We start from the raw sequence: 47737 nt of genomic DNA, 5'->3' as shown, positions 1-47737 counted from the left end.
CAACATTAAGTTTTTCGTTTACAACGATTCCGGTTACTTTTTGCTGCATTCCTTTTCGCATCACATGAATTTTTTCAGGATGAACGATAAAACCTTCTGCTTCGATTATTTTTTTTACGAAATGTAATAAACGCGAAATATTTTGGCTGTTTTCCTGAGTGGTAGAAAAACTCATGTCGTCTGCATAACGCGAATAGCTGAAGTTCAATTTTTTAGCTAATCCGTTTATTTTTTTGTCCAGCTTATATACAATTAAATTGCTAATTGCCGGACTTGCAGGCGAACCTTGCGGTAATTTGCGCTCGCCAGCCTGAACGTAATAGGTAACGCCGTCTAAGGTTGTTTCGTTAATTTCAGAATACGTGCAAACTAAACCTAAAATCGTAGCAACTTCCTCAGAATAACCTATTTTACAGAATAATCCTTTTACTCTTTTATAAGTTATAGTTGGAAAAAAATCTTTTAAATCGATATTAACAACAATGTCTTTGTTAATGTGCGGTTGTGCATTGGTTACAATAGAACGTTCTTTTATAAAACCATTTGCTTCTGCAGTATAAGGTATTTTATGAAGTATATTTTCTAAAACCCAAGTTTGAATTTCTTTTAGTTTTGGTTTTGGAGCCGAAATTTTACGTTTGCCACCTGATTTTTTTTCAAGTTCAAAAGTATGGTAATGATTAATTTTAGAAACCTTTCTGTTGTAAGCAAGATACTGTAAAGCTTTTAAATCGATATTCATGCTTTTAGCCAAAGCCAATGCATCTTCAAAAACGGGCAGATTGTATTTTTCTAAAATTGCAGTATTTGCTTCTTTAAAATTTAGCCCTTTTGATACCGTTTCGCCTAAATAAAGAATCTGTTTTTCTTGTAATAATTTCCAGTTTTCAGCTTTATCAAGACGTTTTTGTTCTTGTTTTAATTTGGTTTCGACTCTTTTTTCTTTAGCAGCTTTCATTCTTGCTTTACGCATTTCAAGAATCATCGCTTCTCTATCGTTAAATTTTCTGTCTTGCGCCAAAAGCTCATTCAATTCCTTTTCTATCGTAGCTTCTTGCTTGATAAGGATTTCAGATAGAGTAGGCTGGTCACTAGACTCCCAAAAACCTAAACGCTGCATCTCTTCTAATACGTAGCTATCTTTTGAGGTAGCCCTTATTCTATCATAAATTTGTTGTTTGCTAAGCTGTTCAGACATAATTATAATCGATTTTTTTATTAAAAAAAAAGCCCTATTGCAGCAATAGGGCTTAAAGTTTAAAACCTTCGTATTCTCTAAGGACTATGTCTATCAACTCCCGAGAAAGGGTACTATACGTACAGTTAATCTCGAGGAGGTGGAACCGAAACTGTACGTATAGTACCTTTTCTCATCCATAAGATAGAAGTAGTGCTGAATGTCAAATAATTTTACACCGATGACGAAACATCATCATTTTCTTTTACAAGAAAAAGCAAGGTATTTCTTAAACTCAAAACAAACATAGAAAAAAAGTTTTAATTGAATACCTTAAGAATTAAAAATATAGCGTCTTTTTTAAACTTTTCTTTTGATGTATTTGTAAGTTTTTCATTATGAGGATTTAGCAGATTTAGAAATTATATTATTAAATTGTAAAAATATATTTTCACTAAATTTTTGTTTTTATAAAAGAACTTAGGGTTGTTGTAAATTAAACATTTTTATAATTATTTGTTAAATTAAGAAATAAAAGACTACATTTGTCCTTGTAATTAAAAAACAGAAAAATACATATGACACTTTCAATCGCAAAATATTTTGACCACTTAGCCGGATCACTTCCAGCTAAAGTATCAGGATGCAATATGTATTTTTATGAAAATGAAATTTAAAAATTAGAGTCAAACTCATCATAAAATAGAAAAGCGTCCTCAAAGTAGGGCGCTTTTTTTGTTTTAAATTCGATAGAATGACAAGAAAATAATAGAAAATCAAACCATAACTAAAAAAAACAAAAAAATAAATTGACAAAATGTTTAATGATTAATCAAAATAGCGAAATATAGTCTTGGAGAGTAACCCGATGAGCGACAGCCATTTGATACAAAACAGAAATCTGCACGAGTATGCGGACAGGAATTTCTTTGCTTTTGTTTTGTGTTTAACTAATTGACTATCAATAAAATAATGTTAAAAATAATTTGGAAATATGAATTTTTCCATCATATCTTTGCCAAACAAAATCGAAACAAAGAGTTTCAAATAACAGTGATTTTAAATAATAATAAAATATATAAAATGAAATTTAAAACTAACATACCTAACGCAAAAGGGCTATTAGCGAGTTCGGATCGTGAAGGGACAAACATGTCGGTGCATCATTATAGGCAATAAGATAATTATATCGTATTTGTTATGAAGCACCTTTAATCGGGTGCTTTTTTTATGCTTAGGCTGAAAGGAACAAAGGGGCAGAGGGACAAAGTTTTTAAAAACTTAGCTGCACAGAAAACTGGGAAGATAACGGTGGTTGTTTACCCGCTTTGGATGCGGGAGGTCGCAGGTTCGAATCCTGCTTCCCAGACAAAACAGGAATGGTGAAATGGTAAACACGGCTGATTTAGGATCAGTTTCCTGAGAGTTCGAGTCTCTCTTCCTGTACAAAATGAAAATTTTGCTTTCTACGCAGAATAATTGCGCAGTATTATTTGAATATTTGATTAAGAATCAATGTACGTTCTTTTACAAAATGAAATGACATCAAAGGAAACTTTGATTTAACAATATCAAACAAGCCTTGTTGGGTGTTTCAGTATAGCACCAATGTAGCGGACTTTTCGCGAAAGCGTATTATGTTTTTCTATGCAGCTTGGTTTGGAGGTTTCGATAGTTTTCCAAAAAATTATCTCACAAGGGATCTAAGGGTTGTGGGTTCGAATCCCATTCACAGTAATGTGGTAGCTCAATTTGGATAGAGCATTGGATGTGTTATGCAGGTTCGAATCCTGCACCGAATGTGCTTCGGTTGGACGAATCCGGTAAGTCGACGGGTCTCAAAAACCTGTAACAGTAGAGACCATCACTCTTAAAAAGATGACCATTGAAAAAAACCGATTTGTCTTTGTCAGTGAAATCAAGATTTTCGAATCTGAAATTTCACACTCTGATAAAGCCAGAGCGAATAGCAATGTGTTTTGAAAAGTTTGTATTCTTTTTGATTTGATTGTTAAGAGAATTTGGGGATTCTCTCAACAAAATAGAATCAGAAACAATTCAGACAGACAAAGAACAAACTATCCGTCCGTTTTTCTTAGAGGAGAAAGACAAAGAGGTTTTTTATTAAAAAAAGAAAAAATAGAAGGGAATTAAAGATAATAGAAGAAACATGGTTCAACATGAAACTTGAAACATGAAACAAACAAAACAAAAAAAAATATAACCATGATAAAGAGAATAAAAATAGAAGCGTACCAAGTAGGATTGCTTTTCGAAAATAGAAAATTATTAAAAGTATTAGAAGAAGGAATGCACTGGGTTTTTGGAAACAAAACCGTAATGATTTATGATATGAATGCATCATTTAAGGCTCCATTTGAGTTGAACATTTTATTGCAAAATGAAGTGTTGGCTTCAATGTTAGAAGTTGTTGAGGTTGCAGATAATGAAATTGTTCTGCAATATGTCAACGGAAACTTTAAAGGAGTTCTGCCAGCAGGAAGATATGCATTCTGGAAAGGAATTGTGAAAAATGAATTTACTAGAGCAGACCTTTCTAAGATTGAAATTACGGAAGATATTCCAGTAAATCTTTTAGATCTGCAATTGAAGATTTTTAGCAGAAAATTCATTGTAGCAAGCAACGATAAAGCATTGTTGTTTGTGAATGGAACTTTTGTGAAAGAGTTGAAATCAGGATCATATTATTTCTGGAATAATGGCATTACAATAGAAGTGAAAACTGTCGATACAAGACAGCAGCAATTGGAGATTTCCGGCCAAGAGTTGCTAACTAAAGATAAAGCAGGATTGAGAATCAACTTTTTTGTGAGATACCAAGTTGTTGATATTATGAAAGCTTTGGTCGAAAATAAAGATTTTGAAAAACAATTGTATGTAGCAATGCAATTGGCTTTAAGAGCTTTTGTTGGAGGCTTGACTTTAGATGAATTGTTAACTAAGAAAGATGCAATTGCCGATGCAATTTTAGAAGAAGCAAAAACTAAAATCGAAGATTTAGGTTTGAAAATTTCTGATGCTGGAATAAGAGATGTAATTCTTCCAGGAGATATGAAAGAAATCATGAATCAGGTTTTGGTTGCGGAGAAAAAAGCGCAAGCAAACAGCATTATGAGAAGAGAAGAAACTGCAGCAACAAGAAGTTTACTTAACACAGCAAAGCTGATGGAAGAAAACGAAATGTTGTGGAAGTTGAAAGAGATGGAATACGTAGAAAAAATTGCTGAAAAAATTGGTGAAATCACCATTTCAGGCAGTGGAAACGTAATTGGTCAATTAAAAGAAATCTTCGTAAAGTAAAAATAGAACGATTAGTGTTAAACGCTGAGAGTTTAGTTTAATAATAAAAATTTAAGGATGAATCAAGAAATAGGATTTTCGTCTGGTCTTAATACCGGTCAAACAGATACAGTGGAGTTAAGTGAATCTTCGTTTGCCTCGAATAGAGAAGCAAATTTAGAACGCGCTAACCTATGGAATGGAAAGGCAAATTTTTGGGAAATGAAATATATCATTTAGAGATTTTTCTCTGGTAGAGCAAGGGTGCTTTTGAACTTTTGTGATATTGGATTTCCCAGAAAAGCCTTCGATTTCCTGAGATTCCAAGAATTGCAAAAAAAAAAATACCATGCAAAACAATACACTAGAAATATACAAAAAAGCAATTAGAAATAAATACGAGACAGAAAAAGGCGGTAAATACTTTGATTATTTGTACAAGCCTTCTCGTGGTAAACTTCGTGATTTGTGCTGGCTTATTTTCGAAAATAACCCAACTCAAGATGACTTGAATGTTTTCAAGAATCTATTGGGTTTAGATTTCGATCATACCAAAAAAAATAAGTTCAAGGAAAAGAAAGATAAATTCCGACCTATTGAAACGTTCTTCAAAGGAGAAACAGATCCATCAAACATCGATGCTATAAACATGGCAGCTATTTTGGTTGATTTTGAGCCACGTCCTTTCAAAAAGTTTTACGAAATGTCTAAAACTGAAGAGATAAAATCAGTTAAAAAGCTTGAAAAAGCTAAAGCTGTTTTTGAAAAGAAGAAGAGCGCTGCAAAAAAAGAAAAGCCTGAAAAAAAGTCTAAGAAAAGAAGTTTCTTTCTAGATTTCAAAAGCATGTTTTTCTAATAAAAACAGAATACTCAACAGAAGCCATCAGCATTAAACTGATGGTTTCAATTTAAAAAAATTAAAAATGAAAACTACAGATAAAGTTATTATCATCGATTTAGAAGCCACATGTTGGCAAGGCGCTGTCCCGAGCGGGCAGCAAAATGAAATTATAGAAATCGGTTTGGCTGTATTGGATACAGAAACTGGTGAAATTTCGAAGAATAAAGGAATATTGGTAAAACCACAGCGCTCGAGCGTTAGTTTGTTTTGTACCGAATTAACGACTATTACTGAAGATTTGTTAGACAAAAACGGTGTTAACTTTGAAGATGCCGTCCATCAGTTAGTCGATGAATATAATCCAGATTTGTACACTTGGGCAAGTTACGGTCAATACGATTTGAACATGCTGAAAAAACAATGTAAATCGTTTGGGGTTTCCTATCCAATGGGAGAGGAGCATATTAATGTAAAAGAGCATTTTGCCGAAAAGTTCGGTTTGGTTAAACCAACGGGAATGAATGGAGCGCTTCATTTGCTAAATATTCCATTAGAAGGAACACATCACCGCGGAATTGACGATGCCAAAAACATCGCTAAGATTTTGAATTGGTGTCTTAAAAATTAGAATTTAATTTGTTAATCGCAGTTATCAAAGGATAGCTGATAACTGTAGAAAACTGTAAATCGTTGCATTTACAGTTTTTCGCGTTTTACAATTACTCAAAAACTTAAATCCATTCTCCTGCAGCATTGTAATCATCTGGGAGATAGGTAAGATATTGAACCATTCTTGGATTTTCTCCTTTGTTTGGTGTTGCGCAATGCGGAAGCGCATTATGCCAAATGATAAAATCTCCAGCATCGCCAATAATTGGTTTTGACTGCAATGTTTGTAATGCTTTCTCTCTCGGATTTTCATGAGTTTCAACCTTGTCCAACCATTCATCAATTTGGTTATGAAACCCTGGTACACAATGAAAAGCTCCATCATTTTCTCCGCATTCAGTTAAATAAAGCAATCCTTGAAGGCCGTAAGTAAGAGGCTTTTTTAAACTCATATCCCAATGAAGTGAGTTTCCTAAAAAAGAAAAATTACTTGTTTCTGGAGGGTTAAAACTAACTTTATCAATCGTTTTGTAGATTTTGGTAGTTTTATAAAGCTGTTCATAAGCTTTTTTTATTTTTGGCGAAAAACGGTTGCGGTTTAAGGTTTCATGATCTGAAAAATTAAGCATTAGTCCTTTTTGTTCTTCATGTGGTTTGTACCAGCTTTCTTTTTTATTCGGATCCATTTTTAGATAGTCCCAAATGGCTTTTTGTGTGGCTTCGCAATCTTCTTTAGAAATGACATTTTTAACCACTACATAACCGTTTTGATTCCAAAAATCAAGATCTTCTTGAGATAAAACGTTTTCAGATAAATCCTCTATTTCTGGTGCTGTATTTTGTTTTCTGTTAGTAATCCATGTTTTGAAAGTTTCAAAATTAGGTTTTTCAGAATATAAAAAGCGCAAAGTATCCTCCATTCCAATGCCCAATTGATAGAGTGTTTTAATTTCGTTGTCCCAGTTGGTAAGGTCTGGATTTGCGTTTTCAGTATTTAGAGTACGTTTCCATAGCGGTTCGAGAACGGTCCAAGGCATATTTTTCAGTTTTTAGTTAAAAGAAAACCTAAAAATACACCATTTAGAGTTGGATGTTTAAAGTAAAAATACCCGTTTTTTGATAGAAAAAAGGCTTTCTCATTGAGAAAGCCTTTCTGTTAAATATTAGAAGCATCTGTATTTTGAGCTGTTGCTGGCGTTTTTACAAATTTGATATAAATGAGGAGTTCAACAAACGGAATCAAAAGAAAAAACAAGAAAAAAAGCAATTCATGTTTCAGAATTCCATAAAAAATAAAATTCTGAAACGACTGTACTTTTCTCCCCATTTCTGATTGTAAAGAGAGTTCAATTTTATGAGGTTCAATCTGATCTAGTTTTGCCAATGTAGATTTAAATTCGGCATAATCAATATCTTTTACATTTCTCATATCGGCTTTTTTGTCAACAGCTTTCATCAAACCGTATAAACAAGCGCTATAAACATCCGATTCGTATTTTTGAAGCAAGTAGGAAGTCGAAGAATTTTTGAAGTTATCTAAAGTGCTTAAACCGCTATTGTTTTGTTGTATATAAGCACCGAATGCTTTGGTAAGCGATTTACTGGCATCTTCTGAAGAATTTGAGAATATTTGCAAAGCATGCAAAAATTCTTTTTTCTCTTTTTCAGATGAAAATGTGGTTCCAAAGGTGTTAGAATAAATCTTGGCAGCGATGTTCTTATTTTCACTTCGTAAAATAGAATGTGTTCCGTAGAAAAAGCCAATCATGGTCATAAAATATAAAATGACAACTAGGAAATACGGAATCCAGAGTTTGGCAATCCAGTTATAATATTTTTTATCGCGGTAAAAGAATTTTCTTCGATATAAAAAAACATTGAAAATAATGCCTAAAATAATTCCCAGAACAATAAATAAAATAATCCAAAATATAAACCAACCTAAGTTTGGCAAAATAAATTGTTTTGAAAAATCCCAAACTTCTAACCAATTTATGCTGTCGATAAATTCTTTCATTATTTTATTTTTAGTAGATTAAAAGTAATTAAAAAATATTCAGAGGAGAAAAAATATTTATTGAAAACTAAAAAAGGCTATCTCAATGAGACAGCCTTTTTATTTTGGTTATATTATCTTGATTTATTAATTGTTTCCGTAGATTTTAGCATAAAGATCTTTGTAGATCTCTTTAATAATCTTACGTTTTAACTTTAAAGTCGGAGTAAGCTGTCCGCCATCAATTGACCAAACATCAGGAGTCAGTTCAAAACGTTTAATTTGTTCCCAGTGACCAAACTTTTTGTTGATTTCCTCTACTTCATTATCAATACGTTTTATTACTTCTGGATTTGCAGCGATCTCAGCTGTAGAATTTCCTAAAGTAATTTTATGAATTTTTGCCCATTCTTTTACAAATTCAAAATTTGGTTGAATAAACGCAGCTGGCATTTTTTCGCCTTCGCCAATAACCATAATTTGCTCAATAAAACGAGATTGTTTCATCGCATTTTCAATCATTTGCGGAGCGATATATTTACCTCCAGAAGTTTTGAACATTTCTTTTTTACGATCTGTAATTTTCAAGAAACCTTCGCTGTCAATTTCTCCGATATCTCCTGTGTGGAAATAACCGTCTATAATTGCTTCAGCCGTTTTTTCTGGATCTTTGTAGTAACCTAACATTACGTTTGGTCCTTTTAGTAAAATTTCGCCATCTTCAGCAATTTTAACTTCTAGATTTTGAATTGGTTTTCCAACGGTTCCAATTTTGAAACCTCTGTTTCTTTGATCATTAACAGCAATTACAGGAGAAGTTTCAGATAAACCGTAACCTTCCATAACCGGAATTTCTGCAGCAGCAAAAACTCTTGTTAAACGTGGCTGTAAAGCGGCACTTCCAGAAACCATTAAATCTAAATTTCCTCCCAAACCTTCTTTCCATTTGCTGAAAATCAGTTTGCGGGCAATTTTTAATTGGAATTCATACCAAGCACCATTTGCTCCGTATGGTTCGTATCTTAAACCTAAATCAATAGCCCAGAAAAACAGTTTTTTCTTAATTCCTGTTAGTTCTGCACCTTTAGCATAAATTTTATCGTAAACTTTTTCTAAAAGTCTTGGTACAGCTGTAATTACAGTTGGACGGACTTCTTTTAAGTTATCACTGATTTTTTCAATTGATTCTCCAAAATAAACCGAAACACCATAATATTGATAGATGTACAAAATCATTCTTTCAAAAATATGGCAAATAGGCAAGAAGCTCAATGCAGTGCTTTTTCCTGGATCAAAAGGAATTCTTGGCGCGCTGTCCAAAACATTAGAAACAATGTTTTTGTGCGAAAGCATAACCCCTTTCGGCCTTCCTGTTGTTCCAGATGTATAAATGATTGTTGCTAAGTCATCGGTTTTGATACTGTCCTTTCTAGCTTCAACTTCGCTTTGATTGCTTTCGTCTTCGCCAAGAGCAAGAAGGTCTGTCCAGTGTTTGCATCCTGGAATTTCATTAAAAGAAAAAACTTCTTTTAAAGTAGGTACATTCGCTTTAATAGCATTTACTTTCTGTAGTACTTCTTCGTCAGAAACAAAACAGTAAATACTACCGCTATGGTTTAAAATATATTCGTAATCTTCTTCTGCAATGGTTGGATAAATAGGGACATTTTGAGCACCAGTCTGCAAAATTCCAATATCCATAATATTCCATTCCGTACGGTTATTTGAAGTAATTAATGCGATTTTATCATCTTTCTGAACGCCCATACGCAATAATGCTCTCGAAACAGCATTTGCTTTTGCAATATATTCTTGGCTAGATGTTTTTTCCCAGGCTCCATTTTTTTTGGTTGCCAGAGCAACTGGAAGGTTGTAAGTTTCTTGTTGATAATAGGGAAAATCAAAAAGGCGTGTGATTGAAACCATGTTTAATATATTGAATTTTATTGCAAATTAAATAAAATTTGGGTATGATTTTCAGTTTTATAAAATTTAATGGGAAAATTTGTAGAGACTATTAAAAATCAACGAAAACGTTTTCTTTTTCGCTGTGAAATTTCTAAAAAATCAAGAAAAATTTAATTTGAAGGCTCGTTTTGAAATCTATTGAACGTTATAATCCTCGTATACTTTTACTCTTTCGCCCATTAAAAACATTTTTTTCTTGACAAAATGAATAGAGAATTGAGAATAATACCATTCGTTGCTGTCATTTGGTCTGTACCAAAATGTGTAAGAAGCACTATTGAATCCTTCTTTAAAAATAGGAACACCTTCGTCTGTGCATTCAATTCCCCAATTGATTTTTTGTTTGCTTAAATCTTCAGCCTGAATAAAACCTGTTCCGTCTGGATTTAAAACCGTAATAGGTTCTTTCTGGTTTATTGGAGCGTAGGTTCCTTGAACTGGATAACCAATTGTTGTAGTAATATAACGCTCTTTAGAATTATGAGTAATTTGATCAACGTGAACCTGCGAATGTGATTGAAGGGCAGTAAAAAATAGTGTTACCACTAATAAATGTAAAAATTTCATTCTATGTAGGATTAAGTGTTTTTGGGCTTTAAAAATCTGTCGGGCAGATTTCTTTCGGCTAATATAATCCAAATTTTCAATAGAATTATAGCTTAAAAATACAAGAATGAAATTTTTCTTTTTTTATGATTTCAAGTGAGTTTTTACTCTGTTGAAAACTGGTTTTCTAATAATTTTTCTTTAAAATCAGATCTAAATGTATAAGCAAATGTAACCATCAATGCTCTTGTGTCAGATTTTGAGGTTCTGTTGTTTTTAAATAATAAAGTATTGTTTTTATAACCGCTTTCCAAAGTGTTAAACATATCGGTTACAACCAATCCTAATCGGGCATTTCCTTTTCCTAATTTTTGCTGAAATCCCATGTCTACATTGTAAATCGGAATTCTTTTCCCTTGCGGAGTTGCAACTGCAGAATTATAATTTCCAATAAGTTGCAGTTTTCCGCCTTTCCAAGGAATAAAATTATTGATGACTTTTCCGTACCAGCTGAAGGCACTGTTGACAACATTGTCTTCGGTTCCAGGTAAATTGCTTCCGCTAATATTTTGCTGAAACGCCGTCAAGCTGATATTGGCATCATAAAATGAAAATGGTTTAAGACTGAAAACACCTTCAATTCCGTAAGTAACCATATTTCCAATGTTTTGAGGTTGCAATAAAACCGAGCCATCGTCTTGAAGGATAGAATATTGTCTAATGGTATTGTTGGCATTTCTATAAAAAGCATTTCCTGAAAGTGAATATTTATCCCAATCTTTATTATAGTTTAATTCTACGATATGAATGATTTCAGGTTTCAAATACGGATTTCCTCCATGCGGATTTAACGCATCGGTAATATCAACAAACGGATTTAAATCATCTAAATCTGGGCGATTAATACGTTTGCTGTAGACTAATTTTAAAAACTCATCAGATTGCAAATTCAATTGAATAGAAGCAGAAGGGAAAAACTTCAAATAATTATTAGAAAAATTATCGCTTCCATTTTCTGTTTTTCCGTTGTTTGAAACTTGTTCTGCACGAAGTCCCAAATAATATTTCCATTTTTCATTTTCTTTCATTCCAGAATAAGAATTCAGAACTCCATAGAAAGCATTTATTTGTTCGTTAAAATCAAAAATATTGCTCGTAAGCGGATTTATTACATAATCTCCATTAACTAAATCAGCACTTTGAAAATCAGAATTAAAGAATCTAAACGTTCCTTTGTAACCCGTTTCAAATGTTGATTTTTGTGAAATAGGAAAAGTGTAATTCAGAATAGCATTTGAGATATTTTCTTTTGAATAATTATGCGTTCTCTGCCAGAAAGTATCACCAATTGGCGCTCCGTTTTCATTATAATTATTAGTATCGATATCTGTATTTTCTCTGCCAAAATTGAATGAAGTGGTAATATTAGCGTTCAAACTTTTTCGATCATCAGAAAATTTACGGTCATAATTGAAAGCCATTTCAGCAGCTTTTGCTTTTTGTATTTCTAAGGAATGACGCTGATTAGCAGAGAAAAATTGATTTGAACTGTTGAAAATAGTACTGTTTAAAGTTTCGTCATTGTCTTTATTTTCGAGATTTCCCAAAGCTTCAAATGAAAATAAGTTTCTTTCGTTTGGTGAAAAATCAAGATTGAATTTCAAATTCTGCAAACCTTCTGTTCGTTCGTCATGTCTCGTTTGAAGAATAAAATGTTCATCATCAATAAAATAATTGGTTCTTTCGCCTTTTATACTTTTTGTTCTTCCTGCAAAACGATTGTCGTAGGCAAGACCAACATTCCATTTGTCATTTTTATAATTTAAAAGCGCAGAACTGCTTAATCTTCCTTTTGCTCCAAAACCAGCGCCAAGAACCGCGGCTCCATTTATTCCGTTTAGATTATTCTTTTTAAGTTTAATATTGATAATTCCGCTTTCAGCATTAGCATCGTATTTCGCGGTCGGACTTGTAATGATTTCGATACTTTCAATACTGCTTGCCGGAATCTGATTCATATCAGTAATGGCAGAATTTTTTCCATTAATTAAAATTAAAGGTGTTTTTCCTCTTAACGAAATGGCATCATCGGCATCTACTGAAACCGTTGGGATATTCTTTAGCATATCAATTGCAGTTCCTCCAGATTGCGAAATGTTTGAAACCGCATTAAAAACAAAACCTTCAGCCGTTTTCTGAATTTGCTTTTTCTCAGATTTTACGACCACTGTATTTAAAAGATTCGCATCTTCTTGCAACACAATATTATTAAGTGAAATAGGAGAGCCTGTATATTTTACTTTCTGATTGTAAGTTTTAAAACCAATTAGATGAAATTTTAAAATGTATTCTGCCGGATTTATATTCTCAAGAATGAATTTTCCAGTAGAATCAGTTGTAGCATAAGCTACTGTTTTTGTTGTGTCAGTAACAGGTTTTAAAATCACATCGACAAACTCGATTGGATTTTTTCCATCTGATACAGTTCCGTTAATTGAATTTGTTTTTTGGCTAAAAGAATATTGGCTTATAACGAATAAGATAATTGCAGCGAGTAAATTTTGTTTCCATTTTTCCATGAGGCAAAGTTATTTATCCAATCAAAGAATGAATAATAAAGCGCCTTAAGATAGTATTAAATTAAACTTAGGGTAAATTAATTAGTTTAAGAAAGGGAATTAGAACGAAGAAAAAAAGGTGTTTTTCCCCTTTAAAAAACGGGTAAAAGCAGAATAGAATTGATTGAGAAGACCGATAATTTTACCTCTGTAATGCGAAAGCCGAAAAGCAGAAGAGTAGGCACAAATTAAATCTTTAAAATTATGGAAACTGCTTTATTTTTAGCGATGGGATGGTGCGGAACCAAATATCCAGGTTGGTGGAAACGTTTTTGGAAAAACCCGCCGCCACCGCCAGATCCAGAACCATGGTGGACAATTGCATTAATCGGAATTGGTCTTGTAGCAGGAGCTGCAGGCGGATTATTCTTTAGTAATGCTATTTTGGAAAATCAATTTTTTGCAGGTCAAAATGCAGTTGCTTCTGGGCTGTTTGCTTTTGGTGCTTCAAATGTTGTAACTGGAATTGTTTCAACCTTTAGAAATTAAAAAAAATGCCCCGACAAGGATAGCGTCGGGGCATTTTTTTATATAATGGAAACTAAAAAATTAGTTTTTCTCAATCCATTTTCTTGCATTAACAAAAGCTTCATGCCAAGGCGAAACCTCGTCATTTCTGTCTTTTGGATAATGCGCCCAGTTCCATTGGAAAGTCGAACGCTCAATGTGAGGCATCATAACCAAGTGTCTTCCAGTTTTGTCACACATCATAGCTGTGTTGTAATCAGAACCGTTCGGGTTTGCAGGATATCCTTCGTAAGCATATTTAGAAACAATGTTGTATTGATCTTCAGCGTAAGGCAATTTGAATTTTCCTTCTCCGTGAGAAACCCAAACTCCTAAAGTGCTTCCTGCCAAAGTAGATAACATAACCGAATTGTTTTCCTGAACTTTTACAGAAGTAAAGATACTTTCGTGTTTGTTACTTTCGTTATGGTGCATTTTTCCGTGAACTTCGTGCTCTGGATTAATAACTTCCAATTCCATAAACAATTGGCAACCGTTGCAGATTCCAACAGATAAAGTGTCTTCTCTTTTAAAGAAGTTTTTCAATGCTGTATTTGCTTTTTCGTTGTATTTGAAAGCTCCAGCCCAACCTTTAGCAGAACCTAAAACGTCAGAGTTAGAGAATCCACCAACTGCTCCAATGAACTGAATATCTTCAAGCGTTTCACGTCCAGAAATTAAATCGGTCATGTGAACATCTTTTACGTCAAATCCAGCCAAGTACATTGCATTTGCCATTTCGCGTTCAGAATTACTTCCTTTTTCACGGATAATCGCTGCTTTTGGTCTTGGTTTTGAGTTGTCGATTTCTGGTTTCTTTCCTGTAAAATGAGTTGGGAAAGTATAATTTAAAACTTGATTTTTATAATTTTCGAAACGTGCTTTTGCAGTTCCATTTTTAGATTGTTTTTGATCTAATAAATAAGAAGTTTCGAACCAAACATCTCTGTAAGTTGGAATATCTAAATTCCAATTTCCTACTTCTAAAGTTGCAGTTTCTTGAACAGAACCTAATTTAAAGAATTCGATGTTATTAGAGTTTAATTTAGCTTCAACAGCTGAATCCGATTTTGCTTGGAATACGATTCCGATGTTTTCTGCAAAAAGGATTTTCAATAAGTCTTTTTCCGCGAAAGCGCTGAAATCAATTTTAGCTCCAAGATTTACATCAGCAAAACACATTTCTAATAAAGTAGTGATTAAACCACCGCTTCCGATATCGTGACCCGCTAAAATTTGGCTTTCGCCGATTAATTCCTGAACCGTATTAAATGCATTTTTGAAGAAAGCCGAATCTTTAATTGTAGAAGTTTCGTTTCCGATTGTATTTCTGATTTGTGCGAAAGACGAACCTCCTAATTTGAAATCATCTTGAGACAAATTGATATAATAAATTGATTCTCCGTTTTTCTGTAAAACAGGCTCAACTACTTTTTTAATATCTGTACAGTTTCCAGCAGTAGAAATAATAACCGTTCCCGGAGCAATTACTTCATCGTTTGGATATTTTTGTTTCATTGAAAGTGAATCTTTTCCTGTCGGAATATTGATTCCTAATTCAATTGCAAATTCTGAACATCCTGCAACAGCAGCGTATAAACGAGCGTCTTCACCTTCGTTTTTACAAGCCCACATCCAGTTTGCAGATAATGAAACTCCTTTTAAACCATTAATAATTGGAGCCCAAACTAAGTTTGATAATGATTCTGCAATTGCATTTCTAGATCCCGCAACAGGATCGATCAAAGCAGCAATAGGAGCGTGCCCGATAGAAGTTGCGATTCCTTCTTTTCCTAAATAATCCAATGCCATTACACCAACATTATTCAATGGCAATTGTAATGGACCTGCATTTTGCTGTTTAGCCACTTTTCCTCCAACGCAACGGTCAACTTTGTTTGTCAACCAGTCTTTTGAAGCAACAGCTTCTAAACGTAAAACGTCTTTTAAGTAGCTTTCAAAATCTGCTGCATTGTAAGCAACGTCAGCATATTTTCTGTCTACTTTTTTATCGGTCATGATTGTTTTTGGAGAACTTCCAAAGAAATCTTCCAAAGCATAATCCATTGGTTTAGAACCGTTAGTTTTTGATTCGAAAGTAAAACGGTGATCTCCTGTTACATCTCCAACTTCATACATTGGAGAACGCTCTCTGTCAGCGATTCTTTGTAATGTATCGATATCTTTTTGACCAATAACCAATCCCATTCTTTCTTGAGATTCGTTACCAATAATTTCTTTTGCAGAAAGAGTAGGATCTCCAACAGGCAATTTGTCTAAATCGATCAAACCTCCAGTTTCTTCCACTAATTCAGAAAGACAGTTTAAGTGCCCGCCCGCACCGTGGTCGTGAATAGAAACAATTGGGTTATTGTCGCTTTCTACTAATCCACGGATGGCATTTGCAGCACGCTTTTGCATTTCTGGATTTGAACGCTGAATCGCATTCAACTCAATTCCTGAACCGAAAGCTCCTGTATCTGCAGAAGAAACTGCAGCACCACCCATTCCAATTCTATAATTTTCTCCACCAAGAATAACGATTTTATCGCCTTCTTGTGGTTTCTTTTTAATTGATTGATCTAATTTTCCGTAACCAATTCCACCCGCTTGCATGATCACTTTATCGTAACCAATTTTTCTGTTTTCTTCTTCATGTTCGAAAGTTAAAACAGAACCTGTAATAAGCGGCTGACCGAATTTATTTCCGAAATCAGAAGCTCCGTTTGAAGCTTTAATCAAAATATCCATTGGAGTTTGGTACAACCATTTTCTTTCTTCCACTGCATTTTCCCATTTTCTGTCGTTATTTAAACGAGAATATGAAGTCATGTAAACAGCAGTTCCAGCCAATGGCAATGAACCTTGTCCCCCTGCTAAACGGTCACGGATTTCTCCTCCAGATCCAGTTGCAGCACCGTTGAAAGGCTCAACGGTTGTTGGGAAATTGTGTGTTTCGGCTTTTAAAGAGATAACCGAATCGAATTCTTTTATTTCGTAAAAATCAGGTTTATCAGCCGATTTTGGTGCAAATTGCTGCACTTTTGGTCCTTTTACAAAAGCAACGTTGTCTTTGTAAGCAGAAACAATATCGTTAGGATTTTCCTGAGATGTTTTTTTGATTAATTTGAAAAGAGAAGTTTCTTTTTCTTCACCATCGATAACAAAAGTTCCGTTGAAAATTTTGTGACGGCAGTGCTCTGAATTCGCTTGTGAGAAAGCAAAAATCTCAGAGTCAGTTAACTTTCTTCCAAGTTTAGTCGAAAGATTGTTTAAGTATTCAACTTCTTCTTCGCTTAAAGCTAAACCTTCAACTTTGTTGTAAGTTGCAATATCATCAATTTCCAAAATTGGTTCTGGCTGAATGTTGATAGTGAAGATTTCTTGATCTAATTCGTTGAATTTTTGGAAAAGCATCGGATCAAAATCATTGAAATCTTCCGTTGCAGGATGAAATTCTTCGATTCTGATAATACCTGAAACACCCATATTTTGAGTAATTTCTACAGCATTTGTACTCCAAGGTGTAATCATTGTAGCGCGCGGACCAACGAAGTAACCAGGCAATGCTGATTTTTCGATTTTACTCGCGTCGGCAAAAAGCCAATTTAATTTTGAAATGTCTTGAGCTGAAATTTCGTTTTGCGTTTGTACGGCAAAAACAGTTTTGCTTTGGTTTTCAAAGAAATGGATCATTTGTGTAGTTTGTTGTATTGAGCTGCAAATTTAATGTAAATAAATAGTAAGCGCAAATTTGAAAACGATCTCTTTTCAAAAAAAATGAAATTGCTTTTTTCTTGCATTTTTTCTACCAAAAAGACGCAATATCAAGAGGTTTCGATGTTTTGTAAAAATTAAAGATTTATTAAAATCCCTTCTTTGATATGTTCTGTAATATTAAAGTTTTAGAAAGAAAATAATCCAAAAGAAAACGGCACAATTTTGATGTTTTTTAAGGAATAAATCTGCAAAATTTATGAAGCTTTAGAATAAGAGAAAAATAAGTTTTAAAGAAAATTCTTTCTAAGGTTATAAAAAAAGCGGCAAATTGCCGCTTTTTCGATTGATGAAAACCTAATTTTTAATTAATAATGACCTTTTTGAATGCTGTTTTTTCTCCTTTTATAATTTTAATAATGTAGATTCCTGTTGAAAGATTGTGCACAGAAACTTCTGCTGAAGTTGTGTTTTGTTTTTCGAAAACTTTTTGTCCAGAAAACGAGAAAATTTCAATTGAATAAGGACCATCTACAATTCCTGGTTGAATATCGAAATTTCCTTTAGAAGGATTTGGGTAAATTGAAATTTGATCTGTAATAATTTCTTCTTCAATTTCGGCAGTTTGAACCATTTTACTGGCTAAGTTGTTGCAGGTATCTTGAGAATACGAATCCCATTGCGCGCTCAAATTGAAAGTTGTGCTTGGAGAAGTTACAGTCGATTTTCTTCTTAAAGTAACATCGATAGCAAAATTGGCTGTTCCGCCGTTGAAAGTTCCGATGATGTCGATTAATACTCCATTTTTGAATAAACCTACAGCATCATTTCCGTTAAAAGTCAGTTCGGTTGCTGTTGTCGAAATGTTGGCTGCACTTGTAGAAAAACAGCTTGACGACATTGAACTATTCACAATTACAAATTTGCTTCCTGTCGTTAATGTGCCGCTCAAAGCCAATCCTGTGCTCCAAGAACCTGCGCCGTTTGTTTGTTTTTTAATGGTGTAAGCGGATAGATTTATAGAACTTCCAGTATTGTTGGCAATTTCTAAAGCTTTGTTATTTCCTGAACCTTCAATGTATTCAGAGAAAAGAAGGTCGGTTGCAGTTCCAGTTCCGTTACTGTCTGTGGTAACGCTTATTGTGTTGCTTGACGCAGAAGGGTTTCCAGCAGCATCTTTTGCTTTTACATAAATGGAATAAACGGTAGAGGCTGTTAAACCTGTAATTGTTGCTGTAGTTCCCGAAACAGTTGTTTTTAAAGCGCTATTTGCATAAATCTCATATCCTGTTACAGCAACATTATCGGTAGAAGCTGTCCAGCTAAGCGAAATTGAAGTAGCGGTTTTTGCTGTCGAAGCTAAACTTGTTGGTGCTGTCGGCGCTTGTGTATCTCCAGAAGATGTTCCTCCCCAAATTTGGTTAACATATTCAGGATGATCGATAAAAGGATTTCTATTATTTTGGCGTGCATAAATAGCATTATTTCGAGCAATTTCTCTCGCGCTCACAGGATCTTGCGCATGCCAAGCCAAAAGCATATTTAAGAAAGCTGTTGTGAAAACTTGATTGCTTGAACCATTAAACATTGGAAAAGAATATCCTGCAACTGTGTTTTCGTATCGTGTTGCAAAATAGAAATACATTCTGGCAATATCTCCTTTGAAAGCATTTATAGGCTCGAAAACCGTCCCCGAATATCCCGAAACTGCACTTGATCCTAATTTGCTTCCGTTTTGTGAAGTATAGGTCGCCGAACTAACATTTCCGTGCGGATAGTTGGAACGCATTCCGTTTACTTTTCCATCCGTTGGTGTAATAAAGTGGGCATCTGCAACCATTGGCGATTGTTCATTAAAAACCGATTGTGGAATAATATGTTCTCTATTGTAGCAATCGCCTTCAACAGAATAATTTCCACATCTCTGAGTAGTTCCCGTTGTATAATTGTATGGGTCTGTTCCAGAAGGATTCTCAGAATACATGTCTAAAATAGTTCCGTCATTTTCATAGAAATTATCAACGTCAGAAGTCAGATAAGTTGTGTAAAGTCCGGCATAACCGTTGTTGGTATGGCCTTTAATGATATTATACAATTGTGTTTTTAAAGTATAACCCGTTCCAGTTGCAGTGCTGTAATATCCAGAAGGAATTTGAGCAAAACCAATTGTGGCAAACATCAATAACAGTAAAAAGTAGTTTTTTTTCATAATCAATAGTTTTTAAGATTTGGTTTGGAATTGAATTTTAAACTTTTTAAATGATTGAATTTTAGAAAGTTAAAATTGTATTGTAACAAATCTACTACTTTTATGAATTGAAAATGTTAAGTGATGTTTAATTTTAGATATATTTTCTTACGAGGTTTTTTGTTGCCACGAAGACACTAAGGCGCGAAGTTATTTCGGCAGATTAGATTTTCGTTCCAATATTCCGTAGAGACGCACTGCTGTGCGTCTCTACGGATATGCTTTGTGAAATAAAAACCTTCGTGCCTTAGTGTCTTCGTGGCAAAAACTACTTTTTAGGAAAATCTTGACTTTGGTAAGCGCCCAAATCTGGTGGCGATGTTCTCGTAATTCCTAAAATATCAGTTGAAATCATAAAGTTTGGATTTCCTTTCGCGAAAGCGGAAGAGGTTTTATCGATATTTAATTTATTCTGAGATACATTATAAAACTTTGGGTTTTCGTTTAAAATAATGTTCGTATAATGTTCTGTATCAGTTTTGAATTGATAATTAGGATTTGTAGTTGAACTGCTAAATTTTAATAAACAATTGTTCAATTGATAGACAAATGCCGCTTTTGAATTTTTGTCTAAATTGAATTCGTTTGTAGATGAACCATAAATAATACAATTATTAAAAATCGCATTTGTTAAAGGATTGGCTTCTGGAGTTGCTCCGGCTAAAGAGTTGCTCAAACTTACCGCAACTTGAGAACTGCTTGACCAATTGTTATTAAATGTGCAATGCGTAAAGTTGTAATTTCCGCCATAAACGCAAGATAAAGCAGCGATACCAGCATAATTTATTGCAATATTGCTCGCAATGACATGAGTGTCTTGAGCTAAAATTCCGTATTCGGCGCAATTGTAAATTTGGGTATTTTTAAGTTCGAATGTATTATAAGGACTTTGCAAATCTAAACCAATGACTGCATTTTTCAGAGTCAAATGATTGATAGTATGATTGGCGCTTCCGTTTGAAAAAATAACAGATTTCCATTGTCCAGGAATATCAGCATAAAGAGATTCTAAACGATCACCTTCAAAAATTACTTCTTTTTCTAATTTATCGGTTGTCGAAGTTGTTCCTTTAATTTGTAGCGAAGCATTATCGCCAACATATAATCCAGAATTGGCATGAAAATGAACTCTGGCGCCAGCTTCAAAAATTACGGTTTTGAACTCAGGAACTCCCGCGTAACCGTATATAACGTATGGTTTTTCGTTGGTAAAAAGGAGTTCATTTCCGTTTGCAGGATCACTTTCGCTTAAATAAAATCCGTCAACATCTTTTCCGTTGATTTTAATTTTTTCTTTGGTTCCGTCAGCATTTTGGTTCGGATATAAAAACACAGCATCTTGAATTAAAGTAACCAAAGCAACTTCTTGCAAATTGGCTCCACTGTCAAACTGAATTTCATCAGTATATAAAAAATCATCAGGATTTGCGTCTGTAATATCTGCCGTTGTTTCTATAAAAATGTACAGACTATCTTTCGCTAAAAGCGTAACATCTTTAAAAATTTTTCCATTGTTGCCGCTCATTCCGTCAACGGTCATTCTGTACTTAGAATTCAAGCCATTTTTAAATTGCACAATCGGAATCGAAATGTCATTTTTACTTTGGTTGTAAACTTTCAGCTGGTAAGTGCTCGAGCCAATATTCTTAAAAACAGTATCTAGATAAACGGTGTCTTTTGAGAACTTTAAATTTCCAGAACTGGCAACAGTATCAAAGTCAGTTCGGCAAGAACTGAAAGCTATAATTATTCCGAAAATGAAAAGTAAAAAGTATTGACGCATTTGAATGTTTTTTGTCACAAATTAAGTGCTTTTTTGCCACGAATTACGCTAATTTCCCGAATTTAATTAGTGCAAATTCGTGGCAAAAAAGTTCAATCAAAGATTTTGATTGTTTTTGTAAAAATAACAAAAAACCTACATGTTTGAAGTTGAATTTTAAATTTTAGAATCTGATTTTAGATTTATGTCTTATCTTTCTTTAATTTTACGATTTTAAAGTTTATTTTAATGAATTATACAAAAGAGCAGATTTTAGCGCGCTGTAATGAGTTTACTAAAAACACGTTGATGGAAACGCTAAAAATAGAATATATCGACGCCGGAGAAGATTTTTTAACTGCAAAAATGCCTGTAAATCCAAGTGTTCACCAGCCAATGGGGTTATTGCATGGAGGCGCTTCTGTTGCTTTGGCAGAAAGTGTCGGAAGTGCAGCTTCTTTCTTTTTTATTAATCCGAAAGAGCAGGAGGTAAGAGGCATCGAAATTTCGGCAAATCATCTAAAAAGTATTCGTGAAGGTTATGTTTTCGGAACAGCCAGAATCATTCACAAAGGAAGAAGTCTTCATCTTTGGGAAATTAAAATTACCGATGAAGAAGGGAATTTGGTTTCGCTTTGCAAATTGACGAATATGGTTTTGGATAGAAAGAAAAGCGAATAAACATGAATTCATTTTTCTTAAAAATTAAAAATCATAAAGAACAAAATTTACCCTTTGTACTTTATTCTAAACCCAATACAGAAAGCTATGTTGGGATTTTACAAAAAAACAATACGTTGCACAAGGTTTCTGATTACAGCGAAAAAGGATTTGTTTTTGCTTCTTTTGATGAAAAACAATTAATCCTGATTCCAGAAAACGAATCTGAAATTATTACTGTCGATAAAGAAACAACTTCATTTGAACCAATCGAAATTGACGATTTAAATTTTGATCCTGAAGCGAAGTTTCAATATGAATATTTAGTGGCGCAAGGAATTCAAGCCATTAAAAATGAAGAATTCAAAAAAGTAGTTTTATCTCGAAGCGAAGAAGTTCCTTTATCTCAATTTGATTTTGTTGAAACTTTTCAGCACTTGGTTCAATTATATCCTGCAACTTTCTGCTATTGTTTCTTTCATCCTAAAATCGGCCTTTGGATGGGAGCGACGCCAGAAAAATTGCTAAAAGCAAACGGAAATGCTTTTGAAACAATGGCTTTAGCGGGAACGCAAAAAGACAATCAGGAAACTGAAATTGTTTGGCAGCAAAAAGAAAAAGACGAACAGCAATTTGTAACTGATTTTATTGTGAAAAGACTTCGAGAATTTACAGCTTCGGTTGTAGTTTCTGAACCTTACAGTTTAAAAGCAGGATCGATTTGGCATATTAAAACAGATATTTCGGGAGTTTTAAAAGATAATTCGACTTTAGAAGAAGTAATTGATACGTTACATCCAACGCCAGCAGTTTGCGGACTTCCAAAAAAGAAATCAAAGACATTTATAATCGAAAATGAAAATTACGATAGAACTTTCTACACGGGTTTTTTAGGAGAATTAAACAGCACATTTACAGGAAACAATTCGAGTTCTGATTTATTTGTAAATTTACGTTGCATGCAGATTCAGGAAGATAAAGCGATTTTATACATGGGCTGCGGTATTACAAAAGAAAGCATTCCAGAAAAAGAATGGGAAGAAAGCGTCAATAAATCGATGACGATGAAAAGAGTATTGAAAACAAAATGAGAATAAAGTTCTCAGTCTCAGTCACAGTATTCAGTTTTTACTCTGACTAAAGAAGATACTGTGACTGTGACTGAAAACTGTGACTAAAATAAAAACAATGAAACTAGACATATTAGCATTCGGTGCGCATCCAGACGATGTAGAATTAGGTTGTGCAGGAACAATTTTAAAAGAAGTTTCCCTTGGGAAAAAAGTAGGTATTGTAGATTTGACGCGTGGCGAATTAGGAACGCGTGGTACAGCAGAAACGAGAGATCAAGAAGCAAAAGATGCGGCGAAGATTTTAGGGGTTCTTGTGCGTGAAAATTTAGCAATGCGCGATGGATTTTTCGTTAATGACGAAAAACATCAATTAGAAGTCATTAAAATGATCAGAAAATATAAACCTGAGATTGTCTTGTGCAATGCGGTTGACGATCGTCATATCGATCACGGCAAAGGAAGCAAATTAGTTTCTGACGCTTGTTTTCTTTCAGGTTTAATGAAAATTGAAACTATTGTTGATGGAGTGCAACAAGAAGCTTGGAGACCTAAAGTAGTTTACCATTATATTCAGTGGAAAAACTTAGAACCAGATTTCGTTGTAGACATTACAGGATTCGAAGAAAAGAAGATTGAAGCTATTATGGCCTATAAAACTCAATTTTACGATCCAAATTCGAAAGAACCTGCAACGCCAATTACGAGTAAAAACTTTTTTGAAAGCCTAAATTATCGTGCGCAAGACTTAGGAAGACTAGTTGGAAGAGATTTTGCAGAAGGATTTACAGTTGAAAGATGTTTGGCAGTCAGTAGCTTAGAAGATTTGATTTAATTTTTATGAAAATTTTTCATTTTTTTCTTTGTAGAACTCAACCTTTGTTCTATATTTGCACTCGCTAAGCAGAAAAATGGTGGTTGTAGCTCAGCTGGTTAGAGTAGCGGTTTGTGGTGCCGCGGGTCGCCGGTTCGAACCCGGTCAGCCACCCAGATAGAAAGCCTTGAAGAAATTCAAGGCTTTTTTTGTGCTTATATGTTTCTGAACCATATAAGTTCATTTTAGATATAAGTCTTCACAATCTTGTCATTCCGAAGAAGGAGGAATGACAAACAAAACATAAATCACTTAAATGAATTTATTAGTTTAAACAAAAAAAAGCACAACTGGTAGAGTTGTGCTTTTCTGGTTGGTAATTATTTGGTTTTATGTATTATCTAATTTCTTCAAATGTAGTGCCTTGTGTTATATCTCCGGTTTTAAACCCTTTTTTAAACCAATACATTCTCTGCTCTGATGTTCCGTGAGTGAAAGAATCTGGAATAACGTGTCCTTGCATTTTGCTTTGAATAGCATCGTCTCCAACAGCATTAGCTGCACTTAAAGCCTCGTCTATATCTCCAACTTCAAGGTCTTTTTGGTTATCGTGCGCCCAAACTCCAGCATAAAAATCAGCTTGTAGTTCTAATGCTACCGATAATTTATTAGCTTCGGCGTCGCTTTTCCCTTGCTGCATCTGACGCATTTTAGAAGACGTTCCCATTAAAGTTTGAATGTGATGACCAATTTCGTGCGCAATAACGTATGCAATCGCAAAATCGCCTCCTTTTGCGCCAAATTTGGTTTTCAATTCTTCAAAGAAAGCTAAATCCATATATACTTTTCGGTCACCTGGACAATAAAAAGGGCCTGAAGCAGATGATGCACCTCCGCAAGCAGTTTGTACTGAGCCTTTGAAAAGAACTAATTTTGGTTTTTCGTAAGTCATTCGGTGCTCTGCGAAAATCTTAGTCCATGTGTCTTCATTGTAAGCCAGCATAGTTTTGACAAAAGCCCCCATTTCTTCATCTTCTTTGCTTAAAGGAGCCGCAGCTTCGGTTTGTTGTTGCCCGCCTTGCATTTGTTCTAAAATTGGCGCTATTTGCTGGCCAGTTTCACCACCAAAAACATTAAGAAGTAAAATAATGATTCCGATAACTCCACCGCCGACTAGTGCTTTGCCACCGCCAGAAATTGATCTTCTGTCTTCTACATTGTCACTTTGTCTTCTGCCTTGCCATTTCATATTGAATTGTTTTTAAGCTTGTTATTTTAAAACGTTATACGAATTTATAGATTTTTTATGATAAATTTTAGAATCGGCATATTAAGTTTTCAGTCTCGGTCTCGGTTTTCAGTTAAAGTTGCGACTGCAAATGAAAACTGCGACTGAAAGCTAAATTATCCGAGCCATTTTACTAAGGCTTCTTCGACACTTCCTTTCATAATTGGTTTAGAAATATAATCGTCCATTCCAGCAGAAATACATTTATTTCGTTCTTCTTTTTCAGCGCCAGCGGTAACAGCTATTATAGGAACATCGCGACCTTTTTTGGTATTTCTAATTGCTTTTGCAGTTTCGTAACCATTCATAATTGGCATTTGAATGTCCATGAAAATAATGGTCGGATTGATTTCTTCAAATCGTTGAAGGGCTTCATAACCATTTTCACATTCGAAAATAAAAGCATTATTGTATAGATTTTTTATAATCGTTTTAAGAAGAAGCATGTTTACTTTGTTGTCTTCTACAATTAAAAAAGTAATATTGTTGTCGTTTGTTTCAATCTCCTCAGAATCTAAGTCGATATTTAAACTTTTGAGTTCGGCATTGTACTTGTCATTAATGCTTTGATTGCTTGTTTTTAAATTTAAATCAAAGAAAAAAGTGCTTCCTTCGTCAATTTTGCTTTCTAGCTGTAAACGGCTTTCCATTAGCGCAAGCAATTGGTTGGATATGGTTAAACCTAATCCCGTTCCTCCAAATTTTCTTGTTGTAGAACTGTCTTCCTGTAAAAAGGCTTTGAAAATTTTCTTCTGATTTTTTTCAAGAATACCAATTCCGGTATCGATTACAGCAAAACGAATAAGACAGTTATTGCCGTGTTTTTTTTCTAAAACCGAAACATTTAATTTGATAGAACCTTGAGTTGTAAATTTAACTGCGTTTGAAAGCAGATTGATCAAAATCTGTTTGATTCGAACAATATCTGTCCAGATATATTTAGGCACATCAGGATCGATATTCAGTTCAAGTTCTAGATTTTTTTTGTTAGACTCGTAAATAATTAGGTCAAAAACTTGTCCTAAGATTTTTTTAATATCGTATAAGTCAATAAAAAGTTCCAGTTTTCCCGCCTCAATTTTTGAGAAATCCAGAATGTCATTTATAATTTCAAGAAGAGAATGGGCCGATTGATTAATCGTGGTCATGTATTTTTCTTGAATTTCTTCCAAATCAGTTTTCATTAATAAGTGTGTAAAACCAATAATTCCGTTTAGAGGAGTTCTGATTTCGTGAGACATATTAGCCAAAAAGTCAGATTTTGATTTGTTTGCCGCTTCAGCCAGCTGCTTAGCTTTTATAGCGTCTTCTGTTTCTTTTTTGCTTGTAATATCAAAATAAATTCCGCCAACAAATTCAATTTCATCATCTCGCTTAATCACATCTCCAAATTCTTCTATCCAGATAAACTCGCCACTTTTGCGCTGAATGCGATATACATTATGCAAAGGCATTCCATTTTGCAGATTATCGATTTGATTGTTGATTACTTCATCTTTATCATCAGGATGAATTAACGAAAGAAACGATAAATTATTTTCAATAAATTCGGATTTTGAATATCCAGTAAGATTTAAAACTTCATCATTTAAGAATATTTTGGTCGAAAAAGCATCAAATTTTGACAAATAAACCGTTCCGGGAATGTTGTTTGCAATCAATTTGAATTTTTCTTCACTTTCAATAATTTTAGTTTCGTTTCGGTTTCTTTCTAATGCAGAAGAAATATTATTCGCCAATACCTGAAAGATATTAATTTCATCTTCAGACCATTTTCTTTCTGCTGTACAATCGTCAAAACCAATAAAACCAGTAAAAATATCGTTAATGTAAAGCGGTAAAATTAAAATTGATTGAATTTCATTATCAATCAGAAGTTTTTTAAAAAAACCTTCATTAAGGTTTCGAGTTAATGTGTTTAGGATTTTTCTCTGCGATGCAACATCATAAATTTCTTGAAGATTTTCTTCTGTCATATGGCGCAAAGGCGTAATCTGGTGGGTAACGCCTTCGCGTGACCATTTGTATTTTTGGCAAACAGTATTGTAAATAGCATCTTTTTCGTAGTAATACATATGGTCTACTTTGGCTGCTTTTCCAATAATGTTGTAAGTTTCCTGAAACATTTGATGAGTAGTTTTACTCAACAGGAATTTTTCGGTGCATAAAGAAAGCGCAGACAAAAGCTGACTTTTAAGCTCTAATTTTCGTTCTGCCTCTAAACGCATTTGGGAAGAAATTGCAAGAGAAATTACATCTGAGATAGTTCTCGCATAATTGATGTCCTCATTGTCCCAATCGCGTTTTTGTTCTGTACTTTCAAAACAAGCTACACCCGCTAATTGACCTGTGAGGAAAATAGGCACATCTAGCATTGACTTAATATTGTTTTTGGTAAAGTAAAGCTTTTGAAATTCAGATGTTTCCAGCTTATTGAAAACGTCTGGAGCATTAATAATTGCTTTATTGTTTAACGTTTCAAAATAAATAGGATACGATTCTTTGTTTAAAATATTTTTATCGCTTAAACTTTGATTGTCAAGGCTAAAAAGGTTTTTGCAAGTAATTAAATCATTATCATATTTCCAGAAACTTACACGATTGGTATTGCTTATCGAAGCAGCTTCTTTCAATATTAAATCAATAACGGTATTTAAGTCGTCGTACTTGCTAAAGTCTGTTGTAGATAATTTTTTAGTCGAATTATTGTAGGCTTCAATTTTTTTGAGACGTCTTTTTTTCTCGTTTTCAATGTTTTTTTTCTCTGTAACATCTCTTGCAATTCCAGAGAATCCGGTTGTTAAGCCTAATTCATTTTTACGAACAATGATTTTTTGTGACATCCATATTTCTTCTCCATTTTTCTTCAAAATAGGGATTTCAATAATCGGATAATTGCTTTCGTTTAGCACTAAATTTTCGTAAAAATCGACTGCACTATTGATATAACTTTCATGTATGAAATTTGAATAGTGTTTTCTAATTATTTCATTTTCAGTATAGCCGAGAGTAATAATTCCAAATTCATTTATAAAAGTGAAATGGCCTTCAGCATCAATTTCAAAAATAATATCGGTGGCTGTTTGGATTAGATTTTTGTATTGATCCTGAACGATAATTTGTTCTGTAACATCTTGTCCGATACTTATAATTAAATTGTCAGAGAACTTTTTATCTTTCCATTGAATGTATTTGTATTCGCCATTTTCGGCTTTTAATTTTCTAATGTAAAGCTTGTTTTCCTGACTTTTAGTAGGATCTAATTTTTCATCTGATTCTGAATCCTGAGTCAATTCCCAAAATTTTAAACCCATAACTTCATCAGGCTGATAGCCTAAGATTGGAGTTATGGTTTCGCTGCAAAAGAGTATTTCGCCTTTTTGATTGGAAGCAATTGTAAGCGAATTTCCTTTATGGACGATTTCGTTTGCAAACCTGAAATTGTCACGATTGTTTAATAAAACGGCATATTTTACCTGATTTATAATGAAAATCAGAATGCAGAAATTAAGCAATAAAATAGAAGATTTTATCGGAATGAGTTGAAACGCTAATGTGGCAATTAGAAACGTAAACGTCAAAGCAACAAAAGACCAATAAATTTTTATGGGTTTAAGGATGTTGTATGAGAAGAAAAATGAAATCAGGAAAACGATGATCGGAACAACATCATTTCTTAAGATGACAATATTATAAGCAACATAACTGATGTAAATGAAGAAACAAGAAATGAAAATCTGTTGGATTTGATCTCTTAACCATTTGATTTTATCAGTTATCGTATAAATAATAAGAACAAAAACACCGATTAAAACATTGGTGACCAATAGACTTTTCGGTCTGATTTTGAAGATTTCATTTATAATTTCGATAACAATTACTGCAATGCCAAAAAACAAAATGTAAAGCTGGTACTCTCTGCTGACAGTATCTTGTTCTTTCTTTTTTTCGATAAAATATCCAATTTTAGCTTTGATTCTGAAAAATTGGTAAATCAAAAGCGAAAGAAAGGCAAAGAGCGATAAAGCTAAAACAACAAGTTTATGATTGTTGTAGTAAATGATATCAGAATTAAATACATACCACCCGGTCATAATCGATTCGAAGGTACTCCCAATAGTGGAAATGCCTGAAATCACCGAATTGAAAAAACTACAGTTTGCGGCCATAGAATTTGGGGTATGTTGGTTTAGTAAATAGCGTTTTGAAAATTCTTAACAAGAAGTGGTTAAGTTCTTGAAGAATAAGAATTTTCGATTTAATCTACATCGTATTTTCCAATTGAATCAATTGAATCTTCTTCCTCAGATTGTGTTCCTAAAATGGCAAAATAAGTAGCATAAATCATCGAGCTGTTAAAAACAACAGTAAAAATTATTCCGACGCAACAGCCAATAAAACCAACCATTGAGCCTAGAAAACCTATGATGAAAAATGCAAAAATATTAAGCGGATTTTTTGTAACGATGAGAATGCTAGATTTTATAGCATCTACAGCACTAAGGTTTCCGAAAACAATTAACGGAATCGATAGATACATGAAGAAAGAAATGGTAAACGAAATTATATTTCCAACAAACAAGATTCCTGAACTTTCAATCAAATTACCTAAAGCCGTTCCTAACAAAGCAGGAATGAAAGCGGCAACAAAAATTTGTCCGAAATATGGAGCTTTGTAATAGCTGAAAATAGTTGAAACATTAAATTCAACATCTTTGTCTGCAGAATCTGCCATTTTTAGAAAGCCAGCACCAAAAGGAGCCGTAATTCCTGCAACTAGAGAAACTGCAACGGTTTGAATTACCAGCTGAATAGAAGTGAATTGTTGGCTTTCTAAATTTTGAATGAAATCTTTTGATATTGCTTCAGCTCCAAAATAGGCAATCATTACACCCATAAAAGCAACTGCAGCAATTATCGAAAATACTAAAATGATAAGCCCAGAGTAAAGAGCTATTTTTTTATAGTTTTCGAAAGCGTGATTAAAAACTGTAGCAAAATCAAGGGAATAGCCATTTTTTTTAATGTCCTCAATTTGGTTAAGTGTAGATTTCATTTTTATGTAAAATTGTTTTATAGACTTGTAATATTTCAAAGGTATCTTGACGTAAATATAATATATTTAATCAATTCCTTATAAAAATCTACAAAACATTACGAAATGTTTTTAACTGATTTATAGCCAGTCTAAAATTCGTTTTATGGGACCCAATTTATCTTTGTAAGGAGCGTAGCGCATAGGTAAATCAAGCCAATTTCCTTTTTTGACAATTGCTTTATGATGAGAAAATGCGTCGAAGCTTCGTTTGCCATGATAAGCACCAATTCCACTGTGCCCGACACCGCCAAAAGGCAGTCTATTGTTCGAAAAATGGACAACTGTATCGTTGATGCATCCGCCTCCGAATGAGTATTTTGAAATTAATTTCTTTGCAAATGAATTATTTTCGCTAAAAATGTAAAATGAAAGAGGTTTCTCATAACGGCTCACAACCTTTTCGATGTCATTTTCATTTTCATAAACAAGAATTGGAAGAATAGGACCGAAGATTTCTTCTTTCATAACGGCGCTGTCCAAATCTGGTTCTTCAAGAAGAGTAGGAGCAATATAAAGTTTGTTCGCATCACTTTCTCCGCCAAATAAAACATGCTCGCCTTGAATCATGTTGGTTAATCGATACCAGTTTTTTGTGTTTATAATTCTCGCAAAATCAGGAGATTTGTCTATTTTCTTTCCGTAAGCTTTTATGATTTCTTCAATCATATAAGAAATGAAATTGACCTTCATATTTTTCTGAATCAGAATATAATCGGGTGCAATGCAAGTTTGCCCAGCGTTGATGAATTTTCCCCAGACAATTCGTTTGGCAGCGAGTTTTAAATTGGCTGTTTCATCAATAATGCATGGATTTTTTCCGCCTAATTCGAGCGTTACAGGAGTTAAATTTTCTGCAGCAGCTTTTGCCACAATTTTACCGACAGCAACACTTCCTGTAAAAAAGATATAATCCCAGCGTTGCGTCAATAATTTATTAGACACATCAACGCCGCCTTCAAAAACTTCTACATGATTGATATGAAATGTTTTTTCTATAATTTTTGCAATTATGGCTGATGTATGAGGCGTAAGTTCAGATGGTTTTAAAACCACTCGGTTTCCCGCAGCGACCGCCGCAACTAGAGGACATAAAGCAAGTTGAAAAGGGTAATTCCAAGGAGCAATGATTAATACATCGCCATAAGGTTCTTTGTAAATATAATCAGAAGAGGGAAAATTAAGCAGAGATGGAAAAACACGTTTTGGTTTCGCCCATTTATTAAGGTTTTTGATAACGTCCTTAAGTTCCGAAATGACATAATTGGTTTCGGTCAAAACAGCTTCGAACTCCGGTTTTTTAAAGTCATCATATAAAGCTTTTACGATTAAATCTTCGCTTTTTTGAATATTATACAACAACTTTTTTAGGGTTTCCTTTCGATATCCGATGTCGCTTTTAAAGTCCATTTTTCGATTAGCTTGTTTTTTTCTCCCTGCAAGTTAATCGATAAAATTTAAAAAATTAACAATTAAATCATAAAAATCATACAGCATTCCAAATAGGATCGTCTGGAGTAGGGGCAATAATTGTGATATTCTCTTTTGAAACAGGGTGAACAAAAGTTAGTTTTCGAGCATGAAGATGAATTCCTCCATCAGGATTGCTTCGGTCTGCACCATATTTTAAATCCCCTTTAATTGGCGATCCGATTGCGCTTAACTGCGCACGAATTTGATGATGACGACCTGTATGCAAATTGATTTCCAAGGCAGTATAATTTTGGAGTTCTTGGATTATGGTATAATCTAAACTCGCTAATTTGCTGTCAGGAACTTCTTTTAAATGCGCTTTCGAAGTATTGTTTTTTTCGTTTCTTTTTAAATAATGAACCAATTTAGCTTTTGCTTCTTTCGGTTTATTTTTGACAACAGCCCAATATGTTTTTTTAGTTTCACGATTGCTAAACAATTCATTCATACGCGATAAAGCCTTGCTAGTTCGTGCGAAAACTACAATTCCTGTTGTAGGCCGATCCAAACGATGAATAACACCCAAGAAAACATCGCCAGGTTTGTTGTATTTGGCTTTAATATATTCTTTCACAACATCAGACAAAGGTTTGTCACCAGTTTTATCTCCCTGCACAATATCGCCAACACGTTTATTGATCACAATAATGTGATTGTCTTCGTGTAAAACTTGTAAATTGTCTTTAGTAGAAATAATTTTCATAATGAGAATTTCGAATTATATGGAGAGATATTTAAAAAAGAGACCTCCAGCTTTAGCTGGAGGCAATAGATATTTTTAACCTTTGAACCTTTGTTCCTCTGTGTCTTTGAACCTTAGATTAATATTGTTCATTAGCATTAGGGAAATCACTAGACTTAACATCTGCAGCATATTGGCCGATTGCTTTAGTCATTTCATCATAAAGATTTAAGTAACGACGTAAGAAACGCGGACTGAATTCATTATTCATTCCTAACATATCGTGAATTACAAGAACTTGACCGTCAACACCGCCACCAGCACCAATTCCGATTACAGGAATAGAAATGCTTTCTGCTACTTTTTTAGCAAGATCTGCTGGAATTTTTTCCAAAACAACAGCAAAACAACCTACTTTTTCTAACATTTGAGCATCTTCAATTAGTTTTTCAGCCTCTTCTTCTTCTTTTGCACGAACACTGTACGTTCCGAATTTATAGATAGATTGAGGAGTTAAACCTAAGTGCCCCATTACTGGAATTCCAGCGTTTAATATTTTTTTGATTGATTCTTTAATTTCTTTTCCGCCTTCTAATTTTACGGCGTGAGCACCACTTTCTTTCATTATTCTGATAGCAGAACGTAAAGCCTCTTTTGGATCAGATTGGTAACTTCCAAAAGGTAAGTCAACTACAACTAAACCTCTTTCTACAGCGCGAACTACAGAAGAAGCGTGATAAATCATCTGATCTAAAGTAATTGGCAAAGTCGTTTCGTGACCAGCCATTACATTTGATGCCGAATCACCAACTAAAATTACGTCAACACCTGCAGTGTCAACAATTTTCGCCATTGTGTAATCGTAAGCTGTTAGCATAGAGATTTTTTCTCCGTTGCTTTTCATTTCAATTAATGACTTTGTTGTGATTCTTTTATAATCTTTTTTTGCTACTGACATTTTTGTGTTTTTTTGATATTGTAAAAGTATTGAATAATTGTAAAAAGGGAATTAGCAATTATAGAATATTTCGAGAGAAAATGGTTTTCGGTCTTTAAATTCTAATAGAAATTGACTGTTTTCCATTACAATAAAGTATTTGTGTAGTGTTTTTAATATTTTTTGCCACGAATTCCTCCAATTTTCACAAATTCCTTTTTTATTTAAATTAGTGCTAATTCGTGGCAAACTTTAATTTTAGCAATCAGCCATGTTTACGGCAATTGCAAGACCTCCTTCAGAAGTTTCTTTATATTTTGAATTCATATCTTTTGCTGTTTCCCACATCGTGTTAATCACTTTGTCTAAAGGAACTTTAGCATTTTTAGAATCGGTTTCTAAAGCCAACTCAGCAGCATTTATCGCTTTAATGGCGCCCATTGTATTTCTTTCAATACATGGAATCTGAACTAAACCGCCAATAGGATCGCAGGTTAAACCTAAATGATGTTCCATTGCGATTTCAGCAGCCATCAAAACCTGAGCAGGAGTTCCGCCCATTAATTCGCAAAGTGCAGCTGCGGCCATAGAAGACGAAACGCCAATCTCCGCTTGACATCCGCCCATTGCTGCAGAAATTGTAGAACCTTTTTTGAAGATACTTCCAATTTCGCCAGCCACCATTAAAAATTGTTTGATTTCTTTTTCGCCAGCATTGTGGTTTTCGATAACCATATAATACATTAAAACAGCAGGAATTACGCCCGAACTTCCGTTAGTTGGTGCAGTAACAACACGGCCTAGAGACGCATTTACTTCATTCACGGCAAGTGCAAAACAGCTAACCCATTTTAAGATTTGACGGAATTTAACTTCGGTTTTTCTAATTTCTTCCAACCAGCTCTGCGGATCGTTATAATTAGATAATCCGATTAAGTTTTGGTGCATGTCAAAAGCTCTTCTGCGTACGTGAAGTCCGCCAGGAAGAATTCCTTCAGAATGACAACCAATGTACATACATTCCAACATCGTATTCCAAATACGCATTAATTCCGAATGCACTTCAGCTTCTGGACGCATCGAAATTTCATTTTCGTATACAATTTCAGAAATCGATTTGTTTTCAGTAACGGTATAATTCAGCAATTCCGCCGCGTTTTGAATCGGATAAGGAAATGCACATTTTATAACTTCTTTCAGTTTGGCATTGGTACGTTCTTCTTTAACGACAAATCCGCCTCCGATAGAATAAAAAGTAGAATCGTATTCAGAATCATCAGATTTGTAAGCCGTAAATTTCAATCCGTTTGCATGGAAAGGAAGAAAATCTTTATTGAAAACAATGTCTTGAAGAAAAAAGAACGGAATCACTTTTTGGTTGCCCAAATTGATTTCGTTAGTTGTTTCGATTTTTTTGATAATTCCTGCAATATCTTCTACAGGAATATATTCAGGATCTTGTCCGCTCAAACCTAACATTACAGCAAGGTCTGTTGCGTGGCCTTTTCCAGTTAAAGAAAGAGAGCCATATAAATCGACTTTAACCCTTGTGATATCGTCTAAAATTGCTTCGTCTTTCAGCTCTTCTAGAAAGCGTTCGGCAGCGCGCCAAGGACCTAAAGTGTGTGAGCTTGAAGGGCCAACGCCAATTTTTAGCATATCAAAAACAGAGATACATTCTTCCATTGTTCAATTTTTGTTAAGACAAAGATAATCGAATAATGCAATGATGATTTCTTTTTGGATATTAATCTTGCGTATTTGTTAAAAAAAATATTAAAATTTAATAATTCGGCAACGAAATAAATTTAAAACCTTAATATGCGGTTTACGTAAAAAGTTCGCGTTTTTTCGGTATTTTTGTAAATGAACGAACGGCAAAACGCCTGATTCTTTATATTAATACCTCTTGGATTTTTGTTTTAATTCTGAAACGTCTTTTTACAAATAATAATACCACTAGAAGATAAAGTTACCATATGATAGAATTTTTCAGACATCTATTACAAGAATTCGAATTACCCCTAAGCAATCCAGTATTGATTTTTTCATTGATACTTTTTATAATTCTGCTTTGCCCAATTTTACTTAAAAAAATAAACATTCCCGGAATTATCGGACTTATTATTTCAGGCGTTATCATTGGTCCGCACGGATTAAACATTTTGGCAAAAAATTCAGCTGTCGATTTATTTTCAACAATCGGACTTTTATACATCATGTTTATTGCGGGTTTAGAATTGGATATGAATGAGTTTAAAGCCAACAGAAATAAGAGTTTACTTTTTGGTTTTTTCACTTTTATACTGCCACTTTCAATCGGATTTCCAGTTTGTTTTTATTTATTGAAATATGATTTTAATGCCAGTTTCTTAACTGCAAGTATGTTTGCTACACACACTTTGGTCGCGTATCCGATTGTGAGCAAATTAGGAATTGCAAAAAATCAAGCCGTTGCCATTACAGTTGGAGGAACTATTTTGACCGATACTGCCGTTTTGATTATTTTGGCAGTAATTATGGGAAGCAGTCAAGGAAATCTAAATCAGGCATTTTGGGTTAAATTGATCATTTCATTGGCGATTTTCTCCGCTATAATGTTTTTGATAATTCCTCGTGTTGCAAAATGGTTTTTTAAGAAGTTAGAAAGTGAAAAACACGCCCATTATATTTTTGTACTTTCTGTAGTTTTCTTTGCAGCCTTTTTGGCCGAAGTAGCAGGAGTAGAGCCAATTATTGGAGCTTTCGTTGCAGGTTTAGCTTTGAATCCGTTAATTCCGCATTCTTCTGCTTTGATGAATAGAATTGAATTTATTGGAAACTCTTTATTTATTCCGTTTTTCTTGATTTCTGTGGGAATGTTAGTTGATGTAAGCGTTATTTTGAGCGGACCAACTGCTTTGATTGTTGCAGGAACTTTGAGTGTTGTGGCGATTTTTGGAAAATGGATTGCAGCATTTTTTACTCAAATTGTTTTTAAATATACGAAAACAGAAAGACAGCTTATTTTCGGATTGAGCAGTGCGCACGCTGCGGCAACTTTGGCCGTAATTTTAGTTGGTTTTAAAGCGAAAATATTAGATGAAAATATCTTAAATGGAACTATTATTCTAATTCTGATTACATGTATCGTAGCTTCTTTCGCTACAGAAAAAGCAGCAAAAAAAATTGCGATTTGTGAAGAAGAAATTTCACATGAAGATACAGACAGAGATCAGATTTTAGACGAACATATTTTAATTCCGTTGGCAAAATCTTCTGCTGCGGCAAGTTTATTGGATTTTGCACTTTTGATAAAAGATAAAAAATCATCCAATCCAATTACTTTATTGACAATTGTTCCGAACAATAATCAAGCGGAAAAGAACATTTTAAAATACAGAAAAGCTGCAGATAAGTTTGTAATTCAAGGATCTGCTTCAGAAGTAAAAATTAATACAATTGCCAGAATCGACCATAATCCTGCGAGCGGAATCGCAAGAACTTCTAAAGAAATCATGTCGGATATCGTGATTGTGGGTTGGCCGAGAAAGACTGGATTTATTGATAAAATCTTCGGTGAAAATGTAGATTCGATTATTAATAATGTAGATAAAACTTTGTTTATCTGCAGGTTCCAAAAGAATTTTATTGAACAAAAAAGACTCGTTTTTATTTGTCCGCCGTTTTCAGAAAGAGGAATTGGTTTTCATTTATTAATGCAAAAAGTGAGCCGTTTGGCGCAGGAATTAAGTATTCCGGTTGTGATTTATGGTGAAGAAAAAACGCATCAAGCTATTCAGCAGATTGCTTCTAATTCAAAACTGAACAGTAAATTCGGATTTAAAAATGTTTCTGATTGGGAAGATTTTGAAGTGATTTCAGATGATATAAAACCAACAGATTTGGTTGTTGTCAATTTGTCTAGAAAAGGTTCTGTTTCTTATCAGTCAATCTTTGATAAATTGCCAACGAAGTTTGAAAAGTACTTTGATAGCAATAATGTGATGCTTGTTTATCCGCAAGACGATAGAAAAGAAAGCGCAATGGATGCTTACGAAGATTTTACGGCATCGCCTTTAGCAAAAGGTATTGAAGCAATAGAACAAATCGGACGTGGTTTAGGAAGTATTTTGAAGAAAAGCTAAAATCTGAACTTCATGAAAATTTCAACTATTTTGCCTGTTTTGGCTTTAGCTTTTATTTCTTTGAACTGTAATAGAGTTAAAGAAGAGCAGAATTTAAATTCTGAGGTTGCTGTTAAGAATGATAGTCTTGCAAAACCAATAAAAAAAGAGTTGCCTGAGAATTTCGATGAATTCAATAAAAAATTTCATTCAGATTCTCTTTTTCAAGTTTCAAGAGTTGATTTTCCAATTGAAGGAAAGCATGTTTCTGGTTTTGATCAGCACGAATGGACAAGAAAGAATTGGGAGTTTCAAGTAATTCTTGTTGCTGATAAAACAGAAATTGAAGAATACCAGCATTCGTTAACAAAAACAGATACTTTAATTACAGAAAGATTTTGGATTCCAGACAGCGGTTTTGAAGTTGAAAGAAAATTTAAACTCATTAATAATAAATGGTTTTTAATTTATTATAACGACGTAAATTTATAGTAAAATGAATCACAATGCTAAATCTATCCGACCGTTTATAGGTGCTAAAAATTTTGAAATCTCAAGAAGCTTTTATCGCGATTTAGGATTTGAAGAAACGGTTTTAGAATCTAATTTTTCCGTTTTTAAAACAGGAGAAATCGCTTTTTATCTTCAAGATTACTACGATAAAAACTGGATTGAAAATACCATGATTTTTCTTGAAGTTGATGATGTTGAACGTTATTACAGCGAACTTTTAGCTTTAAATCTTCCCGAAAAATATGAAGGAGCAAAACTAACTCCGATAAAATATTTAGACTGGGGAAGCGAATGTTTTCTGCATGATCCTTCAGGAGTTTTATGGCATTTTGGAAAGTTTAAATAAACTTTATTTTGCCACTAATTACACGAATTTATGCAATTTTCAAATTCAATGATAATTAGTGGAATTAGTGGCAAGCAAAAACTCATCTCAAACAAAAATCACCCAAAACTCGAGTCGTATTTTTACGTTGATACCAGTCATTGTAAACCAATTCTAGGTTTTTGACTTCGAATTCTCCGAAATCATAATCACGGAATTTTTCTGCGATTCTGATTAGTTTTTTCGGATCATGAAGTTTTTCCTGGAAACGCATTATAGTAGAATGTGCCGTAGATATAGAATAACGACTGTCTATACTTTGTTGTAATCCAGAATTTTTGAAATTTTCACGAAGTCTATTTCGTAAATTATTTAAAGTTTCATCACTCGGAAATCCTTGAATCATGAGAGCAGACGGAGAAGCGGTTACGCCTTTAAAATGAATTTTGATTTTCTCAACATCAACAAGACTTCTGCAAATTATTTCAATATACTCGTTTGGCGAAATCTGATTCAAAGTAAAATCGGAAGAACAAGAAATAATCGACATAACGGTAATATGAATGTCTGAATCTGGATAAAAATATTGCTCAAGTTCTGCTTTTTTCAATTCATTAATGAAAGCCTGAACGTTGGCTTTAATTTCATCATTTGGGCGAATAAGTAACGTGATTCCGAAGCGAGAATCGGATTCATTTTTAAGTTCAGAATCAATTGAATATTTTCCTGCCGAAATGATTTCAGAAGATGTTTTGTAAAGTTGGTCGTAGTGTTCAGTTAAATTCATTGTGGTATTATTTCTTTTTAGCTTTTGCCAGATTTTCTTTGACTCTAAATTTTACAATTTCTGTGATCAAATCATAAGGCATTGGATCTTTTAACGGAAATTGAACAGAGCCTTTTCCTGATTTGTATTTAGAAAGTTTTTCAGCAAAAGCTTCGTGTCCGCTAGGTAAAGCATAAAGTCCGATATGGTTTTTAAACGCAGCAAAATAAACAACAATTCCATTTTGCTCAAAAGCTGGCATCGAATAACTGATTTTCTCTTTAGCATCTGGCGCCGCCTTCTGAATCATCATTCTGACTTTCTCCAAAATTTCTTGAACATCATTAGGAAATACGCCAATGTATTCGTCTATATTTTCTGGTTTTTTAACGTCCATGGTGTTTTTGTTTTGTTGGTTTCAAGTTCCAAGTTTCAAGTTTCCTATAGCAACTTGAAACTTGGAACTTGAAACAAAATTTAAGCCAGTCCTTTCGGAAAACGATCCAAGACCAAATTCAATCTTAAATTATGCTCTAAAAAAGCTTTTGCTCCAGCCAAAACCAAAGTAAAACCCTCAGTCGAATTACGAACCTGATCTATAATTTTATCTGTGTCGCCATGAAAACCAGAATTTGTAACACTTACAAAAGTTTCATGTTCGTTTAACGGACTAAAAACCCATTCTACTAAAGTAATTTCGTCTGGATTTCCCCATTCAATTACGATTTTTTTATTTTCTTGAAGAACAAGTGTCGTAACCGAAAGCGAAAAACCATACATTTCCCAAGTCCATTCTGTTTTTTGATTTTCTTCTAATTTTCCAGATCCCTTTGTAAACCAAAATTTACTCGTAATCTGCGGATCAATAAAAGCCTGAAAAACTTCTGAAACAGGTTTTCTTATCAGCATTTCGGCCTTTGCATATTTGTTGTTTTCTGTTTTCATTTTGTTTGAAGTTAATTAGTTAGCTGTAACGAGGAAATGTAAATATAACTCTAAATTTTGTACTGAGATCTTAAGTTCAGACTTATAACTTTTTTTTATCAATCCATTTTCCGACAGTTGGCGCAGTATAATTTTTCATTTGATCCAATAAATCATCTATAGAATCGCTAACCAAAAGCATTTTTTGATTAACCTCTTTCAGCAATCCTTTTTCTGTCATGGTTTGCAGTAATTCGATAAGCGAATCATAATAACCATCTATATTTAAAATTGCGATTGGTTTTTTATGCAAACCTAATTGCGCCCAAGTCAGCATTTCGAAAAGTTCTTCAAGAGTTCCAAAACCGCCAGGAAGCGCAATTACACCATCGCATAAATCGTTCATTTTGGTTTTTCTTTCGTGCATGCTTTCCACCAAAATTAATTCGGTTAAGCCTAAATGAGCAATTTCTTTAGATCTTAAAAAATTAGGCAATACACCAATAACTTTTCCTCCAGCATTTAAAGCTCCGTCAGCGACAGCGCCCATCAAACCGACATTAGCGCCACCATAAACTAATTCTATATTTTGTTCGGCTAAGGTTTTACCCAAAGCAATTGCTTGTTCTTCGTAAATTTTTTCAGTGCCATAACTTGAAGCACAGAAAACGGTTATTCTTTTCATTTTTTATAAATTATAAATTATGAGTTATGAGTTATGAATTTAAAGAATTATAAGCGGTAAAACCGTCAACTTATAACTCATAATTCATAATTCATGACTTTTTAAATTCATATTCAAAATACGGAACTTCTAGACCATTAACAGTAAAAGATAGCTCATTGATTTTTTCTGCGCCAAGTTTTAAAACGGCTTTTTGCGAACGGAAGTTTTCTGCTCCAATGTGAAAAAGTACAGAATCAACATGCTGAAACGCATAATCGATCATTAATTGTTTGTTTGAGTTGTTGTATGGGCCACCCCAATATTTTCTAGTGATAAAAGTGTAGCCAATTCCAACATTCGATTTTTCTGGATTGTAATCATAGAAACTTGTTGTGCCCATAATTTCATTGGTTTGTTTATCGAGAATTAGGAACGGACTTTTTGTAAGGATCAAATCAAAGTAAGCTCTAAAAACGTCTCTTTTATATCGATCTTTAGCCGGATTCTGTTCCCAAATTAAAGGATCAGAAGCCGCTTCAAATAAGGCTTCAAAATGTTTTTCTTCTAACGGAATTAACTTTGAGATTTCGTTTTCTAAGAAATCTGGCTGTAAATTAAAGTTTGATGTTTGCATTTTTATGATTTTAGTTAAAGGCTAAATTTTACGAACTTGAACACAAGAGACATTTTCCATTTTAATCTGTTTTCCTGTTTTTTTCAATAATCCAGTTTTAGAATCTCTTTTAAAAACAATTACATTTCCGGTTAAGACATTCGAGGCAACTAAAAATTTTCCGCTTTCATCCAAAGCAAAAATTCTCGGATGTTTTCCTAAAGTAGACTGATAGCCAATGTTTTTAAGTAATCCGTTTTCATCGATAGAAAAAATAGCAATATTGTTTTCTTTTCCGCGATTTGTCGCATACAAAAACTTTCCATCAGGAGAAATATGAATATCAGAGCTTTCAAATCCGTCTTTTATTTTATCTGAATGTGTAGCAATGCGCTGAATTTTATTTAAAACACCATTTTCATAACTATAAATGCTTATTTGCCCCGCCATTTCTTCAATGCAATACCCCCATTTTTGATTGGGATGAAAAGTAAAATGTCTTGGTCCAGCCTCTAAATCGGTTTTTGTAAACGGATTTTTAGTTTCAACTAAAGGCTTTTTCAGATTTTCATCAAAAGCATAACAGCGAATTTTATCGGCTCCTAAATCGGGTAAAAATAAATAATCACATTGCGGAGAAAACACCGCAGAATGCACGTGAGATTTGGTTTGTCTGTCTTTGTTTACGCTACCGTCTGAATATTGAAAATTCTGAGCAAGCGAATCAATTTTCCCATTTTTTAAAAGCGGATAAACCGAAATACTTCCTTCTGTATAATTAGCGTTAGCCAGCCATTTTCCATTTTTATGAACACTCACATAAACCGGATTTTCGCCACCGCTTCTTTGACTGTTTAAAAAAGTCAAAGTCTTTGCTGACGGATTAAATTCAAAACTACTCACGCTTCCTGCATTTGGAGTTTTAGTGTCTGTACACGCATAAACATATTTTCCGTTTGGAGAAACCGTCAAATAAGAAGGATTCACGATATTTTTAACCGAAGTAAATTTCGTCAATTTTCCGCTCAAAGTATCCAATTGATAAACCTGAATAGCTTCAGCAGTTTTATCACGGTTATATGATCCTAAAAACACGTAGGTATTTTGAGAAAACAGGTTTATTGTTAATAGAAAAGCAATTGCGAAATAGTATATTTTTGGTTTCATTTTTAGTTTTTTGGTTTCAGGTTTGAAGTTTCACGTTTGGCTGACATTGTCAGGCTGAGCGAAGTCGAAGCCCTTTACGTTGCACCCTTCGACTTCGCTCAAGGTAACATCGCAGATGTTTTTTTTCGTTGAAAGAAAACCTTTGTCCCTTTGTTCCTCTGAGCCTTTGTTCCTTAAAAAAAGTTATCGAATATTAAGCCACCACTTTTTAAATTCTTGTTTGTCATTTTTCAGTTCAACAACTTCGCCAATCATTGGTGTAATTAACGGAATTGGATTTTCAGACAAACTATTCAATTCGGTTACTTTTTTCAAAGGTTCGTCCCAAGCGTGAAGCGATAGTGAAAACTTAGAAGAATGCACTGGAAATACACGTTTTGTATTCAGGTCTTTCATGGCTTTTATTACATCTTCTGGTAAATTATGAATATATTTCCAACTCTCATTATATTGTCCATTATCAATTAAAGCCACATCAAACGGACCGTATTTTTCACCGATTTCAGCAAAATGCTTGTCGTAACCGCTGTCTCCGCCCAAATACATTTTAAAATCTTTAGTTTCCAAAACAAAAGAAGTCCAAAGCGTATTACATCTTTTAAAACTTCTGCCCGAAAAATGCCTTGAAGGCGTCGTATGAATTGTCAGATTTTCATCTAATTGGATGGTGCTGTACCAGTCTTTTTCGATAATGTTTTCAGTAGGAAATCCCCAGAATTCGAAGTGTGAACCAACGCCAAGCGCGGTAATTATTTTCTTTGTTTTAGGCTTTAATTTTAAAATCGTTTTATAATCCAAATGATCGTAATGATCATGTGTAATCAACAAATAATCAATTTCTGGAAGATCGTCAACCATATAAATATCAGAGCCTTTAAACGATTTTGTTGTTCCAGGAATAGGAGAGGCGTTTCCGCTAAAAACAGGATCTGTTAAAAAACGTTTTCCTTCCAACTGAATAAAATAAGACGAATGTCCAAACCAAACTAAAATATCTTGATCTAAAGAAAGTTCTTTTAAATTGGTTTTTACAGACGGAATTAAATCAGCGGGAATTTTTCTTTCTACTTTTTTGAAGAAGAAATCAAACAAAACTCCTGGCATGCTTGCTCCTTCAGCAAGATCTGGCGTAAAGCTCTGATTTTCGAATTTTCCGTTTTTATATTGTGGCGAATTCTGAATTAAAGTCAATCTTTCACCAGACGGCGCTTTTCCAAATTGAGGATGCTGTAGAAAAAAGTAAACGGCAAGTACTATTATGAATAATAGAATTAAGAATGTAATCATTTTATTTTGAGGGATATAAATTTTGGGTGTACTGAATAGAAAGTAAAATTATCTTTTTTAAAATTTCTGTATCAACATCATCTAACTTTTTGATGTATATGCAAGCTTTTGAAGAAGTATGTTTTCCAAGTTTCGGTAAAAGTTCGTCTCTTTTTTCTTCTGGCAGATAGAAATAAACGGTTATTGCTGTTTTTCTTGGCGAAAATCCAGCTAATGGCGCGTCGCCTTCGTGTCCGCTGTCGTATTTGTAATGATAACTTCCAAAACCAATAATGCTTGGTCCCCACATTTTTGGTTCAAAACCAGATGTTTCTTGCATTATTTTAAGAAGTTCAAAAGCATCATTTCTTTTAACTTCATTTTCAACAGTGTTAATAAAATCAGTAACGCTTTCTGCTGTTTCGGTGGTTTTATTTTTTGCCATTTTGAGAATTATTTTTCTTTATTAAATCACTTTTGAGCAAAAAGTTTTTGATTTTGAATTCGGTTAAATAAAACAAATCAGCATCTTGTGGCATTTGGTTTTCCATAGCAATAAAACTCACATCGCTTTCTGGAAAATACAAATTGACAGAAGAAAACCCATCACCACCTAAACCTGTGTGTCCAAGATATTTTACATTGTCTTCTTCAACAATTCTAATTCCGTAACCATAAGGTTGTTTTTCTTTTCCGAAGAAATTATGTTGCGAAAGAATTGTGTTTTTAGTTAATAATTGATACGATTCAGGCTTTAAGATTTTTCCTTTATGCAAATTGTTATTCCAAATCGCAAGATCTGAAACAGTTGAAATTACGCCGTCTGCACCTAAGTTGTTATTATTTATGGAGCCAAACTTCAAAGGAGTAAGAGTGTTTTTATTATTGTCATATCCAGTTGCTAAATTCTGAATTTTGTCTGCAGAATAACAAAAAGTATGATTCATTTTTAATTTCTTAAAAAGCGATTCAGACACTTCTGTATAACTTTTTTTAGTGGTGAATTCAACAATCTTTCCGATTAAGCTATAGTTTAAATTGCCATATTTAAATTGTGTTCCAGGTTTAAAAGCCAATGGTTTTTGCAAATCGACAATTCCATGCGAATGGTTTAAAAGCTGATGAACGGTAACAGAATCTGCCCAAGTTTGTTTGAGTTCAGGTAAATACTTTTTAATCGGAGCATTCAAATCTACCTTTCCTTTTTCTACTTCTAATAAAAGTAAAACAGCAGCAATTAATTTACTGTTCGACATAATCTCAAACTGTGTATCCATTTTTAAAGGCGTTCGGGTTTCGAAATTCGAAAAGCCTTCTGCTTTAGAATACAACGTTTTTCCATTTTGCGAAATCAAAATAGTACCATTAAATTTAGGATTAGCATTTTGAATTATACTATCGATACTTTTTTTGAAATCGTTTTTTTTCTGTGCTGAAGAATGACAACTGGTTAAGATTACTAGCAGTAATAAGGAAATTTTAGAGATGAAGTTCATTTTGGTTATTGAGAGTTTCTATTTGTTTTGAGTTTGAAGTTTCAGGTTTCACGTTTCAAGTTTTCAGAGGCAACTTGAAACCTGAAACTTGAAACAAAATTTTAATTTAAAACATTCCGTTTTTGTTAATAGAATCTTTTGGAACGGGTTGCCCGAGATCCCAAAGTTCGATGATTTTATCCGATTCGAATTTAAGAATATGCACAACGGCAAAACCAATATCTGAAGGCGTTTGTTTGAGATGTGAATGCACGGCAACCAAGTTTCCGTCTTCTAGAATATGATGAATTTTAAAAACCTTATTCGGATTTGTTCTGGCAGATTCTTCCATGGCAAGCATTAAGGTGTCTGCATCGCCTTTGAAATAAGCGTTGTGGTGTTTGAAATTCTTTCCAACATATAACCGAAAACCTTCGTGAGGATGCCCTTTTGCTGCCAATTTCAGGAAGTTTTTAGCGATTTCTTTCTTAGTCATGATTCAAAATTTAAAAGCAAACTAAGTTATGAAATAAAGTGCTATAAATTTTGCAGAAAAGGATTGGAAATTTATAAAATTAAAGGACTTCCGATTTTATTTTATTCATGTCTACGCCTAGTTTGGTAAATTCTTTTTCGCCCAATTCGGTTATGTAGAAATGTTTGTCTGCGGGATTATTTTTTGCAATCCATTTTTTGTCGGCAAATGTCTCTAAAAGTAATTCGCCCAATTTGCCACCAATATGTTCGTAGCATTTTTTTGCTGGTTTTATGGTTTTGTCGCCCATTTTATTTGTTCTTTTTTAAAGCAATTTTAGAAGCTAAATAAGCCATCGGAAGATAAGCGAAAATTAGATCTGCAAAACCAAACCAAATAGGAGATGGCAAAGTAAAAACCGTAACAATACCGCCAAACAAAAAGAAAGCGCCAATTGCAAATGCCAGTTTCGTTTTGTGATGAATAGCTGCAATAGCCGTTGTCAATGCTCCTGCAAAAGTTCCGATTGCATGCGCCAAAAAAGGAAAAAGAAAATGCTTTGGTTCAAATAAATGCATGCTTGCCTTTAAACCTTCGGCAGTGGTAACATCTGCACCATTTGGAGCCGGAATTATCGAATTGCTCAGTAAAATAATACTCATATTGACAATGCTTCCAATAACAAGACCTGCAATTACAGCCAAAGTGTTTCTTAAAAATGGATTCATAATTTTCGTTTTTACCTAACGAATTTATGAAAAATAAAGCAATTAGTTGAATGATTGTCTGAATTCTAAAGGCGAAGTATTGGTCTTTGTTTTGAATAATTTACTGAATGATTGCTGATGCTCAAAACCAAGTTCAAATGCAATTTCGCTGATAGATAGGGTAGTGGTTGAAAGCTTTTCTTTGGCTTTTTCTATCAATTTATTATGAATGTGCTGTTGGGTGCTTTGGCCCGTATGCGTTTTTAATAATGCACTCAGATAATTGGGAGAAACGTTTAAATTGTCGGCAATAAATTGAACCGTCGGAAGCCCTTTTTGTTTTAATGAATCATCGGTAAAAAGATCTTCAAGCAATTTTTCTAAGCGTGCTAAAATCTGATGACTGCTAATTTTTCGAGTAATAAATTGTCTGTTGTAAAATCTTTCGGCATAAGTTAAGAACAATTCAATTTGCGCAATAATTACATCTTGGCTAAACTTATCAATATTGGATTGATATTCTTGTTGAATATTTTTAATGATATCAATGAGCATATTCTCTTCTTTATCAGAAAGATGAAGTGCTTCATTAACAGCATAACCAAAATAATCGTATTGTTTGATTTTCTGCGCAAGCGGAGTATTCCAAAGAAAATCAGGATGAATCAATAACGACCATCCTGAGTGTTGCAATTCGGCATTTCCTTCAATAGAAAAAACTTGTCCTGGCGAAAGAAATATTAAAACACCTTCTTTAGAATCATATTCCTGCTGCCCGTATCGCATTTTTGCGTTGGCATTTCTTTTTAAAGCAATCGAATAAAAATCCAACATTAAGCTTTTTGGTTCTTCGTTATTGAGATATTTTAAATCTTCAAAATTGTAAACGCTCACCAAAGGATGTTCAGGTTTTAGCAAATCTCTAAAATCATGAAATTCGCTTATTGTTTTAAATCGAAGTGGTTGCTGATTTGCCATACTACAAAGTACTTAATTTTGATTGAAAATTAGAGCAAATTCTTTAGCATAATCTGCCAGTTTTGTTTTTCCTAAAACGATAGGACGATTTTGATAATAATCTTCACCAAGTAAACCGCTGTAAAGTGCGGCGTACATTTCTACCAAACCTTGCGCAATTTTAGGTTGCATTCCAACAGCAATTAATCCGTTTAGTGTTTCTTCGTCGCTAATTAATTTCCATTTTAAATCTGGATTTCCGATTGCTTCTCCTAAAATTTTTACGGTTTGATCTCCAGTAAGTTCTTCGCTAGCGACATAACGTATTTTTTTTCCGTCAAGCGGAGTGGTAAGCTCTTCTGCAATTGCTTCAGCAATATCGTTTGGAGAAACCCATGGAATCAATTGGTCTGCTCCATAATTTGCAGCAATAAGTCCTTGATTTTTAATTGTCGGGATATAAGCTAA

40 protein-coding genes and 3 tRNA genes (1 of these 43 only partly in view) are annotated in these 47737 nt (G+C 33.8%); 13 read left to right on the top strand and 30 right to left on the bottom strand.

The window, feature by feature from the left end:
- On the bottom strand, positions 1-1198 hold a 1198-nt coding region (locus tag ACE01P_RS13575; RefSeq protein ID WP_379698689.1), incomplete at its 3' end, for a reverse transcriptase family protein.
- A gap of 1276 nt (positions 1199-2474) precedes the next feature.
- Here ACE01P_RS13575 and ACE01P_RS13570 point away from each other — a divergent pair.
- The 5 genes from ACE01P_RS13570 to ACE01P_RS13550 all read left to right on the top strand — a co-directional run bounded on the left by ACE01P_RS13570 (position 2475) and on the right by ACE01P_RS13550 (position 5946).
- Positions 2475-2546, top strand: a tRNA-Pro gene (locus ACE01P_RS13570).
- 4 nt (positions 2547-2550) lie between these two features.
- A tRNA-Leu gene (locus ACE01P_RS13565) sits at positions 2551-2623 on the top strand.
- A gap of 780 nt (positions 2624-3403) precedes the next feature.
- Positions 3404-4498: a slipin family protein gene (locus tag ACE01P_RS13560; RefSeq protein WP_379698687.1), complete on the top strand. Its 1095-nt coding sequence runs from the start codon at positions 3404-3406 to the stop codon at positions 4496-4498.
- Between the two features lie 328 nt (positions 4499-4826).
- Complete coding sequence (locus tag ACE01P_RS13555) at positions 4827-5333, top strand: hypothetical protein (protein WP_379698685.1); 507 nt, start codon at positions 4827-4829, stop codon at positions 5331-5333.
- A 67-nt stretch (positions 5334-5400) separates the two neighbouring features.
- Positions 5401-5946, top strand: coding sequence for an exonuclease domain-containing protein (locus ACE01P_RS13550; RefSeq protein WP_379698683.1), 546 nt, complete (start codon positions 5401-5403; stop codon positions 5944-5946).
- A 103-nt stretch (positions 5947-6049) separates the two neighbouring features.
- Here the strand turns inward: ACE01P_RS13550 and ACE01P_RS13545 are convergent, their stop codons facing one another.
- The 5 genes from ACE01P_RS13545 to ACE01P_RS13525 form a co-directional block, all read right to left on the bottom strand.
- Positions 6050-6964, bottom strand: a complete 915-nt coding sequence (locus ACE01P_RS13545) for a phytanoyl-CoA dioxygenase family protein (protein WP_379698681.1) — start codon at positions 6962-6964, stop codon at positions 6050-6052.
- A 119-nt stretch (positions 6965-7083) separates the two neighbouring features.
- Entirely contained in the window at positions 7084-7944 is an 861-nt protein-coding gene (locus ACE01P_RS13540) for a hypothetical protein (protein WP_379698679.1), read from the bottom strand.
- 126 nt (positions 7945-8070) lie between these two features.
- A complete protein-coding gene (locus ACE01P_RS13535; protein ID WP_379698677.1) occupies positions 8071-9849 on the bottom strand; it encodes an AMP-dependent synthetase/ligase in 1779 nt (592 codons plus the stop codon).
- 177 nt (positions 9850-10026) lie between these two features.
- Entirely contained in the window at positions 10027-10458 is a 432-nt protein-coding gene (locus ACE01P_RS13530; RefSeq protein WP_379698675.1) for a hypothetical protein, read from the bottom strand.
- Positions 10459-10601: 143 nt separating this feature from the next.
- Positions 10602-13016, bottom strand: coding sequence for a TonB-dependent receptor domain-containing protein (locus tag ACE01P_RS13525; protein ID WP_379698673.1), 2415 nt, complete (start codon positions 13014-13016; stop codon positions 10602-10604).
- Between the two features lie 243 nt (positions 13017-13259).
- Between ACE01P_RS13525 and ACE01P_RS13520 the strand changes: the two genes are divergently transcribed.
- Positions 13260-13544: a hypothetical protein gene (locus tag ACE01P_RS13520; protein ID WP_308068999.1), complete on the top strand. Its 285-nt coding sequence runs from the start codon at positions 13260-13262 to the stop codon at positions 13542-13544.
- A 60-nt stretch (positions 13545-13604) separates the two neighbouring features.
- Here the strand turns inward: ACE01P_RS13520 and purL are convergent, their stop codons facing one another.
- The 3 genes from purL to ACE01P_RS13505 form a co-directional block, all read right to left on the bottom strand.
- Positions 13605-17258, bottom strand: a complete 3654-nt coding sequence (gene purL / locus ACE01P_RS13515) for a phosphoribosylformylglycinamidine synthase (RefSeq protein ID WP_379698671.1) — start codon at positions 17256-17258, stop codon at positions 13605-13607.
- 385 nt (positions 17259-17643) lie between these two features.
- On the bottom strand, positions 17644-19488 hold the full coding sequence (locus ACE01P_RS13510; RefSeq protein WP_379698669.1) for an endonuclease: 1845 nt from the start codon (positions 19486-19488) through the stop codon (positions 17644-17646).
- A 307-nt stretch (positions 19489-19795) separates the two neighbouring features.
- The gene (locus ACE01P_RS13505) at positions 19796-21310 is read right to left on the bottom strand and encodes a hypothetical protein (RefSeq protein WP_379698667.1); all 1515 of its coding nucleotides are present in this window, start codon (positions 21308-21310) and stop codon (positions 19796-19798) included.
- A 228-nt stretch (positions 21311-21538) separates the two neighbouring features.
- Here ACE01P_RS13505 and ACE01P_RS13500 point away from each other — a divergent pair, with 228 nt between their 5' ends.
- The 4 genes from ACE01P_RS13500 to ACE01P_RS13485 all read left to right on the top strand — a co-directional run bounded on the left by ACE01P_RS13500 (position 21539) and on the right by ACE01P_RS13485 (position 24007).
- On the top strand, positions 21539-21970 hold the full coding sequence (locus ACE01P_RS13500) for a PaaI family thioesterase (protein ID WP_379698664.1): 432 nt from the start codon (positions 21539-21541) through the stop codon (positions 21968-21970).
- A gap of 2 nt (positions 21971-21972) precedes the next feature.
- Positions 21973-23040 carry a chorismate-binding protein gene (locus ACE01P_RS13495; protein ID WP_379698661.1) on the top strand — a complete coding sequence of 356 codons (1068 nt, stop codon included), beginning with the start codon at positions 21973-21975 and terminating at the stop codon, positions 23038-23040.
- Between the two features lie 97 nt (positions 23041-23137).
- A complete protein-coding gene (gene bshB1, locus ACE01P_RS13490; protein ID WP_379698658.1) occupies positions 23138-23854 on the top strand; it encodes a bacillithiol biosynthesis deacetylase BshB1 in 717 nt (238 codons plus the stop codon).
- A 79-nt stretch (positions 23855-23933) separates the two neighbouring features.
- Positions 23934-24007 (top strand) — tRNA-His (locus ACE01P_RS13485).
- Between the two features lie 223 nt (positions 24008-24230).
- Here ACE01P_RS13485 and ACE01P_RS13480 read toward each other — a convergent pair.
- The 7 genes from ACE01P_RS13480 to ACE01P_RS13450 all read right to left on the bottom strand — a co-directional run bounded on the left by ACE01P_RS13480 (position 24231) and on the right by ACE01P_RS13450 (position 34994).
- Positions 24231-25082, bottom strand: coding sequence for a neutral zinc metallopeptidase (locus ACE01P_RS13480; protein WP_379698655.1), 852 nt, complete (start codon positions 25080-25082; stop codon positions 24231-24233).
- A gap of 155 nt (positions 25083-25237) precedes the next feature.
- Positions 25238-29290 (bottom strand): PAS domain S-box protein, encoded by a 4053-nt coding sequence (locus ACE01P_RS13475; protein WP_379698652.1) that lies wholly within the window; start codon positions 29288-29290, stop codon positions 25238-25240.
- 89 nt (positions 29291-29379) lie between these two features.
- Complete coding sequence (locus tag ACE01P_RS13470; RefSeq protein ID WP_379698650.1) at positions 29380-30177, bottom strand: hypothetical protein; 798 nt, start codon at positions 30175-30177, stop codon at positions 29380-29382.
- Between the two features lie 120 nt (positions 30178-30297).
- On the bottom strand, positions 30298-31626 hold the full coding sequence (locus ACE01P_RS13465) for an aldehyde dehydrogenase (RefSeq protein WP_379698648.1): 1329 nt from the start codon (positions 31624-31626) through the stop codon (positions 30298-30300).
- A 76-nt stretch (positions 31627-31702) separates the two neighbouring features.
- A complete protein-coding gene (locus ACE01P_RS13460; protein WP_379698646.1) occupies positions 31703-32392 on the bottom strand; it encodes an RluA family pseudouridine synthase in 690 nt (229 codons plus the stop codon).
- A gap of 118 nt (positions 32393-32510) precedes the next feature.
- Positions 32511-33329: a 3-methyl-2-oxobutanoate hydroxymethyltransferase gene (gene panB, locus ACE01P_RS13455; protein WP_379698644.1), complete on the bottom strand. Its 819-nt coding sequence runs from the start codon at positions 33327-33329 to the stop codon at positions 32511-32513.
- 237 nt (positions 33330-33566) lie between these two features.
- Entirely contained in the window at positions 33567-34994 is a 1428-nt protein-coding gene (locus ACE01P_RS13450; RefSeq protein ID WP_379698642.1) for an L-serine ammonia-lyase, read from the bottom strand.
- A 293-nt stretch (positions 34995-35287) separates the two neighbouring features.
- Between ACE01P_RS13450 and ACE01P_RS13445 the strand changes: the two genes are divergently transcribed.
- The 3 genes from ACE01P_RS13445 to ACE01P_RS13435 are packed head-to-tail and all read left to right on the top strand — an operon-like array spanning position 35288 to position 38273.
- Positions 35288-37435 carry a cation:proton antiporter gene (locus tag ACE01P_RS13445; RefSeq protein WP_379698640.1) on the top strand — a complete coding sequence of 716 codons (2148 nt, stop codon included), beginning with the start codon at positions 35288-35290 and terminating at the stop codon, positions 37433-37435.
- A 12-nt stretch (positions 37436-37447) separates the two neighbouring features.
- Entirely contained in the window at positions 37448-37906 is a 459-nt protein-coding gene (locus ACE01P_RS13440) for a hypothetical protein (protein ID WP_379698638.1), read from the top strand.
- Positions 37907-37910: 4 nt separating this feature from the next.
- Entirely contained in the window at positions 37911-38273 is a 363-nt protein-coding gene (locus tag ACE01P_RS13435) for a glyoxalase (protein ID WP_379698636.1), read from the top strand.
- Between the two features lie 82 nt (positions 38274-38355).
- Here ACE01P_RS13435 and ACE01P_RS13430 read toward each other — a convergent pair whose 3' ends face one another.
- From ACE01P_RS13430 to ACE01P_RS13365, 14 genes are all read right to left on the bottom strand, one after another.
- The gene (locus ACE01P_RS13430) at positions 38356-39039 is read right to left on the bottom strand and encodes a 2'-5' RNA ligase family protein (protein ID WP_379698634.1); all 684 of its coding nucleotides are present in this window, start codon (positions 39037-39039) and stop codon (positions 38356-38358) included.
- A 7-nt stretch (positions 39040-39046) separates the two neighbouring features.
- Positions 39047-39415: an iron chaperone gene (locus ACE01P_RS13425; protein ID WP_379698631.1), complete on the bottom strand. Its 369-nt coding sequence runs from the start codon at positions 39413-39415 to the stop codon at positions 39047-39049.
- Positions 39416-39495: 80 nt separating this feature from the next.
- Positions 39496-39963, bottom strand: a complete 468-nt coding sequence (locus ACE01P_RS13420; RefSeq protein WP_379698628.1) for an SRPBCC family protein — start codon at positions 39961-39963, stop codon at positions 39496-39498.
- Positions 39964-40045: 82 nt separating this feature from the next.
- Positions 40046-40627 (bottom strand): TIGR00730 family Rossman fold protein, encoded by a 582-nt coding sequence (locus tag ACE01P_RS13415; protein ID WP_379698626.1) that lies wholly within the window; start codon positions 40625-40627, stop codon positions 40046-40048.
- A gap of 91 nt (positions 40628-40718) precedes the next feature.
- Positions 40719-41243, bottom strand: coding sequence for a GNAT family N-acetyltransferase (locus tag ACE01P_RS13410; protein WP_379698624.1), 525 nt, complete (start codon positions 41241-41243; stop codon positions 40719-40721).
- A gap of 21 nt (positions 41244-41264) precedes the next feature.
- On the bottom strand, positions 41265-42389 hold the full coding sequence (locus tag ACE01P_RS13405) for a lactonase family protein (protein WP_379698621.1): 1125 nt from the start codon (positions 42387-42389) through the stop codon (positions 41265-41267).
- A 183-nt stretch (positions 42390-42572) separates the two neighbouring features.
- Complete coding sequence (locus ACE01P_RS13400; protein ID WP_379698619.1) at positions 42573-43676, bottom strand: MBL fold metallo-hydrolase; 1104 nt, start codon at positions 43674-43676, stop codon at positions 42573-42575.
- A gap of 1 nt (position 43677) precedes the next feature.
- Entirely contained in the window at positions 43678-44100 is a 423-nt protein-coding gene (locus ACE01P_RS13395; protein WP_379698616.1) for a DUF1801 domain-containing protein, read from the bottom strand.
- Complete coding sequence (locus ACE01P_RS13390) at positions 44087-45151, bottom strand: serine hydrolase domain-containing protein (RefSeq protein ID WP_379698613.1); 1065 nt, start codon at positions 45149-45151, stop codon at positions 44087-44089. The genes ACE01P_RS13395 and ACE01P_RS13390 overlap by 14 nt, the downstream gene beginning before the upstream one ends.
- 106 nt (positions 45152-45257) lie before the next feature.
- Positions 45258-45626 carry a nuclear transport factor 2 family protein gene (locus ACE01P_RS13385; protein ID WP_379698611.1) on the bottom strand — a complete coding sequence of 123 codons (369 nt, stop codon included), beginning with the start codon at positions 45624-45626 and terminating at the stop codon, positions 45258-45260.
- Positions 45627-45705: 79 nt separating this feature from the next.
- Entirely contained in the window at positions 45706-45915 is a 210-nt protein-coding gene (locus ACE01P_RS13380; RefSeq protein ID WP_379698608.1) for an ArsR family transcriptional regulator, read from the bottom strand.
- 1 nt (position 45916) lies between these two features.
- Entirely contained in the window at positions 45917-46333 is a 417-nt protein-coding gene (locus ACE01P_RS13375; RefSeq protein WP_379698605.1) for a hypothetical protein, read from the bottom strand.
- Between the two features lie 42 nt (positions 46334-46375).
- Positions 46376-47290, bottom strand: a complete 915-nt coding sequence (locus ACE01P_RS13370) for a helix-turn-helix domain-containing protein (RefSeq protein ID WP_379698602.1) — start codon at positions 47288-47290, stop codon at positions 46376-46378.
- A gap of 12 nt (positions 47291-47302) precedes the next feature.
- Positions 47303-47737, bottom strand: the final stretch of a protein-coding gene (locus ACE01P_RS13365) for an NmrA family NAD(P)-binding protein (RefSeq protein WP_379698599.1). 462 nt of this gene lie beyond the right edge of the window; the window shows 435 of its 897 coding nt (coding positions 463-897); its start codon lies beyond the right edge, outside the window; its stop codon occupies positions 47303-47305.

The organism is Flavobacterium sp. HJSW_4 (assembly GCF_042436695.1).
GTDB lineage: Bacteria > Bacteroidota > Bacteroidia > Flavobacteriales > Flavobacteriaceae > Flavobacterium.
The sequence above is the reverse complement of the archived record's forward strand: the minus strand, read 5'-3'. Positions and strand labels throughout refer to the sequence as shown.

Bases quoted from the DNA above. Each gene is read 5' to 3' on its own strand.
- ACE01P_RS13560 (WP_379698687.1), top strand. From the start codon at position 3,404: ATGATAAAGAGAATAAAAATAGAAGCGTACCAAGTAGGATTGCTTTTC.
- ACE01P_RS13555 (WP_379698685.1), top strand. From the start codon at position 4,827: ATGCAAAACAATACACTAGAAATATACAAAAAAGCAATTAGAAATAAA.
- ACE01P_RS13550 (WP_379698683.1), top strand. From the start codon at position 5,401: ATGAAAACTACAGATAAAGTTATTATCATCGATTTAGAAGCCACATGT.
- ACE01P_RS13545 (WP_379698681.1), bottom strand. From the start codon at position 6,964: ATGCCTTGGACCGTTCTCGAACCGCTATGGAAACGTACTCTAAATACT.
- ACE01P_RS13540 (WP_379698679.1), bottom strand. From the start codon at position 7,944: ATGAAAGAATTTATCGACAGCATAAATTGGTTAGAAGTTTGGGATTTT.
- ACE01P_RS13535 (WP_379698677.1), bottom strand. From the start codon at position 9,849: ATGGTTTCAATCACACGCCTTTTTGATTTTCCCTATTATCAACAAGAA.
- ACE01P_RS13530 (WP_379698675.1), bottom strand. From the start codon at position 10,458: ATGAAATTTTTACATTTATTAGTGGTAACACTATTTTTTACTGCCCTT.
- ACE01P_RS13525 (WP_379698673.1), bottom strand. From the start codon at position 13,016: ATGGAAAAATGGAAACAAAATTTACTCGCTGCAATTATCTTATTCGTT.
- ACE01P_RS13520 (WP_308068999.1), top strand. From the start codon at position 13,260: ATGGAAACTGCTTTATTTTTAGCGATGGGATGGTGCGGAACCAAATAT.
- purL (WP_379698671.1), bottom strand. From the start codon at position 17,258: ATGATCCATTTCTTTGAAAACCAAAGCAAAACTGTTTTTGCCGTACAA.
- ACE01P_RS13510 (WP_379698669.1), bottom strand. From the start codon at position 19,488: ATGAAAAAAAACTACTTTTTACTGTTATTGATGTTTGCCACAATTGGT.
- ACE01P_RS13505 (WP_379698667.1), bottom strand. From the start codon at position 21,310: ATGCGTCAATACTTTTTACTTTTCATTTTCGGAATAATTATAGCTTTC.
- ACE01P_RS13500 (WP_379698664.1), top strand. From the start codon at position 21,539: ATGAATTATACAAAAGAGCAGATTTTAGCGCGCTGTAATGAGTTTACT.
- ACE01P_RS13495 (WP_379698661.1), top strand. From the start codon at position 21,973: ATGAATTCATTTTTCTTAAAAATTAAAAATCATAAAGAACAAAATTTA.
- bshB1 (WP_379698658.1), top strand. From the start codon at position 23,138: ATGAAACTAGACATATTAGCATTCGGTGCGCATCCAGACGATGTAGAA.
- ACE01P_RS13480 (WP_379698655.1), bottom strand. From the start codon at position 25,082: ATGAAATGGCAAGGCAGAAGACAAAGTGACAATGTAGAAGACAGAAGA.
- ACE01P_RS13475 (WP_379698652.1), bottom strand. From the start codon at position 29,290: ATGGCCGCAAACTGTAGTTTTTTCAATTCGGTGATTTCAGGCATTTCC.
- ACE01P_RS13470 (WP_379698650.1), bottom strand. From the start codon at position 30,177: ATGAAATCTACACTTAACCAAATTGAGGACATTAAAAAAAATGGCTAT.
- ACE01P_RS13465 (WP_379698648.1), bottom strand. From the start codon at position 31,626: ATGGACTTTAAAAGCGACATCGGATATCGAAAGGAAACCCTAAAAAAG.
- ACE01P_RS13460 (WP_379698646.1), bottom strand. From the start codon at position 32,392: ATGAAAATTATTTCTACTAAAGACAATTTACAAGTTTTACACGAAGAC.
- panB (WP_379698644.1), bottom strand. From the start codon at position 33,329: ATGTCAGTAGCAAAAAAAGATTATAAAAGAATCACAACAAAGTCATTA.
- ACE01P_RS13450 (WP_379698642.1), bottom strand. From the start codon at position 34,994: ATGGAAGAATGTATCTCTGTTTTTGATATGCTAAAAATTGGCGTTGGC.
- ACE01P_RS13445 (WP_379698640.1), top strand. From the start codon at position 35,288: ATGATAGAATTTTTCAGACATCTATTACAAGAATTCGAATTACCCCTA.
- ACE01P_RS13440 (WP_379698638.1), top strand. From the start codon at position 37,448: ATGAAAATTTCAACTATTTTGCCTGTTTTGGCTTTAGCTTTTATTTCT.
- ACE01P_RS13435 (WP_379698636.1), top strand. From the start codon at position 37,911: ATGAATCACAATGCTAAATCTATCCGACCGTTTATAGGTGCTAAAAAT.
- ACE01P_RS13430 (WP_379698634.1), bottom strand. From the start codon at position 39,039: ATGAATTTAACTGAACACTACGACCAACTTTACAAAACATCTTCTGAA.
- ACE01P_RS13425 (WP_379698631.1), bottom strand. From the start codon at position 39,415: ATGGACGTTAAAAAACCAGAAAATATAGACGAATACATTGGCGTATTT.
- ACE01P_RS13420 (WP_379698628.1), bottom strand. From the start codon at position 39,963: ATGAAAACAGAAAACAACAAATATGCAAAGGCCGAAATGCTGATAAGA.
- ACE01P_RS13415 (WP_379698626.1), bottom strand. From the start codon at position 40,627: ATGAAAAGAATAACCGTTTTCTGTGCTTCAAGTTATGGCACTGAAAAA.
- ACE01P_RS13410 (WP_379698624.1), bottom strand. From the start codon at position 41,243: ATGCAAACATCAAACTTTAATTTACAGCCAGATTTCTTAGAAAACGAA.
- ACE01P_RS13405 (WP_379698621.1), bottom strand. From the start codon at position 42,389: ATGAAACCAAAAATATACTATTTCGCAATTGCTTTTCTATTAACAATA.
- ACE01P_RS13400 (WP_379698619.1), bottom strand. From the start codon at position 43,676: ATGATTACATTCTTAATTCTATTATTCATAATAGTACTTGCCGTTTAC.
- ACE01P_RS13395 (WP_379698616.1), bottom strand. From the start codon at position 44,100: ATGGCAAAAAATAAAACCACCGAAACAGCAGAAAGCGTTACTGATTTT.
- ACE01P_RS13390 (WP_379698613.1), bottom strand. From the start codon at position 45,151: ATGAACTTCATCTCTAAAATTTCCTTATTACTGCTAGTAATCTTAACC.
- ACE01P_RS13385 (WP_379698611.1), bottom strand. From the start codon at position 45,626: ATGACTAAGAAAGAAATCGCTAAAAACTTCCTGAAATTGGCAGCAAAA.
- ACE01P_RS13380 (WP_379698608.1), bottom strand. From the start codon at position 45,915: ATGGGCGACAAAACCATAAAACCAGCAAAAAAATGCTACGAACATATT.
- ACE01P_RS13375 (WP_379698605.1), bottom strand. From the start codon at position 46,333: ATGAATCCATTTTTAAGAAACACTTTGGCTGTAATTGCAGGTCTTGTT.
- ACE01P_RS13370 (WP_379698602.1), bottom strand. From the start codon at position 47,290: ATGGCAAATCAGCAACCACTTCGATTTAAAACAATAAGCGAATTTCAT.